This is a genomic window from Methanolobus sp. (assembly GCF_016278365.1).
Taxonomy (GTDB): domain Archaea; phylum Halobacteriota; class Methanosarcinia; order Methanosarcinales; family Methanosarcinaceae; genus Methanolobus.
In genome coordinates, this window is record NZ_JADQBZ010000002.1 from 1 (window position 1) to 57,242 (window position 57,242).

Below are 57,242 nucleotides of genomic sequence, written 5' to 3' on the forward strand. Positions count from 1 at the left end.
TACGAGACTAGGCCCTCAACCTAGCGCCTTTGGCCTGGCTGGGCAACCCCCGCACGAGTGCAAATGAAATAAATTTCCAGGAGATATATCTCCTGACCGGATCACAGGGACTCTAGAATTTGCCCCATCCGGGTGGCTTTGTCCTTAATGCTCTTCCCTGCATTTATAATTAACTGTTGGATCGTATAGGAACCATCTGATTCCATAGTGAAAACAAACGCACGTTCATCCTGAGAAACAGTAATTGCGTCAATTTCACAAATCCCCTGACAGAGTTTGCAGAGTATGCATTTGAGAATGTCATCCTCGGAGATCCCTGCCCCTTCTGGCCCCATTTTGATGATACCCTGAGGACATTCCTCTATACAGGCACCGCAACTATCGCATTTGTTGAATGTGACCAGAGGCATGTTCTTGTACCCACAGGCAACGCCTGCCTGCCACCGAGCATGCTGGTTACCATAGCCCATGTGGGCTATGGCTTCAAGCACAACTTTCTGGCCTTCCTTCAGTTCAATGATTGGAATGTTGGTCTCGGCTGGCTGTACAGTTTCATCAGATGAAACGAAGTCACCTGAATGGACCATTTTCGGGCCTTCGGCACTAAGTGTGAGAGAGACCCTGCAAGCAGGACACTCCGAACCACCACATATGCACTCTTCAACAGGTACGAACTCTTCAATGTTTGCGGCTAAAGGAATGAGGGCAAGCCTTAATCCAAGCTGTTCATCAAAAAGGACAGATGTATTGTTGTAAATGTTCACATAGGTTATTGCAAGTGTCGGTACGTCAGAGAGCGCCGCTCTCCGTATACCGTTTGCAAAAGCTGCGCTCACATCGGACAATACGAACTTTGCAGACCTCTCTGACATCTCCAGTATGTCTACTTCCATTGTCATGAGTCCATATCCATTAGATTATATACAATTATACCCTTCTTCCACCCTTTGGACGGGTTCCGTCGTGTGGTACAGGAGTTACATCCTGTATTCTGCCAATCTTGATCCCTGCTCTTGCAAAGGACCTGATAGCAGCCTGCGCTCCGGGTCCCGGGCTTCTCTGCTTGTTGCCACCAGGAGCACGTACCTTGATGTGGATACCCTCGATACCCTTATCCCTGAGAAGGTCCGCCAGCTGGCTTGCCATCTGCATAGCAGTGTATGGTGAACTCTCATCACGTGCTGCCTTTACAACCATGCCACCGGAGGATTTAGCCAGTGTTTCAGCGCCTGTAATATCAGTCACAGTGATAATAGTGTTATTGAATGAGCATTTTATGTGAGCTATGCCCCATATTCCGTTTGTAGCCATGTCTTATTCCTCCTTTCATGCCCCTGCGACATTAGATGCTACCTGGGCCGGCCTTTCCGGATGCATTTCACTGGTCAGCGGAGAGCTGCCGTAGTAGTCAATGAGCATCTCTTCCTCTTTGGATATAAGCATACTAGGGATAGTTACCCTTTTACCATTGATCGCGATATGTCCATGAGTGATGAACTGCCTTGCCTGTCTGGGACTGCGTGCAAGACCAAGCCTGTGTACCTGAGTCTGCAACCTGCGCTCAAGGATGGAATTGGTCTGCAGGCCAAGAATATCATCAATATTAGACTCGGTGCTCAGCATAGAAAAGCGTATTAGCCTTGCCAGGATCTGATCAGCTTCAGTCTTGTTGTGACCTGAAAGTTCACCTTCTGCCAGAAGCCTGCGGGCGTCCGCCCTGTATCTTCTGAGGACACTGTGTGCCTTCCAGAGTTCTTTCTTATTACGAAGACCGTACTTTTTAACAAGCTCAAGTTCGCTTGCCATCCTGGCTGCCTGCCATGGATGTTTCGGAGTATCGTAGCTCTTTCTCTTTTTACCCGGATATCCCATAAAATCACCTTATCTCTTCTTGCTCACACCAATGGTGGAACCACGCCTTCCGGTGGATTTTGTTCTCTGACCTCTTACCTTGAGACCCCTCTCATGCCTGAGACCACGATAGGCTCTGACCTTCTTCAGGTTGTTTATGTCTTCTCTGAAGGTAAGGAGTATGTCCTGCCCGAGCAGGTGCTTGTCTTCTCCGGTCAGGGGATCCTGGCGTCTGTTAAGCATCCAGGTAGGTAGATTCTTCTCAAAGTCCCCAACAGCTGCGTCTAACTTTGCAACATCCTCATCTGGAAGGTAACCAATAACTCCCTTGGGGTCAATACCGGTATCGTCTACGATAATCCTTGCGGTCCTTAATCCTATACCACGGATACCAGTCAGCGCGTACATTACGGACTGACTTCCTTTAAGGTCAGTGTTCATGATACGGACTAAATGTCTTATTTCTTCATCTGCCATTTAATTTCCTCCTTAAGGATGCAATGCATCCCGTAGCCCCGGAGCACAGAAACCCCGGCACACCCGGCAATGCGGGTAATGTTATTCTAAATAATAGAACATGACTCGGCCGTATATACTATCTTTTGTATTTAACGCATTATGCAACACAAAATAGTAGTTTAAGCGAAGTTCACTACAGTATTATTACATAAATACTTTCCCCAGAGTAGCAGGCCAATAGTGCAGTAATGGTTTAGTCCGCCAGGGAATTAACCGCCTGCTGCTTATCAGAGGTCGCCAGGGATGAGCTGTCCCGGACCTTGAAAAAAGCCATACCCAGCAAAGAGCATACAATCCCGAAAATCAGGGTTTCCTTATACCCGAATTGTTGAAGCATTATCCCGCCTGCTACCGACCCCACGATGCTGGCTGCAGCAATCACTGAATTGAGAATGCCGGTGGCTGTGGCCTTTTCAGCATTGCGGCTCACAAGTAGCTGATTACCGCCCACATAGAGAAAAGACCACCCAAATGCCACGCAGATCATGCCGGGAACCACATAGATGAAACTGGGAGCAAGCAGATAGCAAGTAAAAGCCAGCCCGGATGTGATGCATCCCCACTTAACAAGCCATTCATTGTCAAGTCCATCCATCCTGCGCATAACAATGAACTGTACAAGGGGATTTATAGCGTAGATAATACCGATCCAGAAATTATTGGCACCCAGATGAAGCAAATAAAGAGGTAGCATGGTCCAGACAGCAACAGCGCCCGTATGCCTGACAAATATAGAAAGGTACACGCCAATATTGCGGGAGAATGTGTCAACTGAAAAATAACTGATATTCATAGAAGGTTTTTCGATATCCTTTAGTTTCAAGGCATTCAGGAAAGCTACGAAATAAAATACCGATGAGAGTATGAACAGGAAATGGACATCCTCGATCACGGCTGCAAGCAGATAGCCTATCATCCACCCCAGTGAACCAAAGGAAGTAAATTTCCCAATACTTCCTTTCTGATAATAGATGTACACCGTAAGAGCAGCCGGGTATATGCTCATGCAAAAACCCACAAGCGCCCTGGAAAGCGCCAGAGAAAGGGCATCGTATGCGAACACTTGCAGGAAGAATGCTACCCCGGAGACCACCAGGCCGATCAGAACTATAGGGCGCAGACGATTAATATCCGCAGCCTTCCCGAATATAAATGAAGACACAAAAGAGGCCAGACCAAACAAGGCACTTATCAGGCCTATCTCAAAAAAAGAAGCTCCAAGAGAAGCTGCAAAGATAGGAACAAATACATTGGACATCGTGTGCGAAGTGTTTGTTAAAAGCTGGATCGTGTTTATTCGCATCGTACAATCGGACCATAATCATGTTTGTCTATTTCAACCTGTTTATGCATAATTTCGAGAGAGTTGGCGTGGTTACGGCTAGATGATTAATTAAAAAATCCACCGATAGTAAACAGGCATTATTAGCCCTTAATGGTTGTATAACGCCTTTAATAAGCTTAAATATGCGAATAACCTTTAATAATCCGGGTAAATCCCAATAAAGACACATATTTCGCAGGAAATTGCGAAAGGGGGTACATATGAAGAGATTAATAATTATATTGCTAGCTTTAGCTATGCTAATTGGAAACGCATCAGCATTCGATGCATCCATATGGAATGCTGCAGGAACTACAGCTGTGACAAACCCTGTTGTGATCCAGCCGGGGCAAACACTGGTACTTAGTTATCATGGTGCATATTTTGCTTCACCAGGACAGGTAATGTCATATTTGTATAACGTCCAGGCGCTTACAGGAACGGGAGCAGACACTTCCGACATGACAGTTAATATGCTGAAGGACAACTTCGAGCCGGGAGAGAATGACCCTTATACCGATGTGGGTGTAATTGAGCTCACACTCAACGAAAACGCATCTGCAACTGGTAAATGGAGAGTGACTATTACTGCAGGAGAAGACACCAACACCCTTGATGTAGGCTCAGCAGCAAGGAACTTCGAGATACCAGAGTTCCCAACCATTGCGCTCCCGGTAGCAGCAATCCTTGGCCTTGCATTCTTCATGCAGCGCCGCAAGGAAGAATAAGTATAAACTTATTCTTTTCTTTTTTTACTTTAAGCATTCTTAATAACGATAGTATCTATGTTTGAACAGAGTGTCTTTGCCTCTACTCAAGAAAATCATGACACCGACTGGTTCTTAGGCTGCATCAAGCGATTAAAGTAGAGCTATCAATATGCATCGACTTGGTTTTTAAATTGTTTCGCAGTCCATTTTTTGAAGAACACTTTTATAGGAGTACTAAATGGCTAGCCCAAACTTCATTTATAATGGAAGTGATAATAATACAAATTATCATATAATAATAGCATGTGGCGAAAAAATGAATAAAAACAAGAAATATAGTAAATCACACTTATCCCTCCTTGCAATCTTGTTGGTAACAATGGCTCTGACACCTGCATCCGCGCAGGATAGCGTCAGGATAGAGATGCCGGACAATGTAGCATCAGGAGAGATGTTCAAAGTGGTCCTTATCATCGATGACCCGCTGGTAAGGGAACTGACACAAACTATAGATATAACGAGGAACGGCGGAAGGATCCAGCTAAAGATGGAGGGGGACATAAATAATCCCTCACAGATAGAATACGCCGGACAGGAAAGGATAGTATTTGATGCTGTCAAGTTCTCAGGTTTCCAGGAAGGAGATGAGGAGTCTACCCTGACATTCCAATTCTTTGGCAACACCGGAGAAATACAGGAGAAATATCCTGACTGGCAGCCCTCGTATCCTGACTACCTGGTCAAAGTCTCAAAGAAGGTGTACGCATCTCCCGTGAGCTTCTCTGTCGAGACTCCAGATTTCCCGGATACAGAGACCAGCAGGTTTGAGACCGACTACTGGGACAAGGTCATTTTCACCCCTGTATTCAGGTATGTTGACAGTGATTATTATGCAAGGACCAGTTTGTACCGAGGAGATTTTAGCAGGGGGACGAGCTACTTTACGTATGATGGGTATCTGGTTGACAACTATTTCAGTACAGAAGATTTGAACAACCCCCCGGAAAATACTAAAGTGTCCAGTTATAGTTATGGCACCTTCGGACAGGAAGGAGCATCAATAGGCTATTACTCATTGACATGGTCTCCAAGGAGTAAGGTCACACATAAAGATCCTGCCACTTTTGAGCTATACGATGTATATGACATCTCCATAAGCTACACCTATGCAGTGCTAATCAATGATTTTCTCCTATATCACGGCAACTTCATACAAAGAATGAAAGTCAAAGAGTCCGAGATAGAGGACGCTGTTAGTGAATTTGAGGAAGAGTGCCACAGAATAGTTATGAGCCAGAAATATACGCCCATATCGATGGGAAGTGGTGCACATCCATCCATTCTTGAAACAAACCTGCCGGTCTCCGGAAAGAAGAGTGTTTCAATTTACGGTTACGTTGTAGATGCTGATGGAAATCCTATGCCGTATGCTCAACTGACAGTTAAGGTGAAAGAGGAGGTATTCAAAGGGAGTACGGACAAGAATGGAGACTTCAGGATACCGCTCACAATAGAGTTAAAAGATAAAGAGGATGATGTCAAAGTAGAATTATGGGTTGACTTCATTTATGAGAGGGATGGAAAGAACTATTTCATTGTATATGACTTGAGCGGCAGCACATACAAAAACGTGTTCTATTATAAAGAGTTCAGGTTGGTGGACCATCAGGACATTGAGGCTAACATAAGGCTTAACGGGGCATGGGACAATAAAGCTGGCAGTAGTACAGGACAGCTTTCAGACCTCAAAAGCCTTTCCGTTATATATGCCCATATGCACGAGTCAGTGGATTTCTGCCTTGTGGAATTAAAAACAGACGTGGACTACAAACTTCCTGTGAAAGTGCTTGTTGGCAATACTGCGGATAAGACACTCTACTCACCCTCCGATGCACGGATACTTATTTCCAGGAATGATGCAGGATATTCAAACTCCAACAGGCCGAAAAACCGTGAGTACCATGAGTTTGCTCACCACCTGATGTATGCCACCTATGGAGACTGGACACATGGAAGCAAGGTATCCGGCACTGTCAACCACAACGGTTTCCTTAACCCCAATACAGGAGACTCTTATGAAGAAGGGTTTGCTGAGTTCATAGCACTGGCAATATCTGACAAGTATGGCGATTCCAACCCTGCGGACGGTGTCACAAAACCGGCTGCCTATGCATCTTTCGGAAGCCTAGAAAACAACTACCGGCCCTGGGATAGGCAGGGAGATCTGGAAGAATTCGCTGTTGCTTCGCTGCTCTGGGACCTTTACGACAGCAACAACGAGGAAGGAGATACCATTACCATGTCCCTGGAGAACATCTGGTCAGTGCTCAAGGTCCAGAGGAATGACTTCTACGATTATTACCTGGCATTCCAACAGGCCAATCCCAGCAAGGCTGCCGACATCGACAAGCTCTTCATTGAGCATGGTTTCTTTGCAGATATCACTGAAGGTAATGGCAAGAGGGATTCGTTTGAAGGCTTCATAGATGCCAATAGCAATAATGCATACAATACCGGAGAGTATTTCTTTGACCTTGGTTGCCTGAACTCCACAAACGAGATACAGTACAGGAAGGGCATGATTGTCGGGCGGGCTGCAAACTATGATAGGATCAACAGGAGTACTGCAGTGAGGCTGGATGGCGCCTACCTCAAGGTCAGCGACAAGGAATTAAAACAGTACCTTGTCAAAGTACACTATACCAAACCGGGAAGAGGGGATGACTACGAGTATGTCGTGGATCTCAGGGACGGTCTGCTGTACGTGCAACCCCTGCCCGGAAATGTGTATGCGGATATCAGTATCATCCCTTATTCTGTTGAATATGCCGCAAAGGAAGACTATACTATAAGCAACCAGGAGCTGAACAGCCGGCTGGAACAGCCCGGAAAGTATTTTGACAGCCACAAGTTCTCCCTGAACAAGACCGGTGTTGTGGGTGATATGCCTTATGAGACTTACAAGGATACGGACCCTGTCTATGCCTATGAGGGCGACCTTGGAGAGGAATTCGACCTGAAGATAGCCGACGGGACAGACCACAACGACACTGACAGGAAGTTCCCCCTAATGTGGCTGTGGTTCCCAATACTGGGGGTGGGGCTCATTGTGCTCGGAAAAAAGAATTCAAGAGTCGGAGAGATTTCGAGAAGAGGAGTTAAAGAGTTCAACGAAAAAGGGCTCCCTGCGATTAAAGAAGGAAGCAGGAAGGCTGCCGAGCTGACCTCAAAGGGGGCAAAAGAGTTTGCCCGTCAGAGCAAGGTAGCTTACGAACAGACCAAGCCTCATCTAAAAAAGGCACAGGAGGATGTCAAGGAAAAAGTAGAGGGCATGAAAGAGAAGAAGGATAAGTGAAGGTTTAACCTTCACTGTTTTTTCTAGTGCAGCTTCTGGCAATTACAGATAACCGCTGTCCTGGTCAGACATAAATGGATTCAATTTCGCCATTGCAGTACGCATTTTTCTGAAGCCGCATTTCATGTAAAAACCCTCACGACCCGGGACTGAATACAGGATTATGTTTTCGACAGGCAGTTTTTTAAATATTCTGGAAATCATCTCTTTTCCGATGCCTTTTCCCTGATACTCCGGGAGCACCACCATATCATATATAGCAGCCTGATATTCACCATCGCAGAGGGCACGGCCCATATCAACCAGTTTTCCGGAATCATACACAACTATAACAGCATAACTTGCCTCAAAAGCGCGCTTCAGTTTTTCCGGTTCACGTTTCTGCCTTCCGAGAGGAGCAAGCTCAAATACTGTCGAAGCTTCCTCCCAGTTCACTTCCCGCAAGCAATCACTAAAAGTGATGCATGATAACTCCACGGAGGATTCATTTTCAGCAACCATACCTTTAACAAAGAAATAAAAACAGATAAAAGTAATCGCTGTATGATCACATCAGGATTGAGTCTGGCTCAGTAACTGATTTTTTAAAAAAGCGCCGAGGGGGAGATTCGAACTCCCGAGGGGCGGATGCCCCACAAGCTTTCCAGGCTTGCGCCCTACCACTAGACTACCTCGGCATTATGTTTCGCGTGGTTTGCTCTTCCAGCCTTGCGGATAAGTGCCAGCAACCATTATTACTCTTTCGGTCAATGCAGCAAGACCATGCTCCGAACTGAGCATTTCCTCAGTGTCCATGAGCGCTCTGGACAGGGACACTGCCTCACCTTTCAGGCTGAAGATGCATACCTGATCATCTCTCCGGATGCTTTTTTCAAGGCTGACTATCCCTGGCACAGCAAGTGCGGCGCCCTGACATACTGCATCAATGGCGCTATCCCGAACGATAATCCTTGGCAAGTGGGCAAGACCTTCTTCAAGGGGTCTGACCACCCTGCGAAGACATGATTCATCGCCGTCCTCTTTCCAGAATACATAAGCATCCTTCAGTTCATGAAGATTCACAAGGGTATCCTCCCTGAAAGGGCCTGTTTTGGTCCTGCGCAATTGCTGCATGTGAGCGCCGGTGCCAAGGGCCATACCGATGTCATGGCACAATTTACGCATATATGTGCCCGCTTCGCAGCCAACTCTCATAAGTACGGACTTGTCTTTTACCTCAAGTACTTCGAGATAATAGATCATTCTAATTCTCAGTTCACGCTTCACGGCAGATATCACGGGAGGCATCTGGAATAGAGGGCCTACGAACTCACTGCATACGTTGCGCACATCCTTTTCCGGAGCCTGCTCATGAAGGCGCATGTGGCAGATATATTCCTTGCCTGACAGGCGCAAGGCTGAGACCACCTTTGTAGCTTTTTCAAGCATTATTGGCTGAACCCCGGTGACACCGGGGTCCAGGGAACCCGAATGTCCAGCGCGGCGCAGCTCAAGTATATCCTTGACCCATGCAGTCACTTCATGGCTTGTAGGACCTTGCAGCTTATCAAGGTTCACCACACCCATTTCCACATATTCCCGAATAGGACGTTCGGCAGGCGTACATCCATATGAAGGATTGGTTGTTGCCTGTACCCTTTGAACCAGTTCCCGTGGATACTCTGAGGGTAGCATCCCAGCACACCTCACGCCATCAAATATCATTTCATCAGATTTCATATCATAACCTGCCGGAAAACTATTGTTCAGAAAAGCGTTTTATCGCACAGGAGATAATATCTGCAACCTGGAACTGGTCCCATTTCGTGGAATCGATGACCAGGTCATAGACTGAGAGATCACCTATGTCAATACTGTATATGCCTTTGTAACGGATAGCTTCTGAGGCTTCACGTTCCCTCGTTTCCTCAAGCTTCTCTTCAAAAGAACCACATTCTCGCGCCACTACACGCTGGACCCTTACTTCTACAGGGGCTTTTATCCATACCTTCAGATCGTGCGTTGCCATATGGCCTGCAAGCCTTCCTTCGAGGATTATATTATCCCTCGTACTGGCAATTTCCTTCTGGCGCTCGTCTATCTGGAGATCTATGGAATCATCCGATTCAGCCAGTTCTCCAAACTCGGAAAGAGTCATACCATACTCCTTCGCAAGAGAACGGAAAACCTCACCTGCAGATATCATCTCAAGTCCATGTCTCTGGGAAAGTATACGGGAAACAGTGGTAGTACCACTGCCCGGAAGACCGCTGATTGTCAGCAGCAATTAAATTCCACCGACATCCAGCGCTTTTCTCATTAACTGGCTTACTGCCAGGGACGCTATGAAGTACCAGAATATCCAGTACTGGAAAGGACCAAGTACTCCATTTGTCAATATATGCTCACCCCAGAAAGGGAAAACCATAGTTGCAGCTTCATGGCTGTTAATGTAAAAGTAAGCCCACATGAACAACGGCAGAGAGATTATACTGATATATGCCATCGGTTTGAACTGCTGTTTTGACATTTCCAGTTGCTGAGTCATCATTTCAGAGCGCTGGGTCTCCATCTTCTTCATCAGGGCAGTATTGTTAGAGAGCTGGGCCTCTCTGAATTCTTTCTGGAACACGCGCATTTTCTCCTGGACATTGCGCATAAGATCCCAGTCCATTGTGTACTTTTGGATAAGCGTTGCGTAAAGAGCAGTTATGGCTGCCATTATGAACAGTACAATATGAAAATTGCTGTCCCCCAGAAGAGTGACCATGGGATCCATGAAGAATCCAACTGACCTTCCCAGTGAATCCCTGAAATCCTGTCCCAAGACCACAATGCCAATCATCAGGGAAATGCCCAGAGCAAGCAGCGCTCGCTCAAACTGTTTCTTATAGTTGGCAGTTGCCATGGATTATCATCACCTTATCTCTATTAAATCAGTTATTTGTACTTGTCCATTACCCCGGAAACCGCCTGGAATACTTTATCGACATTATTACTTCCATCGATATTCACAAGAATACCTGCCTTGTCATAATAATCGATCAGTGGCTTCGTTTTTTGGTTATAGACAGTGAGCCTCTGCCTGATAACTTCTTCCCGGTCATCGTCCCTCTGGTAAAGCTGAGAACCGCATACATTGCATATACCCTGCTTTTCAGGAGAATTGAATACAACGTGATAACTTTCACCGCAATTAGGACAGGTCCTGCGGCCGCTCAACCTCTCCACAAGTTTGTCATCTGAAACATCGATATTAATTACAACGTCCAGAGGTTTGCCAATCTCCCGGAGTATTCCATCAAGAGCATCTGCCTGTGGGATGGTTCGTGGATAGCCATCAAGAAGATAGCCGTCCTCACAATCGTCTTCATTTAGCCTGTTCCTGATAAGGCCAATGAGCACACTGTCCGGGACAAGCTCGCCCCGGTCCATGTACCCCTTTGCTTCCTTACCAAGTTCGGTCCCATCGCGGACATTTGCCCGGAGAATGTCTCCCGTAGAGATGTGGGGAATGTTGTATTTCTTTATCAGTTCTTTGGCCTGGGTGCCTTTTCCAGCACCCGGCGGACCGAATAATACTACGTTCATACTCAACACCTGATTTATTGTCCGAAGAAGGACCTCACCATCGGATGCATTTCCATCATCTGCTCGGACGCTATATCCTCATAGAGACGGTAGACGATACTGACTGCAAGCAAAAGCCCTGTACCTCCTGCACCCCCAAGAGTACCCATCAGGCTTGCAACAAGAGTCAGAAGACCTATGAAAGCACCACCGATGACAGTGACCTTCGGAATGTAACGAATCATTACTTTTTCGATGCTGCCGATGTTCCTTCTGAAACCAGGTATCTGCATACCCGAGTTAAAGATCTTCTTTGCAGTAGGTTTTGCACCCATCCCGGTTGTTTCGATCCAGAACAGAGCGAATATGATACCTCCACCTATCAGGAATACTGCGTCGACCAGCACATGTAATGCAATCTGCCATGTTGCGGGAGCAACAGCGCCTAAACTGGTAAATGACTCCCTTACAAGAGACGGTATCCAGTCATAAGGACTGTTGATCGGTGCCAGGTAATACATTAATCCGTTGATTGGTGTCGAACCCTGGAACTCACCCAAAATAGTGATTCCCCTACTGCTGAGCAGGAGCCCTATCAATTGGAGATTGGCCTGCAATGCCCTTACAAGGATCATTGGAAGGACTGATGCATAGATGAGTTTTACCGGGAACTTTCCTCTTGCTCCTCTCACGGCACTGTGAGCCAGAGGAATTTCGATACGGGTACTTTCAACATATACTACAAGCAGGAAGATAACGATCGTGCTCAGAAGGGCAAGTATTCCTCCCCTGATCAACATGAACATTATACCATCACCTGTGAAGAGATAGTCAGCGCCTACATTTTGAATAATGTAGATCCATTTAGGGAAGAAACCTGCAGGTAAACCTGTGGAATCACTTACCCAACTGAATAGACCGGTAACTATCTGCTGCGAAACGCCAGCCACGATGAACAGGCCTACGCCTGAGCCAATTCCCCATTTGGAAACGACCTCATCCATGAACAGGATCAGCACACCGCCTATGCATATCTGAAGGAACAGGATCAATGTAATAGCTCCGACACCGACACCAAGAGCAGCTGCAATAGTCTCATCGGGCATTACAAATCCACCAATTATCTGTGGAAGAGCCTCAAGGACTATCATTACGAAAACCAGCGCTTTTTGTGCACCCTGGAAGAATGCCTGATCCTCCGGATTGGACATATCAAGCTTTATTACGTCGGCTCCGACCAGCAACTGAAGGACGATGGATGCGGTGACTATTGGCCCTATACCAAGGAGCATCAATGATCCGGAAGCTCCTGCAAAGAATGCTCGATAAGATTCGAAAAGGTCTATCGAATCCGGTGACAATCCAAACAGCGGGACATTAGCAAGTACGAAGTAAAGCACAAGTATCCCAAGTGTCCACATCAACTTGTTTTTGAAATGCACGTGCCCTTCGGGACTTGCAACCGCAGGTAGTTTATTAAAAATTGGTTTTAAACTTTCCTTAAGACTCATTAATTCCACCCTTGACTGGGAAATCCATACTATTGGTTTAAACGGGTATGGCTAAATAATCTTAAATATTAATAAATATACGCTTTCTTTGCGATATAGAACAATGAATAAATAAGTAATGCCAGAGAGGCATTACTCTTCAGGTTCTGTGCAGGAACCACCTGCATTCTCGATCTTGGTCTTTGCTGTCGCTGAGAATTCACATGCAGTAATGGCCAGTTTCTTTGATATCCTGCCAGTACCGAGTACTTTCTCAATGTAAAGATCATCAAGATCTATGTGGTAAACTCCATCCTTGAGTTCAGCAAAACCATCTTCTACAAGCTGATCTGCCAGTTCATCGAGTTCACCTACATTGACAATGGAGGTGTCATGCAGTGTCTTGAAAGGACGGACAAACCCCTTTTGCAAACCAAGGTTGTAACCACGCTGCATTGCACGGGTATGATGATGGGCGTTTCCACCACATTTGCCTCTTCCACCACGGTTTCCTGCACCACGCCTATTCTTACCGGTGCCTCCACCGCAGCTGCGTGATCCCCTGAACTTCTTAGTGTTACCTTTTACCATCCCGGATCACCTCATCTTCTTCAATAACTGGTTGATATCTTCACCATGGTTACCAAGAACGCCGCCCTGCTGTACAGTCCTCTTTATGCCAGCGTGCCCTTTTCTTGGAGGATGCAGCCTGAATACCGGCTTGAGCTTTGGAACATCTTTGATAGTTGCGCTGCCATCACATACGGCCTGCGCAAAAGCTTCGATGTTGGCAAACTTGGTATTTGCTGCCACATACTCGTTGGTGAGCTTTTCGCCACCTTGGAGCATTCCACGGTTATTGAGCATCTCTGTCAGCGCGTCCGCATCGATGATACCATAGGCCACATAGTCCTTGACCTTCTGGATCATGCCCAAGTTCTGCGGGCTGTCGTTGAGGAGTACACAATGGTTCACCCTGTGAAGGCGAAGCATCTTAAGGGTATCTTCAATTGATCCCCTTACGTTCACATTACCTCGTACTCTTACCAAAGCGTACATCTCAGGCCTCCTTTTCCAGACAGAGAGGCTGCTTTACAATACCAGTGTTCTGTAATGCATTGAATGTTGCCTTTGCAAAGTTCAATGTTGTTCTGGTAGTACCTTCGGTTCTTGTCCATACATCTTTGACACCTGCTTTCTCAAGCACTTTCCTTGCAGTGTCTCCGGCAGCAAGTCCAAGACCACGTGGTGCCGGCTTGAGTGCAACTATTACACTGCCTGCCTTACCCTTTACCTCGGAAGGTACGGTATGTTCACGGCCGCATGTACATTCCCATGAGCCGCATCCGCGCCTTACCCTGATGATGTTGATCTTGGCGTTGTCTATCGCCTTTCTGATAGCTGGACCGACCTGGACATCCTTACCCTGTCCAAGGCCTACAAAACCGTTGCCGTTCCCTACAATTACAGTTGCTCTGAACTTCACACGGCGTCCGGAGTCAGTCATCCTCTGGACCATGTTAATATCGAGCACCTCGTCTTCGAGTTCGGGCAACAGGAGATCTATGATCTTGGGCTCCCTTATGGGGAGGCCGGAGTCGATAGCCTCATCCATGGAAGTGATCTGCCCTTCTTGAACGAGTATTCCAAGCCTTGTTTGCGGAACCCATTCTTCTTCATATTGATATGCCATATAATCACCTAATTGAAGTCAGCAGAGATCTTTTCCTTAACTGCGTCAAACAGTTCCGGCAGATTTGATCCTTCCATATACTCTGCTATGTGTTCTCCTCTTATCCTCTCATCAGAAGGCAATATGGATGGGTCGTGAGGAATCTCAAACCCGGCGTCCACTATGCCCTTCATGGTTGCATATACCCTTGAACCGGGTGATGCCACCTGCAGTCCAAGGTCAAGGATACCATACTCATAACCGTTGGCCTGTGCCCTGTAACCGAACAGAAGACCGGTAAGGTACGCAGCAGTTGTGTTTCCTGTGGATGCGTCATATCCATACTTCTTCAGTTCTGTTGAGATTGCAGATGAACGAGTTACATCTCCTTCCGGAGTAGGAGCAACAAGCTGGACCTGCATGTGCTTTGAACTCTTGCGCACAACCACACGGTTCTCCTTTGAAAGGAGTAACCTGAGTCTCAGGTGGTAATCAGTGCGTCCTTCCCTTCGTCTCCTGAAAGCGACTTTATATCTGGGTCCTGTTGCCATGATTAATTTCTCCTAATTGAAACATATATAGTATTTAATCTCATGAATCATTCCCCGTGCTTTATTAGCTTCTCGGACTCCAGGTGTGCCATCAGGTGAGCAACACTGCGGTATTCTCCACCTTTTGCCTTGCGGTATACCTTACAGTAAGTAGATTTATCCAGTGAGCCGTCGGCACGCATATCTTTCAGTCTCTGCCTCAGAGCACGGATCTTCTTCATCCACTGCTCTTTGCTTGGAGCACGTGCACCCTTTCTACCTTTTCTCTTACCATGCCCTTTGCGGTGACCATACTTACGTTTGGCATCCCTTGCTCTTGCACGGCCACGGCTGACACCCTTGACAGCTTCTGCCTTGATGTTGCCGTTCCCGATCTGCTCACGTATGTCAGCTCTGGTAATGGCAACAGCAATATCTTCTGCTGCTTCCGGATTGAGCCAGACCCTGTGAACTCCGCACCCAAGGACCTGTGATGCGATCCTCTTCTGGTTTGTAAGATCGGTCATCTTATTCACCTCTGGTCGGGTTCAGGATTTTAAGGCCAAGTTCCTGGGCTTTTGCCTGAATGATTGCTTTCTTTCTTCCACCGACCTTTGCCGCGATCCTTACAGCCTGGAAGGATGCGTCTACAGTAGTCAGGTCAGTGATTGTGTTCACAAGGACCTCAGCGTATCCTGAGGGGTGAAGTCCCTTGACTACTAGAGGGCTTCCATAACCCACCTGTGCAAGGGCACCCTTTGCCTTGTAGTGCCTGCGCTGTTTACCACGAAGACCCCTTGGGCGTCTCCAGTTGGAATCCAGACGCTTGTATTTGTGGGAATCGGTCCTCTTGAAATCGGGTTTCTTACCCTTCTGAACCTTTCTTACCTTAAAAAGGCGTTTGGTTTTTACATCCATTCAAATCACCTACGCTGTCTTCTCCACTATGTATATTCCATCTTGGAATGTACGCGGGTCAAATCTCTTGATCTTGGTTGCCTGTTCGATATTAGCTGCTGTCTGGCCAACGTCTTCCTTGTTGATACCTGTGACGATGACTTCATCAGCACTTGTTTTTATCTTGGTCTCACCAAGAACCTTAGCAGACCTGGCTTTTTTCTCACCGAGGAAATTACCGATGGTGAGCTTCTTGCCTTCTACCTTCACCTGCATCGGGAAGTGAGCATAGACGATCTTCATACGGTATTCAAAGCCTTCTGTCACACCTGTGATCAGGTTTGTGATGTGTGAGGAAAAAGTACCGACCATTGCTCTCTGGGTCTTCTTTTTCACGTCAGTGTCAACTATGACCATTGAGTCAGCAACCTCGATATTGATGCCCGGATACCAGAAATATCTCTCATTGGAGCCTTTTGGCCCGGATACTGACAGGACGTTTCCCTTGAGTGTGACTGTCACACCACTAGGAATGGGAATTTCTGTTCTAATTTCTTTTGCCATTGTTTCCCTCCGTCATCAGTACACATATGCCAGCAGCTGTCCGCCTACATTGTTCTCACGAGCTTCATACTGTGATATTACACCTATAGAGGTTGTCAATATCAAGGCACCGAAGTTCTTTGCAGGAAGATATTGCTTCTCCCATCTTTCAAAATTAGCAGCGCCTACTGAGTAGCGTGGCTTGATAGCGCCACACTTGTTGATTCTGCCAACAAGTTCCACTTTGTAGATTCCTGCCTTACCATCTTCAATAAACTCAAACTCGCCAACATATCCACGGGACTGCATGACCTTCAGGACGGTTCCAATAAGCTTTGAAGCTGGCTGGATCGTACAGGAGTTCTTACCTATAGCCTCTGCATTCTTTATTGTGGATAATGCATCTGCGAGTGGATCTAGTAATACCATTTATCTCACCTCACGCATATTTCTCGAATCCCATGTCGTGGGCTATCTCGCGGAAGCAGTGTCTGCACAGGAAAATGTCATATTTCCTGACCAAGCCTTGCTTTCTGCCGCATCTCTTGCATTCGTTTGCGCCCTGTCCGAATTTCTTAGTGGTCTGAACCATTAAATGACCTCCACGGAATATTTCTCATTAAAGAAGGCGACCGTGTCATCCATTGTGATTCTGTGGGATGTTGGAACCTTGCTTTTTGCAATCTTTCTCTTGCTGATCCTGTAACCCGGACGCTTGACGACCACATTGATATCCATACCAAAGATTCCAATATTAGGATCGTACCTCATACCAGGGAAGTCAGTGTGCTCCTCTATACCGAAAGCAACGTTCCCGTTCTTGTCAAACTGAGTTGAACGGAGTTTGCCCTCGATTATCCCAAGTGCAGTGGTGAGGAACGCTTCAGCTCTTTCACTACGGAGAGTTACTTTGCATCCGATTGGTTCATTCTTCTTGATACTGAAAGCTGGCAGGGTCCTCTTGGAATAGGTCCTGATGACCTTTTGCCCGGTAATCTCTGCAAGTATCCCTTCTGCATACACAAGGTTCTGACCGCTTTCTCCAACACCCATATGAACAACGACCTTCTCAACTACGGGTGCTCTCATTACATTACTCAACTACTTCACCACCTAGCTTGATAGCAGGTTCTTTCTCGCCGATGACGACCACATAGTCCTCAATTGTCTCAAAGTCATAATCACCTGATATGAATACAGTGTTATGCCTGGAACTGCGGACTGCATTGATCTCCTTGATAGTACCAATGGAACCAGTGTGTTTACCACCAACGATCATCGCCAGGTTGCCTGCCTGATACTTGATATGTTGTACCACTTTTTTATCAGGGAGTGAGAGGATGATCGAATCCTTAGTGTTATAGTCATTTGATCCGATGATGTTTGAACCATCGTTGAGGTTCAACTGGATTACTCCGCCCTTAAGCACGGTCTTCCCATTGATCCTGCAAAGTTTATTGTCAGTGGATTCCTTGATCTTATGGAGTTCAAGTCTTCCCTTGCCATCCAGCAGTACGCGGTATGCCACATTTTCAACAGGCATGGATATTACATCCAGCAGCCCGACCGGGAATCTAAGATCCTTGCGGATGACCCCGTCAACAAGTACTTTGCCTTCTGAGAGCACACGTTTTGCCTCAGCGCGATTGTCAACTACACACAGCATATCTCTCAGGACTACAGCGAGAGGGATACTTTGCTGCTTGTTGTGTGGACCAGGCCTTGTTGCAGTGATCCACTTATTGGATTTCTTTGATATCTGCCAGCTGTTTGGAACAGATATTCTCTTTTGATGTTTGCCCACAGAACCACCTACTTTCTAATTACTGCTTCCCTGAGTTTATCCTTCATTTCCAGGGATGTGATCATTACATTCGAAGGATAGACAGGTCTTGCAACTTCAGTGCCATCCGCCTTGGACACACTGACCCCTTCGATCACGATAGTACCGTGCTTCAGGGAGACTGCTTCTACCTTTCCCGTAGTGTCGGCGTGGTCTCCACGCATGACCTTTACGGTGTCACCAACGATAACGCTTGCTGATCTGCAACCGTATTTCTCACGCAGTTCCTTTGAAAGGAGAGCACCCATGTATTTCTGTCTAATATGCTGAGGAGCGTTGTATCTTGCTTTCCTCTGTTTTCTTGGCTGATTTGATACCATATCTCACACCTCAGGCTACAATGGATGCTGTGGTTCCGATCTTTGGATACCTCTCTGCCGCTTCCCTGGCCACAGGACCCTTAAAGTCGGTTCCCTTGGGTACGCCGTCCTTATCAACTATAACAACGGCATTGTCCTCAAAGGCTACCCTAAGGCCGTCCGGGCGACGGAATTCCTGCTTCTGTCGAACTATAACAGCAAGGAGGATCTGCTTACGCATCTCAGGTGTACCCTTCTTTACGGATACGACACACATATCGCCAATGCCTGCCTTGGGATATCTGTTCTTGACACCCCTGTATTTTTTAACAGCTATTATCTCAACAACACGTGCGCCGCTATTGTCTACACACTCGATACGTGCTCCTTTGTTCAAAGCACGCGGGATAGTCGATCTGATACCCCTCATGCCTGAGCCTCCGCTTTTATGACAACATATGACTTTGTCTTACTTAACGGCCTGCATTCCGCGATCGTCACAATATCTCCTACTTTTGCATCAATGCAATCAGGATTGTGTGCATGGATCTTGGATTGCCTTTTCTCGTATCTTTGATATTTCTTGATAAGCATCTCGTGCTTGCGCTGGATGACCACAGTCCTGTCCATCTTGTTACTAACGACAGTCCCTACGAGGACCTGTCCGCGAACAGGAAGTTGTCCATGGAAAGGGCAATTAACGTCATTGCACTCCTTCTCCGGGGATGGGACATCCAATCCGATATCTTTTGCCATGATTATTACCTCATGCGAATTTTTTTTATGTTCTTTGTCCTGTTCTCAGGTTGTGAGACCAGAAGGTTCCCATCTATTTTTACATGCTTCACAGCATGTTCGCCCGATAACCGGGCAGGTATCCGAAACACAAAGGTCGTACCAGCTTTTGGAACCAGTTTCTTGCTGTCCGCCTTTGTCAGAATAATTATCATATTCTTCGTTTCGTCAACCACTTTACCGCTGATACTTATCAGCGAAGGGTTTGTGGCATCCACTACTTCAACAAATAATCCAATCAATTCATGGAATATTAGTTTGGAAGGAGTGATTTCCACTTCAGATCTCCGTCATTTCTCTCTGGATAGTCTTCACCCTTGCAATGGTCCTCCTGAGTTCCCCGATCCTGCCGGGGTTATCAGGAGCGCCACCTGCGGATGAGAGAGCACGTTCACGAATGAGCTCATCTCTCATCTTATCGAGTTCGTCCATCCTTTCCTGAGGAGACATGTCCCTTATTTCGTTTAATCGAAGAATCGCCATTACTTCTCCTCCTTATGAACACGTGCAATGGGGTGCCAGTAGTCATAGCCATCATGCTTGTGTTGCCAGACATCATCTGTAAGCCTGCGTTGTTCATTAACAACTTCTTCCAGTGCCACTGGCCCTTCATCGGAGGCTGCATTTCCTACATCTTCACCGCTCTCAGAAGTTTCATTTTCAGAAACTTCATTGGTCTCTGCCGGAGCAACGGGTTCGGTAGTTGCAGGTATTTCTTCCTCAACGGTCTCTTCCTCATCGGCGACCTCGCCTTTGGCCTCAGCGTCAACAAGCTCCTTAATGCCAGCTTTTGTATCTTTGCTGACAACTGCTGCTTCAACTTTGGGCTCTTCTACGATGTCCTTAAGATGGAAAGAGTCAGGCAATACTGCGCCCGGTGGGATGATTCTTACTTTACAGCCAAGGGTACCGAGTTTTTTGACAGCGACCGCAAAACCCTCATCGACAATATCATCGACAGGTTTCCCGGCGTGCTTGATGTAACCCTGAACGATCTTCTCGACCCTGGACCTTGCACCGGTAAGCTTTCCGGAGATAACGATCTCACAGCCCAGTGCGCCAGCATTCATGATAGCTCTGATCGTGTTGTGACCGGCTTTCCTGAAGTACCAGCCCCTCTCAATAGAGGAGGCAAGGCGTGTCGCCATCATCTGTGCATTAAGCTCAGGTCTTCTGACTTCCTGTGCATCGATCTGAGGATTGTCGATGTCATACATTCTGTCAATGTCACGGGTAAGCTTACGAATGACCTTACCGGCCTTACCGATGACCATGCCTGGCTTCTCAGCATAGATGGTGATCTGGGTACCCATTGGAGTACGGTTGAGCTCCATACCTCCGTAACCAGCCCTGTTGAGCTGTTTCGCGAAATATTCATCCATGGAGGCTTTTACGTAGCCTTCCTGGACAAACTTCTTCTCTATTGCCATTACCGCACCTCACTCAGAATAATCTCTATATTTACAGTGTCCGTATTTTTAGGACTGCCACGTCCACGGGCCCTGGCCATCATGCCGTGTATCACACGACCCTGCTTTGTGGCAATGTGTGAGAGATACATCTTACTTGAGTCCAGTCCTTTGTACTCGGCATTGCTCTTGGCATTTTCCAGGATCTTCATAAAAGCTTCTGCAGCCTTTATAGGATACCTGCCTGTTGCCATTGGACCCTTTCTGTGCCCTGTACCCACGTGGTGCCTCTTGAAAGGAACTGCCCTTTTGAGCCCTATTACTTCTTCGAGATACCTCTGTGCTACTTCAGTGCGCATGCCCTTTATAGCGTGCCCGAGTTCACGGGATTTCTTAGGTGATATGTGAAGCTCCGAACCCATTGCCCTTGAGGATGTTTTCGGTTCCAGTTCCACGGTATATCCAATTCTTGCCATACATTATCACCTTATTTCAACGGAACGAACTTACTTGAACGGGTTGACCCGACACCTGCACTTCCGTGAGAAACCTTTGGACGTGTTGGTGCAAACTCTCCGAACCTGTGTCCGATCATTTCAGGCTGCACTTCAAATGCCACAAAAGTCTTACCGTTGTACACTTCGAGATTTTTGCCAACCATATCAGGGAATATTATGATGTCCCTGTGGTGGGTACGCAAGCTGTCCTTACCGTCCTTGAGCTGTTGCATAACGTTCTTTTTGCCTTCTGAAAGTCCCCTGTTAAGCGTACGGCGCTCACGTGCCGGCAGCAATTCAGAGAATTCCTCACTACTCAGGGAGCGAAGTTCTTCAACCGTCTTGCCACGGTATGTATATTCACCCTTTCGTTTTGGTAATTTTGATAATGTTTTCTTTGCCATGATCTATTCCTCCGGTTAACGCTTTCCTGTCCTGCGTGCTGCGATCTGCCCGACCTTACGTCCTGGAGGTGCATTCCTGCTGACCGTGGTTGGTCTTCCCGGATGCTTTCTGTTACCTCCTCCAAAGGGGTGATCGATAACGTTCATGGCGACTCCACTTACGCGCGGATACTTTGCAGCCCTGGATTTCATCTTGTGGTATTTCTTACCAGCCTTCAGGAACGGCCTGTCTACCCTGCCGCCACCTGCGATGATACCGATAGTTGCACGGCATCGTGGGTTCACCCATTTCATCTCACCGGACGGCATCTGTACGACAGTCTTGCCACGCTCATGTGAGACAACAGTGGCGTAAGTTCCGGAAGCTCTTGCGAACTGTCCGCCGTCATTTGGCTTGCCCTCTACATTACATACAGGTATTCCTTCAGGGATCTCTGCCAGTGGCAGGATATTGCCTGGTTTTACCTCGGCAGATATACCGCACGCGATCTTGTCGCCAACTGCGATACCCTCTGGTGCAATGATCAGACGCTCTTCACCGTTATCAAAGGAAACTCTTACAACAGGTGCAGAGCGGGCTGGATCGTGAGTTACCTCAAGTACTACACCATACACCGTATCATTCTCATCTACACGGGGGTGTTTCATTGAAGCTTTATACCTGTGAGATGGAGCCCTGTAGGTGGGGCCTCCACGGCCTCTGTTCTGTGAAATTAGTCGCTTACCCATACTAGTTCACCTCACATTAAACCTATACGGTTAGCTATTTCGTGGGCAGCGTCTTTGCCTTCGAAAGTAACTATGGCCTTCTTCAGGCCGTTCATTGTGCTCATAGTACATACGGAAGCTACCGGGAAGCCATACATCTTCATTATCTCGGATTTGAGCTGATTCTTGTTTGCACGGGAATCAACGATAAACTGAAGCTTGTTGTCCTCCAGGAGCATCATTGCCTTTTCTGTAATAAAAGGATATTTGACTGATGTCATTGGAATAGTCCCTCCAGATCAGCTATTGCAGACTCAGTCCATACTGTAAGTCTGCCTGCATGAGTTCCGGGTGCAAGCGTCTCAGCGTTCAGAGAGGTAACTGCTACCACATCGACACCTGCAAGATTCCTTGCAGACTTGAAAACCGCTGAATCGCCAGAAGCTACGATCAGGATACTCTTCCTGTTCTTGTATCTTCTGCCACGAAGCTTTCCTCTGCCTGCCCTGATATTCCTGCCATCCTTTGCACGGAGAACATCAGTGTATATGCCTGCAGCCTGCAGGAAAGTGATAACCTCTTTTGTCTTCTCGATGTTCTCGAGTGCATCTTCAGCGACCAATGGAAGCTGTGCATCGAACTTGTGACCGCGTCCCTTGACAAGATCCTCATTGGCTGTTGATGCAATGGCTGAACGGATAGCCATAAGCCTTTCTTTCCTGTTGACCTTTTCAGTTCTGTCGGTCTCGGTCTTTGGTGGGTGTGCCCTCCTACCGCCGACAGCCTGAGGAACTCTTGCCGCACGGCTACCGTTGACTATTCTCGGGATCTGTGCAGCACCCCTGCCTGAACCCCATGACACTGCAGAGGTTCGCATACCTGCGTACAGTTTTGTACCATAGGGCTGCAGTCTGTTTGCCTGTGCTGCAACGACCGCTCTCTTGATCAGGTCGGGCCTGTATGTTTCACTGAATATAGCAGGCAGTTCCACATTGCCCTTTATATTACCAGATAAATCAATAATATTTGCTGTAACCATTCACTTCACCCCTGCAGGGACTGTGTACTTACGTGGAGAAGCTGTGGTTCACCCATCGCGGACACTTTTGCCCTTATAGGATCTCTGAGCCTTACAAGTCTCTTAGAAGGTCCGGGAATACTTCCCTTGATAAGGATATAATCTCCCCTCACAAGACCATAGTTTATGAAACCGCCTGCGGGATTGATCTCTTCACCATTCGTTGAGACTTTAAGGATACGTTTGTTAAAATCTGTCCTCTGGTGATAACCCATCTGACCCATCTGTGGTACTCTCCAGTTAACGCGAGCCGGACGGAAGGGACCAAGAGTACCGATTTGCCTCAGGCTTCCCTGACGGGAATGCTTGCCTTTCATCATACCGATACCCCATCTCTTCACAGGACCCTGTGTACCTTTACCGATGGTGATAGCTGCCACATCTATGAAGGTGCCGTTGTTAAAGACATCACTTATCTTTATCTCGCTGCCAAGTATTGACTTTGCGTATTCGAACCTTGCCCTGAGATCGGAGCCGCTTACTGCAGTTTCCATGATATCAGAGTTCTTCTTCGGAACACCGGTAAGGCTCTTTGGCAGAGTGTAAGTCACGACTTTAATATCAGAAACAGTGCCGTTTTCAATCAGGCTGCCAATCTTCTCGAGAGATGCATCAGTGTTAGAGGTCTTCGGTAAGTGCATAGTCTTGCCAAGGCTTGGGTCAAGGTCTGAACTCCATGCCTCTGCAACAGCTTTGCCACCGTAGCTATCACTGGCGTAAGCACGTATTGCAGCAACACGAACTGCAGGTGTTTCCACAACTGTGACAGGCACGGAGATTTCCATACCTTCAGTGAGGCTGTTCTTCACATCGTCCACCAATATCACATGGGTCATACCCACTTTATAGCCTGCGAAGTCCTGAAGCTTTGGCTCCCCTGCAGACTCCGGCCATGAATTGAACCTCGGTATGTGGCCTTTTGCTCTTTTGCGAGGACTGTAAGCGAGTGAACCTCGTCTTGGTCTGTGTCCTTTTGCCATTCTTATTCTCCTAGTTACACATTTTATACTAAATCAGGCAACACATTACTGTATAGCCAGAATGCAAAAAAGCCATCAAGTTCGCCAGAATCCACCGCTTACGGGGAGTCTGACCACTGTAAGAACTCCACGTACCTTAGATACGCATCCTTATAGTGGACTGCTGCCTTCCATTGTCTACTGAAAGACCTTAGCATACCCTTAAAGGGCAAACTCCGGATCATCTCGAAAAGATTTAAACACATCTGCACTTTGGCGCACTATATTGCGCGCGACGGGCATTCTTGAAGAGGCCCTGATACTTCATGTTAAATCCGACTTTTTCGCACTGTAATCTTAATCTTGTCAGATACTCTTCACTGTAATCTAACGTTGGGCCATTAAACGTATATTAAGTATTTAAATTCTTTGCATAGCACAGCATGGACTTTTCAAGACAAGTCAGAAAAGATTTCTCATTCCATAGTACAAAATATCAAGAAAAGTAATATGTAATAATTATAAGTAGACATATTGTAATACAGTCCAGCCATATAAAATGAACTAATAATTAAAAGTGGACATATGGAAGTTAAAAAAGCCGTCATACCGGTAGCGGGACTTGGAACAAGATTTCTTCCCGTTACAAAATCCATGCCAAAAGAAATGCTCCCTATAATTGACAAACCAGTCATACATTATGTAGTAGAGGAAGCGATTGCGTCGGGAATTGATGACATCATATTCATAACAGGCAGAAGTAAAAGATCTATTGAAGACTATTTTGATGATTCACCTGAACTTGAGCATCATCTCAAACAAAAGAACCAGCAAAATATGTTGAAGATCGTCCAGGATATTTCTTCCATGGTAGACTTTCACTATATCCGGCAGAAAGAACCAAAAGGTCTTGGTGATGCAATACTCACCGCCCGAAAACACATAAATGACGAGCCGTTCGCGGTACTGCTGGGCGATGACATAATAGTTAACAAGACACCATGCACCAAACAATTGATAGATAATTTCTACAAATACGGGCGTTCAACATTGGCAGTTGAAGAAGTGCCCCTGGAAAAAACCGGCAACTACGGAATAATAAAAGGCACTCCGCTGGACGATTCACTTTACATCCTTGAAGACATCGTAGAGAAACCCAGACCGGAGGATGCACCCTCAAATATCGGAGCCATTGGCAGATACGTTTTCACACCCGAGATACTTGATTGCATAAAAGAGACCGTAACAGGTGTCGGCAATGAGATACAGCTTACTGACGGGATACGCCTTCTGAACAATACACAGAAGATATATGCCTACAAGTTCACAGGGAAAAGATACGATACCGGAGACAAGACCGAATACGTAAAAGCAATTATAGACTTTGCTCTGAACAACGAAGATATGAAAGAGCAGATAAAAGAGCATCTTGCAGGCATACACATTTAAAATGCAGAAAAAAGAAGAGGGCAGATAAGCACTACCAACACTATACCTGAGACCTGCCCACTTCAAATGCCCTGACATTGATGTCAATGGTCTTTGGTGGGACAAGTTCCCTGACACATTCCAGCATTGAATCAACAGACATTGGCAGGTAATTTGAGACTGCGCCCACCATGACAACATTCATAGATTGCGGATGTCCTGCCTCTTTTGCAAGCTCATTTGCATTGAAGGCTTTTACTTCCCGATTTTCCCTTAAGATCGAGACAATATCATCGACATCAGGGTAAGTACAAAGTCCTGAAGTTACAGTTACCGGAAGTATCGGGTCGGTGTTCACTATGATCACTCCATCCTCTGAAAGATATTCCAGATACCTCAGTGCCTCGCTTGGTTCAAGAGCAAGCAGCACATCGGCGCTTTTCAGAGGGATCATTGAACCAAGTTCACATCCTAGTCTTATATGGTTAACCACAGAACCGCCACGTTGTGCCATTCCATGAGTTTCTGCTGCACGTACAGACAGGTTCTCCTTTACGGCAGCCTTGCCTATAATATCAGATGCAAGGATGGCACCCTGTCCGCCCACACCGGCAATGATAAGGTCAAATTGGGATATTCCTGGAGCACTCATTTCTTCACCTCCGAGATAGAATCGAACTTGCACATGCGGGAACATACTCCGCAGCCAGCACACATGCTATTGATAGAAGCCTTTTTGGCCTTAACGTCAAATTCAATTGCAGGACAACCAAGCCTTACACATATCTTGCACCCGGTACATTTTCCAGCATCGATGATAAATGGTTTCCTGCGAATACCCGAACGTTTTGCATCGATAACACAAAGCTGCTTCGTGATTACAACAGAAGTTCCATTGTAACTTTTTGCCCTCTTAAACACCTCTTCAGTCTGTTCAAGGTCATAAGCATCAACAACTTCGACAAATTCAGCGCCAAGTCCCCTGCAAAGCGCTTCCAGGGAAACCTCCACAGTATCCTCACCTGTGGCAGTTTTACCCATACCGGGATTCGGCTGGTGGCCGGTCATTGCAGTGGTGCGGTTGTCCACGATAGTAACCGTGATGTCAGCTTTATTATAGATAGCATTGAGGAGACCGTTCATTCCGGTGTGGAAAAATGTGGAGTCCCCAATTGAGCAGCAGATAGGTTTTTTCTCACCGGCCTGATACATCCCGCTTGCAACTGTTATACTTCCGCCCATGCAGAGGGTCGTGTCAACAGTTCCACTCTGGATACCCAGAGTATAGCAGCCAATGTCGCTTGGGAAGATTGCGTCTTTACCATATACTTTTTTCATAGCATGGAAAGTTGCCCTGTGAGAACATCCCGGACACATAACAGGCGGGCGCATCGGAAGGTCAATTCTGCAGATATTATAATCGAAATCCTCACCGGCATCAATCGGAACAGCAGTTCTTTCAAGTCCCAGGACTTCTGCAAGGACATCTGCACATATATCAGTGTTCAATTCAAATATTCTTGGAACAGGACCCTGCATTTTACCGATGATCTCAACACTCAAGCCTGCCTGCTGCGCTATTATCCTCACCTGCTCCTCGACAACAGGCTCCATTTCCTCGAAAACGAGTACTTGGTCCACATTCTCCAACATGGTCCGTATCTGGTTCTCAGGAACAGGATAGATCCCAATCTTTAGGAGTGATGCATTTATGCCCAGTTTGAGGAGTGCTTCTTTTGCATAGACAGATGCAATTCCTGATGCAATGACGCCAAACTTTGCGTCCTCACAGATATCCAGCTCGTTCCAGGGAGAGTTCTCAAGCTCCCTGAGAATATCCTTTTGCAACTCAAGCAAATGAATGTGGCGTAGACGAGCATTTTTAGGGATCATGACCCATCTTTCAAGTTCTTTCCGGAAATCTGCCACCGGCTTGTCTGGAGTTACATTTCCGAGTACCACATCGGATTTCCCGTGTGATATGCGTGTTGTAGGCCTGAAAATAACGGGCATCTGCATCTTGCCGGACAATTCGGATGCATAGGACATCATGTCTTTTGCTTCCTGAGGTGTTGATGGGTCCAGACATGGAATAAGCGCGAATTGCGAGTACCTGCGGGTATCCTGCTCGTTCTGCGACGAATGGCATGAAGGGTCGTCCGCAACGATGATGATCATACTACCCTTGATACCTGTGTATGCAAGAGTCATCAGCGGGTCTGCTGCTACATTAAGCCCCACATGTTTCATGGTGACGACAGAACGCACACCCGCCATGGCGGCGCCTGCAGCTACCTCAAAAGCGACCTTCTCATTCACCGACCATTCGACATAGAAATTCCTTTCCTTCATTGAAGCAAGGGTGCCGATTATCTCGGAGGAGGGTGTGCCTGGGTAACCGGATATTACCTGCGCTCCACTTTCCACTATACCGCGCGCTATCGCATCATTTCCCAGCATATACTCGCGTTTTATCATGAGAATCTCCTGCTAGCCCTAACTTAATGATTATTAATAAACATATCCGAAGGAGCGGTGGAGACTATCAGTTAAGTGAGTGGATTTAAGCTTAAAAATGTCGTACTCATAGTTCTTTACCTTAATAATTGCTTACTACAAACTGCTTTATTCAAAATGAGTCGAGTTCTGCATGAAAGCAAGTTTGTGCCTTAATGGAATAATATATAACCATATTAATAGAACTTAGTGAAAATAAGCAGATAGTAAAAAAGTATTTATCTTACTTAAATGTAGTACTTATTAAAGTAGATTCTGTCGCTTGGAAATGAGAACAATAACATTTCATTATTTGTTTTTGTTACTCACACTTAGTTGGCTAGATTTACCATATGCAAACTTTCGTGGAGGTACGATACTAAATGAAAAATATTAGAGACAGAATACAAACCAATGTATTCATAAAAGCAATTGTGGCGTTAACTCTATTGTCACTGTCCCTTGGGATTTCTGCGGCGGCCCCTATGACCTTTTTCGGTGAAGACACTGGGCTAGGAGAAGGTACTCCCCTAACAAGCCACCCTAATGCTGATGAGGCTCGTGACAATTTCCTAGCGCATCTTGTAAACCCTGGTGTAGAAGACCTAGAGAGCTTTAGTCATGGAACATCTGCACCACTATCAGTTAACTTTGGAGTGGCAGGAACGGCGACATTGCAAGGCACAGGCTCTGTCTATGAAGGTGCGACCAACGTTGGACGATATCCTATTTCAGGAAGCAAATACTGGGAAGCGAGTTCCGATTTCTATCTAGAGTTCACAGATCCACAGGTTGCATTTGGTTTTTATGGGATTGATGTCGGAGACTATAATGGGCAGCTTACCATTACTTACGAAGATGGAACCAGTGAGACTCTTACTGTTCCTCATAAAACAAACACTATGGGCGGGACTGTAATTTACTTTGGTTTCATTGATGTGGATCATCCTTTCGTAAAAGTGACATTTGGAAATACTGCATCAGGAACTGACTATTTTGGATTTGATGACTTCACTATAGGTACTATAGGACAGGTTATTATCGAAGACCCTACAAATATACCAGAGTTCCCAACTGTTGCGCTTCCGATGATTGCAATCATTGGTCTTGCACTCTTCTTCCAGCGCAGAAAGGAATGAAGATAAAAGACGGGATTTAAAGTAGAGGATTTAATCCTCTTACTTTTCTATTTTCTAGTCCTTCTCACTAAAAGCCCAATACGATCATCTAATTTATTCCGACCGCTGCCCGTATCTACATGAACAGCATCAAGAGGAGTAAAATAACCACCATGCAGGATAGCATGCGATGCGATAGCACTTCGGTTTTACAGGATCTATGATATCGGACTGGAAATATATCTCGACTGGCTTGAAAAGGAGCTTGCCAACAGTTTCCCCACTGCAAGGACAAGTTTCCTGCGTGTCAAGCCCACAGCTATCATAATGGATGCACCTCCCCTCCAGATAAGGATGGGGCAGTCCATTGTGGAAAAAGACGGCAGGACTTTTAATTTCAGCGTATTTGCCCGCATATTTGACATAGGGGTCATCAGCCTGTGTTTTATATATGAAAGGCCGGAGTATGATTTTGCGCTCCTGGAGGAAACTGCGCTTCTTTTTGCAGAACAGGAAGGACTTTCGGATCTGTTCCTGTCACATCTCAATGCACTTGCGGATATGCTCAAACCCCACAGCAGAGGATTTGCGTTAAGCCCGGATTTCTTTGAGGATTACACCATATACATGATGGACTGGATGGACGGCTCCATAGACCCGATACCCTTGCTTGCAGTGGAAAAAAGAGATTGTCCCCCCCATATGAAAGAAGAGATCTTCAAAGATTCATAAAGTTATACTAAAGAGGATGTTGCCATCCTATCCTAGGGCTCGGCCCGCTATGCAATCCGGAGAGTCCCACCGATCTTTTCGACCTCATCGAGTTTGCAAATGTACAGGTTTTCGAACTGCGCTACTATGACAGGGAATTGAGCCGCCAGATAGGAAAGATGTATGAAGACATCGTGATTGCCGACAACCTTCCTCCATTAAGAAGGAGACAGAAGTACCGAACCATCATGATGCAATTGATGCAGAATAATGCCGAGCTGTCCGAAGTTACCGAAAAGGTAAACAATCTGATCAAGGTCACCGAGGATATCTACTATGCCAGGGGATATGCATCGGTCTTAAGAAAACTGCGAAGCAATCAGTGGAGTGAAAGTGTCAGTCATAAGATAGAAGTGATCAGGGATAATTATTCCATGCTCTCTGAAGAGGTCCGCACCCAACACTCCAATTATCTGGAATGGATAGTCATAGCCCTCATATCTCTTGAGGTCATCATGGCAGTAGTGGAAAGGCTTTTGTGAATGACTTAATGTTCAAACAACAGTAAAATGCATCAAAATGCAAATACCAACCCATCATAAATAAACTTCATGCTCACTATACCGATGCAAACCAGCACGAATATCCTGAACTTTTCCTGTAGCACCTTTGATATAATTCTTCTCCCGATGAATGAACCCGCAATCGCCACTATAAAAAGGACCGGGATAAAATAATAATACTCTTGGGAGAGATACCCGCTTGCGAGATAGACAGGTATCCGGGACATATCCACAGCCAGCGAGATTGCAGCAGCTGTGGAGATATAGACCGATTTCTCAAGGCCATAGGAGGTCAGGAAAGAGCCTCTAAGCGCACCGCCCGTACCTATCAGCCCGGCGAAAAAGCCGGAAATGCTGCCGCCAACCAAGGTGTTCCTTCCTGTTGGTTGCACGGCCAGACCGGGATGGGAGATTGAAAACACGACATAGATAATGAAGAAAAGACCAAGTATCAGTTTCAGAAGGTGCTGTGGCACATAATCTACAAGCAATGCACCAATGATTGTAAATATGACACTTGGGAGACCGAACCTGAGCAACATCCCTTTATCAAAACCATGCCTGAAGAAGGCGATCCTGCCAATGTTACCTGACATATGGAATATCGCTACTAATATTAGTGCGGTCCTGAAGTCGAAGAAGAGCAAAGCTATGGGAAGAAAGATCGTAGAAGAGCCGAAACCTGCCATGGTCCCGACTATCTCTGAAAATAATGCAGCAATGAAAAAGAGGATATCCGGGTCTGGCATTTACAACATATTTGTTAGCAGATAGTAAAAAGATTATGTAAAGGCTCCTGAAAGTTCTCATCATGTGGCTGGGTTCGGGCAGAAAGCAAAGTACATCGACAAATATATGTGTAAAGAATTATTTGCATTAGGTTATATTGTAGTTGCGAGAAACAAATTCCAATCTTCTTTTACAAACTTATCCGGATGATTATTCATGGTTACAGATATCGAAGCTAAAGTGATGCAGGCAAAAAGGGCATCTATAATAATTGCAAGTGTTGACACGGCGACAAAGAACGCTGCCCTTGAAGCTATGGCAAAGGCACTGGATGAGAACCGCCAGGCCATCTTGGAAGCGAACGTAAGGGATGTTGAACTTGCAGATAAGCTCAAAAGAAAAGGAGAGCTTCCCCAGGCGCTTGTGGACAGGCTGAAGGTCAATGACAGCAAGATCACCGGAATGATAAGCGGGATAAGAGATGTTATTAAGCTGGATGACCCTGTGGGTGAGACCATCAGCGCCCTTGAGCTTGACAAGGAACTTGAGCTCTACCAGGTAAGTTGTCCCATAGGACTTATCGGCGTGATATTTGAGGCGCGTCCTGACGTAGTGCCACAGGTTATGTCTTTGTGCCTCAAAAGCGGGAACTCCACCATTTTCAAGGGCGGGAGCGAAGCATCCAATTCCAATCGCGTAATATTCGAGATACTTGTGGAGGCAGCACAGTCTATTGAAGGAATGCCAGAGGGTGCTTTCCAGTTAATAGAAACAAGGGAGGAAGTAAAGGACCTTTTGAGCATGGATGCATACATCGACCTATTGATTCCCAGAGGCTCCAATGCTTTCGTGAAATTCATCCAGGATAACACAAGGATACCAGTCCTGGGGCATGCAGATGGCATATGCCACGCGTATGTTGATAGCAATGCGGACCTTGGTAAAGCCTACAGTGTCTGCTTAGACTCCAAGGTGCAGTACCCTGCAGTCTGTAACGCCATCGAGACATTGCTGGTCCATGAAAATGTGGTTGAGAAGTTCCTGCCCGCAATGGCACAGATGTTTGACAGTGCAGGAGTAGAAATGCGATGTGATGGGAAGTCCTATGCTATTCTTGAGCACATCGAGTTTCTCAAGAGCATAGTCCGGGCTACGGAAGAGGACTGGTCGACAGAATACAACGATCTCATCATTTCCATTAAGGTCGTAAGTTCCATCGAAGAGGCCATTGATCATATAAACACATATGGTTCTCATCATACTGATGCCATCATCACAGAGAACCTTTACAATAGAAGATTATTCAAGGACCTTGTAGATTCTTCAAGTATAATGGTTAATGCTTCCACCAGATTTGCCGATGGATTCCGTTACGGAAAAGGCGCAGAAGTAGGCATCAGTACGAACAAGGTCCATGCAAGGGGGCCCGTAGGAATGGAAGGGCTGCTGATATACAAATATATACTCCTTGGTAAGGGCGACAAAGTGGCAGACTATGTAGGTCCTGATGCCCGTGAGTTCACTCACAAAAAGCTGGACAAGAACATCTCGGAAATAATGGATATAGAATGAGTTCATAAAAGGTGCGCATACCCCTTATCCCTTTACTACAGAGGCATTGATCGTGATCAATAGGAAAGAGCTCTTTAGCATTCTTAACAAGATAGTGGTGAAGATAGGCACGTCTTCCATCAGCACCGAGGATGGAAACCTCAATCACCGGTTAATGGACGACATGGCTTCCCAGGTTGCTACATTGCATGCACAGGGCAAACAGGTCATCCTGGTAAGTTCAGGCGCCATCGGCATAGGCATCGATATCCTTGGCCTTGACTGTCGCCCCCGGGAAATACCCATCCGGCAGGCCTGTGCAGCAGTAGGGCAGAGTGTACTTATGCAGGAGTGGAGTAATTCTTTTGCCAGGCACAATCTTAAGGTGGCCCAGATACTCCTTACATACGAATCATTTTCGAACCGGCTAACCTACCTCAACCTGAGGAACAGCATTTCCACGCTGCTCAGCTACGGAGTTATTCCCATTATCAATGAGAACGATACTGTATGCGTCAATGAGATAGAAGCCACCTTCGGGGACAATGACAAACTTTCAGCGATGGTAGCAAGCAAAACAGAAGCAGATCTGTTGATAATACTTTCCGACATCGATGGCCTGTACGATAAGAATCCCAAGCGTAACCATGATGCACAGATGATAAGTGTCATTGAGGAAATCACACCTGAAGTGGAGAGCTATGGGGGCAACCCTACCAGCATGAAAGGTGTCGGCGGGATGCGTACAAAGATAAAGGCAGCCAAGATATGCCATATGGCGGGCTGCAATATGATAATTGCAAACAGCAGCACTGAGGATGTTGTCAGAAGAGTGCTTGCAGGGGAAGATATCGGCACCTTGTTCCTTGCAAACCAGGAAGTGCACAAGAACAGGATACGCTGGATAATACTCTCAAAATCATCAGGCTCGGTGGATGTCGATGAAGGTGCAAGGGATGCCATAATGGGCAGCATGAGCCTGCTTCCATCAGGTGTCATCAATGTCAATGGCACCTTTGACAGAGGTGACATCATAGAGATCAAATGCAATGGAGAAGTATTCTCAAAAGGTATAACTGACTATACATCCGACGAACTGGAAAAGATCAAGGGAAAGCATACCAACCTGATAGCGGACATTCTTGGCTATAAGAACTATAACAATGTTGTCAAAAAAGAGAACATCGGACTGTTCAATCATTCGGAAAAGTAGTGATATCTTCCGAAGATTCCCACTCGACTTCCAGCAGATGCCTGAATATAGTCACAAACTCTTTCCCGTTGGACCATAAGGCGGTCAGATCCTCTTTGCTCCCTGCGACTTCTTTTATATCGATTAGAACTTCACTGGAGTCAACAACGATGATACCGCCTTTTGAAGGCAACTCCTCGCCTTTTCTTGAGTATAACTTTACATGAGCCCCGGGAAGAGCCTTTGCAATGTGACAGGCCTTTTCAAGATCATAAGATATTAACCTAACAATAATCCCGGAATTGATTTTCTCAAGCAAAGTATCAAGCATTACACAAGTGTTCTTTTCAGCCATTCTGGGAGTCGTCCCGGGTACTTCCCTGTTGAAAGGATGCGGAGCAGTCAAAAAGAGTTCTTTTCTTGCACCACTTACTATCTGCATCATCTTTTCTGTTACATGCCGATAGCCGTTTATTGTCCATATGGACTCGTCATTGCCATTAGAATCAACAGACTCATAAATCTCCTCAAGCTGAAGGAGCGCATTGCCGGATTCGAGGTCAAAATCCGTTTTCAGTCTTTCAATAGCAATCTTGGGAGGAACGCATTTATATTCCATAGGCTTGGTATTCCGGACTTCGATTATGCCCTTTTCGTCCAGTTTTTTCAGCGCGCCATAGACAGCGGACCGGGGAATGCCGGAAAGCTCATGCACATCAGCAACAGTACTGCTGCCCTTCTTAGTGAGAGCTACAAACACTTTCGCCTCATAAGCAGTCAATCCTAGATTGCGCAGAGAATCGATAAGATATACCATATCAGTAAACCGAATTAAAGAATTGCATTAGAGTATTGTGTTCCATAGTAGGCCCGGAGGAAATAAGGGAGTTTATCCCTTATTCTTAAAGAACCTGCCGTAAGCGAAATATCCGGCCACGGCCACAAGTGCGATGGCTATGATCGCAAATATCCATGTGTTCCCGGAGAGTCCGTCAAAAACAGACCTTGCAGGCAATGTATGGGTCCGGATCTTGAGCGTGTCAGATATCCGGCTGTGTCCATCGCTATCCTCATACCTGATCTCACTGTTGATGGCATAATCCTTTGGCACAGCAGATTCATCTACTTTTAATTTGAATAGCGCATTTGCAGTTTCCCCGGGTGCAATAGAGCCAAGGAAAGCCTGATCGTCAGTAGTACTGAAAGGAGTATCAGCACTTATCCGGACTATCGCATCCTTCACAGATTCCTCCCCACTGTTCCTGAACGTCACGTAAAGGAGGTTCTCCTGATTGGCGTATAGGTCGCCTTCAACTTCCACGACCTCAAAGCGGGCTTCGTCCTTTACAATAATATTCACAGTCTGGTTCTGATGCCCTACAGCATACCACAGACCAACTTCCATATTGGTTATCCCAAGGTCGGTCTCATCATCACCACTAATCTGCACATTCTCCTGGTAACCATAGAACATGTCAAGTGTAAGCGGATAAGTGCCAGAAGGTGCATTATTTGAAATCTCTATGTTGAACTTTACCGGATTCTCAGCCTGCTGGCCACTGGGCAGTGTTCCGGCTTCCTGAGGACCGGACTTAACTCTGATATAAGAGTTGGTGGAATTGAGCATAGTGACTATACCAATAGCAGTAGTTCTCTGTGATTCATAACCCATTTCACTCTGCTGTATCTTCTGCTCAAGAGTTGTCAGCGAATTTGATCTTGTTTCTGACTTGAAGCCTGTCACAACACCTTTGTTCATGAGTTCCAGATTAATAGTTACTTCATCTCCGCGGGAGAACTCATTGCTTCCAATGAATGTTGCACTCACGTCAGGTCCGCCGTATACCGTATAATAATTCTCGTCGAAATTGAAGAAATCAGGCATCCTGATGTCCATTACAGACATCTGTGCATTTACGGGCACTGCCGCCTGCATGAATATCAATGTCAATATGATTATCGAAGTTATTCTTTTCAAGTGTTCCAGATTGGGCATGTATTTTCCTCCGATCCTAACTCATGTTTATCCTTTGCGATTCTTTTTAAGAGATTTGATTACAAGTACAACACACATGATCAGTATGCCTGCCAGAGCCATCCTTGTGATATTGAATTGCCTCTCAGGGGACTGCATCCTGACATTGGCCTTCATATTTCCGGAATAAGCAAGGTTATCATCCGTATCACGATATTTTATTTCTGTGTCAAGAGCATATGTTTTATCAAGTGCCTGCCCATCCGAGGAGATGCTAAATGAAACCGTCCTGCTCTCACCGGGCATTATTGTGCCAAGAGAATGAACGGAGCTGTCCACTGAGAGGGGTTTCATCAATATCACTCTGGCAACCGCGTCTGTTGCAGGAAAATCGCCTACATTAGCATAGGTGATATTGACAGTAGTTTCTCTGCCAGCTACAAGCCCACCGGAAACAGCCATGACTTCAAATTTTGCAGCTGGCTTTACAATTACCGGAATATAAAGCGTCTTATTCACAGGAGTATAGTATTTCACGTGATCAAGGTCGGGAAGGCCCAAGGTTACTGCCTTGCCACCTGTCATTCTGACATCACTCTGATATTCATAGCTTATAGGCATCTCCAACATGTAAACTCCAGCCGGTGCATTATTGGATACAGTAACTGTATACACCAGTGGATTTTCTGGCAACGTGCCCGGATATAATGGGTCTTTCAGCGTCTGGCTACTGGTTGCAGAATCTACCATGATATATTCCGTACCTGAGACAAGGCCTGTCTTTATCCCATAGGCAGTCGTCCGGAGCTTTTCATATTCCAGTTCCTGCAAAGATTGTGCATGATCTGAATTGGATGTGCCAACATTGGTGATACTTTTGACACCGTAGAATATGCCCCTGTTAGAAAGGACAATTTCCAGGTTAGCAGTTTCTCCCCTTTCAAGCTCGGTATCACCTAACACGGAAACTGATATGTCGGGTTCACCGTAGCTTCGGTAGTAGTTTGTAGTAAGTTCATAAGCAGGAGGTATGAATTCCTTTGCTGCTGACACTGACATCATAGGGATCACTGCAGCCATAAGGATACAGAGCCCAGCAGCTACAAGACTAAACCTCCTTAGAAGCATTTTATCATTTATACTCATCAGAACGCTGCCTCCATGGGCGCTGTTTTTCCATCAGAACCAACAATGTGCAAAGCATGCTTATCCTTCCCCTGTTTCCTGTTCTCACGGTGCTTGTCAAGCAGCACTATAACTGCCGGGAATACAATGAAAGAAGCAAGCAGTGCCAGGATGACATTTAAGACAGTTATAAAACCGAAATTACTTGTCATGCTGAAGGGTGAAGCTATCAGGGCCGAGAATCCAAAAACCGTTGTAAGACCGGAAGTAACAATAGCTTTTCCTATCTTAACACTTGACTCCTTCATTGCTTCTTCCGGAGAGGCTCCTTTTTCCCTTTCCTCAAAGTATCTCTCCATCATGAGCACCGCATACTCCGAACCGACACCGAGGATGAGGGCCCCCAGTGTGGCGGTCATAGGAGTGTATTCTATTCCCAGATAGTACATCAGTCCGCCAGACCAGCCAATGACCATGAACATAGTGATTACCGGGGTCAAGGCCTTCAGGTAGTCACGGTATATCACAAGAAGCCCTGCAAAGACCAGCACAAGCCCAAGCAGTGTCATCATCATACGCCCGGAAGTAAGTGCGGAGATGACCGTAAAGAACACCACAGAACTACCTGTTATTGTGACACTGGTGCCTGGTGGAGGTGGCATCCATCCGATGTCCTCTTCGACTATATGCGTAAGGTCTTTGATGCCTTCCAGTCCGAGTTCTCCCATCGCATTACCAATGCCCAGGTTCAGGACCAGCATATTATTTCCATGCAGATATCTCTCCCTCTGGACTTCCGGTATCTGCATGTACAATTCTTTGATATCCTGGGAATTATCGGGTATTGTCCCTTCATTCATGGACTTGACAGTATCGGCGATACTGGATGAACTGTATATATGGCCCCGGTTATCAACCTCATGGGATGAAAAATGGTCTATCCACTCCAGCAGTCGGGGGTCAGCATTATTGTCCGTTTTTATAATTAGATTGAGTTCCTCATCTCCTCCCAGAATCTCACCCAGGTGGACCAGATCAATAAGTGCAGGCATATCCTGAGGAACGAATGTCTGAACATCAGTCTGTATCGGAACCTGTGCGTCAAAATACAGACCGCCAAGACAAAGGAAACCTGCAATCCCAATCACAATTAAAGGATGGCGCATAGAGATAACGGCCGCCTTTTCCAGCAGCTTTTCTATCAGATCAGGCTTATGCACCTCATTTCCGCGTTTCTTCTTTGCATCCGGGAGTGACTTTTTCCTGAAAGAGAGTTTTGTGAAAAGAGGATGTTGTGAAACTTCATGAAAGCCATAAAGAATTGTCACGCCCACGAACAGGGAAGCAATAAAGCACATAATGATTCCTATAAGCAGCAGTTTCCCAAAGTCCTGCACCATAGGAACGGAAGAAGTGAAAAGCGATACAAACCCAAGTGCAGTGATTATAAGTGCAATCAAAACTGCAGGTCCCGTGTGCTTAACTGTCTCGATCACAGCATTAGCAGCAGAGTGGTTACGTTCGAATTCCTCTTCGATACGGTTATGGAACTGTATCGCATAGTCAATCCCAAGACCTATGAGTACAGGAAAGGCTGCCATTGAGACCATCGTCATAGGAATATCCAGATAACCCATTGCCCCAAAAGTGAAAATAATACCCAGCAAGACCACCGGAAGAGGGAGAAGTCTCCAGCGCACATGCTTGAAGACGACATACAGTACCAGTACCATCAGAAGTACTGAAATTACAAGCAGTGTACCCATACTGGAATTCATCTCGTTGTTCATCGCATTGTTGAAAGCCACATCCCCTGTAACAATTACCTTATAGCCCGGAGGGAATTCGGCGAACCTGATAGCAGCTTTTGTTTCACGAAGAATCTCTTCCTGCGTGCTGTCTGAAGTGGTCCCGCTGAACACAACAGAGATAACCGCGTGAGTCCTGTCAGGCATTATATATGAAGGCATATCGGAAGCAATGAGCGAATCGAGAGTCTCGGCATCGTCAGGGATTATCCTGGTGCCTGTATTGCGGTAATTGGCTTCCTTGATTACCTGAGATGGGGACGTTACCTCCAGTACACCCGGGATATTCCGGGCAACCTGGTGTATACGGTCCATTGCCTGGAGAGCAGCAGGATTTGTGACGTCATCACCTTCTAAAAGGATGACTATCGACCCTGTGCTAAAGAGATTGAGATAGAGGTGGTCAAAGTCCTGATACAGTGTGGAGGTCTTTTCGACAAAGGTATCTGTACCTGACCTCATCTCTATGAACTGGGCACCCTGGAATGAAATAATGATGCATAAGAGGGCAATGAGAATAATAGGGATGGTGTTATCTTCAATAAACTGGCCAAGCCTCTCAAAGAAGTTCTTTATATATAATGCCTCCGCGATTTTTCGTCAGGTTTGAACATATATCTTATCGGGCATAGATAAGATTAATTCTATAAATAGTTTATCAAAACGAGAGAATTTGTTGTTATTATAATAACAACACATCAATGTTAATAAAAACCGAAATGTAAGGATAGAAAATTGAAACTTACCGGATTTCAGCTAAATTTGACTACTGGATATGCAAAACTTGATATCAGAAAAAAAGAACTAACTCTCAAATGGATACGATAATGGATGTGGAAATTGAAGTTCTCAGCAGAGTCAAACCTTCCCCGGGGGAGAGAAAGAGGCTCCTTCTGGTAGTAGAAGAACTTCTTCAGAAAGTGGATTCCACTGCGACTACACTCGGAATTCAAGACATCCGGGCAAAACTTGTGGGTTCCGCCGCCAGAGGAACATGGACTTCCGGGACCCATGATCTGGATATCTTTATTCCTTTCCCGGTACATACTACAAGGGAAGAGCTGGAAAAGCACGGCCTGATGATAGCAAGGGAAATAGCAAAGGATGCGGACAGATTCGAAGAGCGCTATGCTGAACACCCTTATCTTAATATGAAGTACAAAGGATTCGATGTTGATGTAGTTCCCTGTTTTGCGGTGGACTGCGCCTCGAACATAAAATCTGCTGTTGACAGAACACCCTTTCACAATAAGTTCATCAAAAAGCACATCAGAGGAATCGAAGATGAAGTTCTCAAGCTTAAGCAGTTCATGAAAGGTACCGGCGTCTACGGTTCAGAACTGCGAACCCAGGGCTTTTCCGGATACCTCACGGAACTGCTGATCATCCGTTATGGTTCTTTCAGAGAGGTCATATCCAATGCATGCAACTGGAAACCGGGAATTATTATCGACCTCCGGGAACATGGTTCTGTGGAACATAAGGAACCACTTGTAGTAGTTGATCCAACCGACCCCAAAAGAAATGTGGCTGCAGCCCTTTCTGTAGAAAAGTTTGCCATTTTCATTGACATGTGCTGTTCCTATTTGGAGGAGTCTACCCCCGAGTTCTTCTTCCCTGTGCCCGAGAAACCCCTTACTGATCAGGAAATGCTGGAAATGATATCCGAAAGGAAAAGCTCCTTTATTGCAATTATTTTCAGGAAGCCGGATGTTGTTGATGATGTTCTTTATCCACAGCTGGACAAAATGGAAGCCAGTGTACGAGCGCTACTTGAACAGCATGATTTTATTATATTGAACAGCGGCAGATGGGCAGGAAAGGAAGCTATAGTTATACTAGAATTGAGCTCTGCAAGGTTACCCTATGTCAAGAAGCATCGGGGTCCGCCAGTATGGGAACGGAAGCATGCACAGAGCTTCATATCAAAGTATAAGGGTTCAGAGGAAGCTTTCGCTTTTTACATAGAGGACGGAAACTATGTTGCGGACATTAGAAGGAAGTACTCGGCAGCAAAAGTCCTCCTTGACGAGAGACTGGCAACCTGCTCCATGGGAAAGCAACTTACACAGGCCGTGAAAGAAGGATATATGGTGCTGGAGAACGAAGATATCTGCAACATAAAAGAGGAGGATTTCAGGAGATTCCTGAGGAAATGGAAAACTGACTGAAGCATACTGATCCCACATGCATTTTTAGTTTCATTTACATAAATCAGATGAGGCCTTCAAGCCTCTTCTGGTAAAAGAAATACTGCTGTGCATAACCACAGTATTCTCCGAAATACATGCGTCCCCAATCCCCGATTTTGCTCTTTGTGGCAGTGCCGTTGAAGAATTCATGGTCGCCGTAGTAATGCCTGACGACCTTCTCGACGTGGGTGTCCACTGGAAAAGCTTCCATTTTATCAAATGCAAAGAGCAGGATGCAGTCGGCGACTTTCTCACCTATACCTTCCAGAAACATCAGGCGCTGTTTTGCTTCTTTATAGCCAATTGTGAAAAGATCATCCAGCACCAGATTCCCATCAACCACATGCTTTGCAGCTTTAACTATGCGATTTGACCTGAATCCCAGTTTGCAGTCCCTCAGTTCACCGTCACATAGATCTGCAAGGGCTTCTGGTTCAGGAAAACTGAAAAGTCCTTCCTCTAATTCCTCCCCGTAGGTGCTGCTCAGCATAGATATTCCTCTTTTGATGTTGGGGATGCTCCAGGCAGTGGCAAGCATATAGGATATCAGGCATTCCCACGGGTCCTGCCTTATAAGCCGAAGTCCCCTGTATTTCCTTATAGCCTCATCCATGAAACTATCCTTATTGACCTGGCGCAGGATGTCATCAAGGTCATCATCGAAACGAAAGTAATTTCCCATGTATGCTTCTGAGAGGGACGAATCCACAAGCACTTCGTTACTCCCAGGGTCTTGTTGCAAGCGGACGATGTTGCCATTAACAACACCCACCCACCATGAACCTAATTTGTTCCACCTGAAGGCCTGTCCACAGTCAAGAGTGTAGTCCAGGTTGAAGTCCTCGCAGAAAAGCTTGTACATATCATGACCCAAGTTCAAGTTCCCTTAAGAATATAGCGGAAGAGACAGTGTCGCCAAGCCCTACAGTCGATACGGGATGAATGCATAACCGGGTCGGAACTGCGCACACCGAATAACCCCGATATTCACCAATTATACCATTTTCCCTGTACTGAATCGGGATATTGTCTTCCAGCTTTGCAATCTGCATCCTGCCGGGATCACTTTCATCTATCCCGGAGGCAACTGCCAGTAAAGTGTTCCTGTCTGCCAGTTTCCCGGTACACGCAAACGCTGCTGCGCATTTGACGCCAAAGTGCAGGGCTTCGAATGTTTTAACAGATTCGGAGACTGATGTGGGGGAGACTGAAATCACGAACTCCCGGGTGTGAATAAGTATCCTCCTGATTCCGAAGGATTCACATAAGGCTGCAGATGCCCGTACTATGGACAGGGCATCCATCTCAAGTATCCCGGCACTATCTATATTATATATACCCGCAAGCATGGCAAGTTCATCCTCATTAATACCAATACTGTCAACTAGGGGTGCCAGGCCTGAAAAAGCATCTGAGGCTATGCCTGCCGAGTAGAAATGGCCCAGTTCGGCATGTATATGCAGCTTACTGTTCCGGTCTTTCCATGCCTTTAGCTGCTCCAGAGACCTGCGAAGCTTTTCCTTATAGCCGCTACCATCGGGGTAGGTCTCCCGCAGCATGTGGTATCCTGCTATCAGAGCTCCATCTATATCCCCGATGTTGCTGAGAGCATATTTACTGAATTCTTCATCTATATACAGCTCAAAGTTAAGGGGATCATAAGTTGCAATGAACCGGTTCTCTCTTGGCACTGACATCTGTTTTCCAAGAAGCAGGAAGCTATCGCCCTTCTTGAAGTCAAATACGAAATGTATCATTTCCTGAGAATCTTCTGATGGCTCTCTTTGATGGACGTCGGAAATCCTTTTGAGGCCGCCTTCACTCGGGACGTATATCGCCCTGCCAGAGAAAAAGGACATCTGCAGCGGGGAAGGATTGGGAATGTTCGGTATCACCCTGGAAGCACCCAGTTCTGAAAGGACATTTGCCATTATGCCCATGTTGCCGCCGATGCGCATGAAAGAGTCTTCAAGAAAACTTGACTTAAGCCATTGGAAAACTTCCTCATCCCGGACCATCCATTCAGCCCCTGTCCCATTCTGCATGCAGAGGAACAGTCCCGCAAAAAGGTCAGGTATCAATGATATCGAGCCAGGAGGATTCTGCAGCCTGACGGATATCTCTTGCCCATAATCTTGAGCAAATGAACTCATCTGCAGGCCGTTCACCTTGTATATTGCATCGATGTTAGCATTATAAGCGCATAGTATTTTCATGTATGCCCCGGACATTTTTCCCCTTTGTCTTTGATCTTGGTCAGCAGGGCTATAAAGGCACCTGCAGAGATGGCATCCCCTATGCCCACGGTGCCCGCGGGCTTGTCTACGACCTTTGTCGGCACGATCACAAGGCTATGTCCCATGGCATTGATGCACCCACTCTCGAACTCATCCATCGAACACACCCCTTTGTGCACAAGATATGCAGCCAGACTTCCAAGGTCTTCGTGACCTTTTTCATAGATAGGCACCTTGAGACCTTCCTTTGTGTCATCAATACTATTGATATATCCAATAGAAGCCTGGGTAGCCGCCAGTACTGACGCAAACAGCAGCGCATCGCGGTGGCCCTCCACATCCACAGGATGGTCCTGAGAGACAAGACTGATATAGTGCCCCAGGGAATGGATGTTGACCACCTGCAGTTGCAGGTCATTGAGCAGCCTGACAGCCCCTTCATAAAGAGCTATTACGCTTTTCTCGTCCTTGCTCATGACCGCAAATGCCAGCTCCTCATATCCGAGGACGTTAAGTGCGTTTGCGACCTCCACGGTATCAAGTCCAAGGGATGTGGTATGTTTTTTGACTATCTCTGTCAGAATTGCCTTGCGGATAACACGGTTCTGTATGGATGTGAACTCGACGTGTATCTGCATCCTGGGATTGCATTCTTTTAGCCTGCTGATTACATTGACCGACTTCTTCACGTAATCGTGGTACGTTGTACCGTCCTCATACTCTTCCTTGATCATCTGATAACCAGCAAGCAGTGCCCCGTCTATATTCTGCCTTATCTGTGGGAGCCGGTCGTACAGCTCGCTGCTCATATCGATATGCAGCCAGTCCGGTCTGGACGATATGATGAGACGGTTATCCCTGGGAACTGCGAAACATTCCCCGGCACAGCAGACCTTGGTATCTTTTGAGAACTCGAGTATCCAGTTGACCTTGGGTTTGAGATGAGGGTTATAGACTTCCCTGGGAGGCTTGAGCACAAGCTCTCCGTTCTCCACTGCCGGATGAAGGAGGTTGGGAGAATCCACGAAATACTCCGCCTGCTCCTTTGACAGCCAGGGCACATAGGTGGTGACATTATGAATTCCCAGGTTTGCCAGCAGGTTGGACATGATACCTGCCTGTCCGCCCATACGTGCCCGGTCGAATCCGAGATTGTCCATTAACCATTCATGGAGGTCTGTGTTGTAAGTAGGCACCTCTGCCGCTTTCCCGTCCCGCATGGATATGACCAGGCGAGCCATGAGATCCACGGGGTCCTTTATCTCCCGGGGATACTGCACGACCTGTCCCTGGATGACACTGCATCCCAGAAGGTCCACCAGCTTCCTTACTTCTTCTTCTTTGACGTGCTTGATGGCATCTATATTACTGTTATAAGCGACAAAGACCCCTCTTATGTCCTTTAAAGAGTCCTTGATGTTCACATATGCCTCTGCGTATTGTATCTCCCAGTCATTTATGTCCATTGTTTCACCCGGTGAGTATAGGATATGGCAGGAATTTATATATAAAGATTAGATGTGGAGAGGGTATGGAATGCGAAATGCAGTAAATGCTTATGCTTGGTAAGAATCCAAAATCTCTTCAAAATCATAAACAAAAACCATTCCGGATTTATAATCAGGTTGTGTAGCATACTGGGAACCTCTCTTTGCGTTCAATGCTATCACAAGATGGTTGCCATCGTCTGAGAATGTGCCTGCTGAGAAAGAGCGGGTAAAATTGAGTCTTTGGCTTTTGCTACTGACAATCATTCTTTTTGAATCCGTATCCCAGACTATCAGCCTGGTAAAATCCATACTCATTATATATTTTCCATCCCTTGACAATGAAGTGCTGTCAGGTGAAAGTTCCAATCCCCCCAAACGGTACATTTCCTCGAAAGAGTTGCCATCCCAGACAATTACCTCACTGCGATAGATACTACCTGCTGCAAGGATATTTCCATCATCAGAGAACTGAAGATCAGCAACCGCCCTTTCCTCTATTGTCCTGATAACTTCCCCGCTTCCCAAATCAAAGAAGACGATTCTGTCAGGATTTATATTGATGTCAAAACTTGCAACAAGATATTTCCCCTCAGGCGTGAATGCGATCGACGTTGCCTTGTAATTATCACTTGTAATTGAATTTACCACTTCACCAGTTCCCATATCCCAGAATGTTATTGTACAACTCTCGGGGTTTGCGGTCATTTCCGTACAGGCGGTATAGGTACTCTCATCTGGAGAAATGGCAGTATCTTCTATGAGAGTATTGTTTATCTGGTGGGTTCTGAAAACCCTGCTGGCAACACCTATGCTGTGTGTCATGTTGTAGAGTGTTAGATGTGACGCTGTTATTCCAACATAATGCGGATGATTGCTGTTGGAACCTACCAAATAATAGTTTCCTAGTGTAGAAAACTCAACGTCTACAAGGTTGTAGTATGGCTCCTCTTTTTCTATTGTAGCACCGCTCCCATCATTCACTACATGATAACCATATAATAAGTCAAGATCCAGCGTATCCCAAAAGTTGACCGTACCCAGTGTACTGCTTACAATAAATTTCCCATCAGGGGAAATATCGATATTTTCCACGTCACTTCCTTCTACATAGGATGTTTTCAAAGGTTCAAACTCGTCAAGTGATTTTGCAGGAGATACGAAATCCCAGACATCTGTCATGACTCCCGGCAATATGGACATTATAAGTAACAAGAAAATAATCGGCGCAATCTTCTTTTTGTATTCTGTCATGATGATGTACTCATAAGTTAGTAACAAGTTTCAAATAAATCAATTAAATTTGAAAAAATATTATAGGATTATAGTAAATCAATGAATCATATTTATTTTTATTGTATTGATTGAAATCAGATTTAAAAAACAGATATTTCCCTTATTTCAACAACAAGATTATCAGATAGACATAGCTGAATTTTTTCAGCTAGAGATTCTATATATGTTTGGAATCTACCCCAATAATCAGTCCAACAAAACAACCTCCCTCACAGAAGACCGGTCGTTTCATACATGCCAAGCATAAAATGGCATTATCCACAGATTCTTCTCATTAATATGCTTGATGGCATCGATGTTATTATTATAGGCTACGAACACTCCTCTGATATCCTTTAAAGGGTTCTTGATATTTGCATACGCCTGCTCGTAGTGCTTCTCTCATTCTTCGATCTCCATTGTTTCACCCGGGGAATATAGGATATGACTGAAATTTATATATAAAGATTGGATGTGGAGAGGGTATGGAATGCGAAATGCAGTAAATGCTTATGCTTGGTAAGCATCCAGAATCTCCTTGAAATCGTAGATAAAAACCATGCCCGAGCCGGTTGGAGGATCTGTTATATACTCCGACTCCCATGGAGCATCCAGAGCTATCACAATATATTTTCCATCGTCAGAGAAAGTGCCTGATTTAAAAGCGTCGACAAAATCGAGTTTGAGACTTCTGCTACTTACAATCTTTCTTCCGGAATCCGTATCCCATACAATCAGCCTGCGGAAATCCATAGCCATGACGTATCTCCCATCAGGGGACAGTGCGGTGCTATCAGGTGAAAGATCCAGCCCTTTTAATCGGCGCATTTCCTCGTAAGTAGTGCCGTCCCAGACTATAACCTCACTGCGATAAACGCTGCCTGCTGCAAGAATTTTCCCGTCATCGGAGAACTGGAGGTCAGCAACCGGCCTTTCCTCTATCGTCCTGAAAATATCTCCGCTTTCCAGATCAAAGAAGACTATCCTGTCAGGATTGATATCGTTGTCAAAACTTGCAACCAGGTATTTCCCATCGGGCGTGAATGTGATTGACGTTGCCTTGTAATTATCACTTGTAATCGAATTCACCACTTCACCAGTTTTAATATCCCAGAAAGTTATTGTGCAACTCTCGGGATTTGCAGTCATTTCTGTACATGCAACATAGGTATTTTCATCCGGTGAAATAGCAGTATCTTCTATGAAAATACCGTTGATCTGGTGAGTCCTGAAAACCCTGCTGGCAACACCTCTGCTATGTGTCATGTTGTAGAGTGTCAGATGTGATGCTTCAATTTCTCCATCATACAAGCTGTTGCTATTGGAACCTACCAGATAATAATTACCAATTTCAGAAAACTCAATGTCTACAATGTTCCAATATGGTTCACGTTTTATTACAGTATAGCTGCTCCCGTCATTCATTACGTGATGACCAAAGGATTCATCACCTTGCAGTCTATTCAAAAAATTAATCGCGCTTCCTGTGCTGCTTACGACAAATTTCCCATCCGGGGAGATGTCAATGCTTTTTGTGTCACCCCCCTTAAGGTAGGAGGTTTTAAAAGGTTCAAACTCGTCAAGGGATTTTGCAGGAGATACTAAATCCTAGGCATCTGTCAGAACTCCGGGTAACATGGACATTATGACTAATATTGAAATGGTCAGGGTAATCTTCTTTTTCTTATCTAGCATGGTGATGAACTCACAAGTTAGTAATCAGTTTCAAATAGATTGATGACATTTGAAAAAATGTTATATAACTTAATTAAATCAATGGATTATATTTATTTTTATTGTATTGATTGAAACCAGACTTAAAAAACAGATATTCCTCCTATTTAAACAACAAGATTACCAGAGAGACATAGCTGGATTTTTCTTTCAGCTGGGGATTCTATAATATATTGGTTGGGATCTACCCCAATAATCATTCCAATAACAGAAACCGGCCTCACAAAAGGCCGGTTGTCTCATCCATGTCAAGCATTATGTTCATGTTCTGGATAGCCGCACCTGAGGCGCCTTTCCAGAGATTATCCAGGCGGGATATTACCTGTATCTGCTCATCATTGCCGTAAATGTAGAGGTCAAGGTAGTTAGTGTCATTGCTTCTCTGCACATCAAAAGCATTATCCACCAGATCCTTTGTCTCATCCGCTGTGTGAATGCGGATGAATGTAGAATCCCCATAGTATTTCTGATAGAGCTCATACAGGCCCTGCTTCGTCAGGGATTTTTCCAGATCCTTCACGGACAGGGGCAGTGTGACAGCCAGTCCCCTTGGATAATTGGAAACCACCGGCATGAAAATGGGCTTGACTTTAAGACCGGAGTGGACCATTATCTCAGGCACATGCTTGTGGTTCAGCCCCAGAGCATACTGCCTTGGTGCTTTGTATGCCCTTTCTGTCGTGGTCTCATAGGTCTCGATCATCTTTTTCCCGCCACCGGTATATCCGGTGATGGAGAACAGCGGGACAGCCGTTTCCCTGGAGATGATGCCTTCCTCCAGAAGTGGATACAGGGCAACTATGGACGCCGTTGCATGGCAGCCAGGGTTGGAAACCCTGCTCGCTACGGCCACCCTGTCCCTGTGTGCGGCGGAGAGCTCGGGCAATCCGTAAGCCCATGTCTCATTCACGCGGTTGGCTGTGGATGCATCAATGATCTTTGTATTCGGGTTTGTGATCAGACCCACTGCCTCTGCGACCGCTTCATCCGGCAGGCAGAGGAACACTAGATCTGCCTCATTGAGCAGTTTCTTCCTTAATTCTTTGTCGTGGCGTTTCTCATAGGGGATTTCCAGAATCTCCACTTCCGGATGGTCCGCCAGACGCTCATTCACCAGCAGACCTGTAGTTCCGTGCTGGCCGTCCACATATATCTTATACATTCTTTTCCTCAGGTAGATCAGGTTGTATAATCCGCGTTGATCCTCACATAGTCGTAGGTCAGGTCACAGCCCCAGGCGGTTGCGCTCTCGTGTCCCATACCAAGGTCGGTTATGATGAAAACCTCGTCCTGGGACATGATGGATTTCAACTGGGCCAGCGTAGCCTCGTCGTTGCGTACGACCTTACCGCTCTTCACAAGTTCCACGACCTCGGTGCCGGCTGAGAATGACAGGGAGATCTTCGTCTGGTCCATATTGGCACCGGAATAGCCGGCTGCAACCACGATACGGCCCCAGTTGGGATCCTTTCCGAAGATGGCGGATTTCACCAATGGTGAGCGAACTATTGATTTTGCAACAAGGCGGGCATCCTCAACTGTGGCTGCACCGGTAACTTTTGATTCGATAAGCTTGGTAGCACCTTCTCCATCGACGGCTATCATCTTGGCAAGTTCGGTAAGCACAAGGTCAAGACCGGACTGGAAATCTGCGACTTCAGGACTGATACCTGAGCTTCCGGTAGCTGTGAGCAGCGCCATGTCATTACAACTGGTGTCACCGTCCACAACCACCATGTTGAAGCTCTTGTCCACGGCTGTTGTGAGAACTGACTGCAGTTCCTTTGACGGGATCTGTGCATCGGTGTAAATAAAAGCAAGCATGGTACCCATGTTGGGCTCGATCATCCCTGAGCCTTTGGCAATACCTGCGATACGGATACCGGATTCCATCTCAATGGCTATCTCCTTGGGAACCGTGTCAGTGGTCATGATCGCACGTGCTGCCCTCATGCTGGCTGCTGCATCCTCGCCCATGGAGTCCATCGCTTCCTGGAGATGGGAGCTGATCCAGCCGGTATCGAGTTTACGTCCCACGACACCTGTTGATGACACGCCTATAAGCTCCTCGTCAACTCCCAACCGGGATGCCAGCAGGGAAGCCATGGTCCTTGCATCAGCCATACCCTGCTCACCTGTGAAAGCATTGGCATTGCCACTGTTCACGATAACGCCTGAGAGTCTGCCGGTCTTTGCGATACGCTCCCTTGTGAGCACAAGGGGTGCTGCAATAACCTTATTCCTTGTATAGGCTCCGGCAGCATTTCCTTCTGCCAGTATGACCGCAATTCCCATCTTTCCGGGCTTGATGCCTCCTGCACGGACACCCTTTACCGCGCAGATACCGCCTTCAATGAAATTCATGTGATACCTTCTGATACCTTACTGATGCCTTGTTCTGATAATTTGTTACAACTCGCCAAGTCCGCGGATAATATCACCGCGTGTGATGATTCCGACGATTACACCATTTTCGACAACAGGTAATCGGTTTATCTTGTGTTTTGTAATGATACTGGAAGCTTCTTCTATGGAGTCATCAGGAGAGACAGTATACACATCCTTTTCCATGATCTCCGTTACAGGTTTTGAGCCCACATCTTCAAGCATGCGCTTGGTCTCTTCCCAGTTAAGAAGTTCCCTTATAGGCACTTCTATGACCTCAAACGGACTGGGAAGCCACAGACCCGAGCGGTCCGGCACCTCAAGCAGCTTAAGAAGGTCGCCTTCGGACACTATACCCACTACCTTTCCGTTCTTCACTACTGGAAGACCGCTTATACGGTTCTGCTTAAGCACCATGGCGACATATCTTATAGAGTCCTCCGGACTGCAAACAATAACATTCGGGTTCATTACATCTTGGACTTTCATTTGTACACCTGTTAATAATTCATATTTTAGGGCTTTGTTTACGGGTTTGTCGCTGCTGCCCAAAGACCTGCCTTTTCATCGAACCCACACAGCAGGTTCATGTTCTGTATAGCCTGTCCTGAAGCACCGATGATTCCTGCGTTTATCATGTATCACTGCAAATTTATTATCAGCTATATGAGGGAGTAGTAATTGTAGCGGTATAATGTTTGCGCTTTGGGAATATGAAGGAGAGAGGATTGTTGCGAGTGATGTTCACAGACCTATCATAATCAAAGAAAAGAGAAAACGACTACTTAGGTTAATGGTCTTAAAAATACATTAAAAGAAGATTGACCAGAATCCCATTCTTCAGGTGTGATTGGTTGAGAAATAGAAATAGTCCAGATAAACCTTGCATTGGACAGGTCTGGTTTTTAGAACCTGTTCAAGTAGGGTTTATCTATACATCAATTCCCTTATAATGAACTTTCTAATTTGTCAGCGTAGTCTGCAAGGATTGGCAGCCTGTACATGGTACCTTTGTAGGCCATGAACATCAGATATAGCCACAGTGCAAATCCAACAAGGGGCAAAAATAATGCTATTAGCCACCCAATAATTGGTATGAATCCCAAAATGATGCTCAATATGAACAGGACACCAAACACTACAGTGGACTGTGCTGCATGGAAACGTACAAATTTATTTTCTTTCTCAATTAGCAAGAAAATTATACCGGTAACAAATCCTAGAACATAGGCTATTACTCCAGTTATGTTTTCACTTAAACCAATTTTTGTATCGCTCATTTTTCATAACTCTCCTCATAAATATCTATATATTTCAGTGGCAAATCATTCTTGTGGAACAGAGCCACAATAGAAGTCACACTACTTAGTTAAATAATATACAAATTAACATGCATCAAAGAACTATTTATATTTATCTCACATCGTGACTATTTCCAACACTGAGGAAGTTGTCCGACAATCACTAACGAAAGTATGAAAACGCATTATTATGCGTTTAAGCACCTTATAAGTCTCCTTTCTCAACTTTTTGTCCCGAAATGGAATTGTCGGACAACCTGTTGAAGTCATGAGCAGGTGCTAAAATACAAACCGAACATCACTAGAAGCATTCCCTCAACAAGTGTAAAAATAGAATTTGATGGTCTTCCGGACCACCTTTTAATCATTATTTGGCTCAGATTACATAAAGCCAAACAATTGTGATACTTTCACTACAACAATTGCAACGGTGTACTTGACAGTATTTACAAAGCCCACGGGTTCTATCACGATCTCTCCGTTGTCTTTTGCAGCAATGAACTCTTGCAGTGGATCCTGTGAATTAATGATTGTTCTTAATGTAGCTTCATTTGCTCCTACAACCATCGTTGCATCGAATTCTGCATTTTCGTCAACTTCTTCAAATGCAGTTATATACGCATCTTCGGTGATTGCTTTAATGTATTCCTCTTCTCCGTCATCGGTAACAATTACCAGCTTGATGATCTCGCTACCCAGAAGAGATTTCAGGTAAGAAGGTATATATTCGGCGTTCTGGTTATATTCGCTAACCTTATTATCGAGATCATTGACAATATCAGCGCTTGCCATCGGAACAAAGACCGTTAGCAGCAACATTAATGTAACTAATATCTTTTTCATCCACTTCCTCCGTTTGAATATCTTAGTTTAACACACGGCTCTGTGAAAATTATCAGAAAAAATACTAATAGAGCAGGATTCACGAGTATTTAAATACCTAATGGTATTTTAATAACTGTCTAATAACTGTCTTTTTCATCCTGGTGCAAGTACAGACGCTTTTACAGGCACATATGTGTCCTCAGGACACTTCGCATCATAGATATGTCATAATTATAGTTATATGTTTTGAATACCCCATAAATATATAAATATTAAAACCAACTAGTGTAGTTATATCTTGAACAACAGAATTATCATTAAAGCAAGTATAAATAAGTGTTTTAGTTGAAAGCTTCAAACATTATAAACAAATGTAAAAAATGAAGAGAAGAATCAACCAACCATCTACCTTGTAGACGGCCGATCAAAGAAAATATTCTTCCCCCTGACGCTCAGCGGCAGTGCCATAGCCACATCTGCATCCATCATCTCAAAATAACACGCCGCAGCCCCTGCGCTGTACATAATCCTGTTATCGATGCACAGGTCCTTTGCCTTTGATGCTGCGCAGCCGACTGCGATTCCCAGGTCCAGGTACTTGATCATGCAATGTGGGCCGGAGAACTCCTTCTTCACTTTTTTGGTCTCAAGCATGCCCTTGCATGTCTCAAAGCCGCATGCACCACAATCAAGGCCGGATGCACCGGAGGACTTGAGGCCGATGAGGACAACAGCGTCAGAATCCCTGACGTTCTTAGCATCACGCAGAAGGAACTTCATTCCCTTGATGTCGCTCAGCTCTTCCATCTTATTTGCAAGCTCGGCACATTCCTTGTCATCCAGGAGGCAGGTCACGATATCATCGATACCTTTTCCTTTTGGTGCTGTCCTTGCAGCTACAAGGATTGTCTTTGCAAGCAACTCAATGATTTCGGTTTCCGGATTGAGTTTCATGGGAAAAGGAAGGCGACAATCCTATTTATTTATTAGTTCCCATGATATACCTTACAGCTTTCCTTATGCGTCTTCCTTCACAGATTTATAGGCTTTTGTTCCTGCTGTGCTTTCTTCTCGAAGCTGATGCCTTCATTCCCCAGGACCTTGCTGATAGAGCTTTCAATTATCCCTGCAAGCTTGTCCCGGGGCACAAGGGTCACAGCAGAAAGTAACTTCAAGTGCTGTTCTTCATCCCCGGTCTCATCCAGTATTTCCACAAATGGGTCTCCATGTGCCGATGTAAGATTTGCCTTGATGAGTCCTTCCCTGAACTTAAGGGTCATCTTCACATGACCAATGAACTCAGGGTTGATCTCCATCAGCCGGGATTTGATTTCCTCCAGAAGATGCACAAGCATGGAAGTCATTCTGTCTGAATGCAGGTTATCAGCTCGCAGGAAGTATTCTCCTGAATAGCTGCCAACCCCTGACATCTCAATGGAGTTCAGGTCGGCCCCTGTATGCTCCGCCTCGCTCTCCCCTGCAAGCAGATCTATGAACATGCGGAACTTATCATCCATTCTCTTTGCAGAAAACTCGATTACCAGTGCATCTGGATTAAGTTGCATAACGGTCCTGGTTACCGAAGCCACGGTTTCCGCATCCACAAGGTCGATCTTGTTAATGCATACTATTTCCGATTCCTTTATCTGGTTGGCTATGAATACAGGCACCTGGCTAATCTCCATGTTTATCCTGCTTGCGTCCACCAGGGAAACTACCGGAGCGAAGGAAAGATCCTCAACATCCATAAGTTCAATATGTTCCTTTATCTGCATGGGGAAAGCTATGCCGGTAGGCTCTATTATAACAATATCGGGATTATATTCCTCTACAAGTGTCTGAAGGGTATATTCCATGCTGATGCGCAGGGAACAGCAAATACAGCCGCTAGTAAGCTCTTTTGTGACCAAGCCGCTGCCTGATATGGTTTCACCGTCCACGCCAACTTCACCGATCTCATTGACAATTATAGCTATCTTGTGGCCTTTCTCCACAAGGTGCCTGCCAAGGCTTCGTAGTGTTGTCGTTTTCCCGCTTCCAAGGAAGCCACCTATGATCATCACTTTCATCTATGTCACCTGTCCAGTACAAAAAGAGATTTGCGGGAACATGTATATGGATTTTGGTTAAATCTGCCTTCCGGTTTCACTCCAGAGGTAGCAGCACATGGAAGGTACTTCCTTTTCCCTCCTCGCTCTCAACCCATATTTTCCCCTTATGGTCCTCTACTATCATCTTGCAGATATACAGACCAAGCCCTGTCCCACCGTATCTTCTTCTGATAGAGGAATCAACCTGATAGAACCGCCCAAAGAGATTGGGAATCTTATCCGCGGGGATACCAATACCCGAGTCACTGACATATACATGAATCTTACCATTATCTACCGAAGCACCCACTTCTACCTTTCCTCCCGTGGGAGTGAACTTGATGGCATTATCAAGCAGGTTTACTAGTACATCGACAAGCTTATCCCGGTCTCCCCTGATAAGAGGCAGGTTTTCCTCCAGGTTCTTTTCAAATATGATGTTCTTCTTTTCAGCCTGAAGTGCAAGATCCTGTATGGAATTATCGATAATGGAAGTTATTGGCACCATTGAGAAAGAATAGGTGAGCTTTCCAGCCTGCGCCCTGCTGATATATAGGAGGGAATCCACCAGCTTCCTGAGTCTTTCGGAATTGCGGATAACCGTATCCACCGCTTTTTTCTGCTGGTCGTTCACAGAACCCAAGGTTCCGTCAGATATCAACTGGCTGTATCCCTGGATAGAAGTTAGAGGGGTCTTGAACTCATGGCTCACGTTTGAAAGGAATTCGTCCTTCATCCTGTCAAGGGACTTAAGTTCTTCGTTAGCAGCCGAGAGCTCAACATTGGCTTTGTATAATTCACTGTTAACCTGGGCCAGCTCTCCTGCATATTTGCGCAGGGTCTCATCGATCTTTTTCTGCTCGATGATCTGCCACATACCCTCCATGAGCAGGGTCAGTTGCCTGACATCAGCCTGGTCATAAGGGCTCTTCTTGTTGCCTACACCCGCAACCCCGACCACTTTTCCGCTGTCAAGTATGGGAACGCTCATGTACCGCTTCATCTTGATATGGCCCGAAGGATAACCTTTTTTAAGTGGATCAGGTGCCAGGTAATCATTTATTATAATAGGACGTTTCTGTCGGACAGCCTCGCCCCATAGCCCTGTGGATTCAAGCAGGTAATCAAACTTCTTTTCTTCAACATCACAATCTATCATCACGTTTTTTGACCATGAATAGATAGTAAGGACATTCCCCTCCTCATTGAGGAACGCCAGATACCCCATCTTGCTCTGGGTGAGTCTCACAGCCTCTTCCTGGACAAAATCGGCTATTTCTTTGAGGGTTTTATTCGTTATCCTGCTTAGCTGAAGGAGTGTCTCAAGCCTCGATTCATCCAGCCGCAATGCTTCCTCGGCCTTCTTACGCCCGGAGATATCCTCAAAGATGCCGATACCTCCCAGATATTTGCCATCCTCGGAGATATTGGGACTGAAATGTCCTTTGATAGATACTGTTATGCCACTTACCGCCGTATGATATTCCCCTTCAAAATGACCTGTCTTTCTTGAGAGTACAGCATCGACAGCTTTTCTCATGTTCTCATCTGTCACTGTCGTGACCATATTAAAACCGATTATGTCCTCCTTTTTCTCAAGCCCGATAATCTCAAGGTACTTTTCATTACAGTGAGTGATGATACCATTCTCATCGAAATGGAATATCCCAAGAGGCGAGTTCTTAAATATCAGATGGTACTTCTTTTCGGCCTCAAGGGCAGCCTCTTCTGCTTTTTTCCGATCACTGACATCGATCAGTATGCCCTGGTAATAAGCAGGTCCACTTTTTTCATCTCTTAACAGATAAGATCTCTCAGTAACCCATCTGGCCTCTCCTGATCTGGTCAGCAACCTGTATTCTTTTGCGAAATATATCCTTCCTTCAATCTCAAGTTGTGAAACATCCTTTTTGACCATATCAAGATCATCAGGGTGAATAATATCCTCAAAAACAAGACGTCCGGATGTGAAATCTTCAGGCATATAGCCAAACTGTGTGATGTTCTCTGAGATGAACTCTACCGGCCAGCCACTTTCCGCACTCCAGAGAACTGCAACTACGGGACTCTTTTTGTAGATGTCTTCCAGTTTCTCGATAGACCGGACCTTATCCCTAAGCAACTTATGACTGATGTTCTGTTCATAGACCTTGCCGATCGTACCCATCATTCCACCATAGGTGCCATCCTCATCTATCAGGGGAAGCAGGACCCCACTGTGATAAATGAATTGCCCGTCCGGTTTGATGAACGGGAACACATCATAGCTTTTAGATTGCAGGCTTTCTTTTGCAATCTCAAAAAGTTCGGCAAAACTCAGTTCTTCTCCATTCACCTGTCGCGGTATGAACTTGACCAGTTTTTTCCCCAGCACTTCAGTTTTTGGAAGGCCGGATATCGATTCCATGCCTTTGTTGAAATACACGATATTGTCGTTCCTGTCAACAGCCCATACACCAGTCCAGATATTCTCAAGCATGTCATCCTGAAAACTTTTCTCCTTCAGGAATGGCTTGCAGTATGTTGAACTCTGCAACAGGGTCCACCTGCCGTTACGCAGGATGACAGTGCCATCATGCATTCCTATT

63 protein-coding genes and 1 tRNA gene (1 of these 64 running past the window's edge) are annotated in these 57,242 nt (G+C 45.8%); 9 read left to right on the forward strand and 55 right to left on the reverse strand.

Going from position 1 to position 57,242, the window contains the following annotated elements; genetic code table 11:
* Positions 1-101 precede the first annotated feature (101 nt).
* From QZZ22_RS00030 to QZZ22_RS00050, 5 genes are all read right to left on the reverse strand, one after another.
* On the reverse strand, positions 102-899 hold the full coding sequence (locus tag QZZ22_RS00030) for a DNA-directed RNA polymerase subunit D (protein WP_292461396.1): 798 nt from the start codon (positions 897-899) through the stop codon (positions 102-104).
* Positions 900-927: 28 nt separating this feature from the next.
* Positions 928-1,311, reverse strand: coding sequence for a 30S ribosomal protein S11 (locus tag QZZ22_RS00035; RefSeq protein WP_292461397.1), 384 nt, complete (start codon positions 1,309-1,311; stop codon positions 928-930).
* A 15-nt stretch (positions 1,312-1,326) separates the two neighbouring features.
* On the reverse strand, positions 1,327-1,872 hold the full coding sequence (locus QZZ22_RS00040; RefSeq protein ID WP_292461399.1) for a 30S ribosomal protein S4: 546 nt from the start codon (positions 1,870-1,872) through the stop codon (positions 1,327-1,329).
* A gap of 9 nt (positions 1,873-1,881) precedes the next feature.
* Positions 1,882-2,328, reverse strand: a complete 447-nt coding sequence (locus tag QZZ22_RS00045) for a 30S ribosomal protein S13 (protein ID WP_292461401.1) — start codon at positions 2,326-2,328, stop codon at positions 1,882-1,884.
* Between the two features lie 235 nt (positions 2,329-2,563).
* A complete protein-coding gene (locus QZZ22_RS00050) occupies positions 2,564-3,673 on the reverse strand; it encodes an MFS transporter (protein ID WP_292461403.1) in 1,110 nt (369 codons plus the stop codon).
* A 242-nt stretch (positions 3,674-3,915) separates the two neighbouring features.
* Between QZZ22_RS00050 and QZZ22_RS00055 the strand changes: the two genes are divergently transcribed.
* Both QZZ22_RS00055 and QZZ22_RS00060 read left to right on the forward strand, forming a co-directional pair.
* Positions 3,916-4,422, forward strand: coding sequence for a PEF-CTERM sorting domain-containing protein (locus QZZ22_RS00055; protein WP_292461404.1), 507 nt, complete (start codon positions 3,916-3,918; stop codon positions 4,420-4,422).
* A gap of 361 nt (positions 4,423-4,783) precedes the next feature.
* Positions 4,784-7,759, forward strand: coding sequence for a carboxypeptidase-like regulatory domain-containing protein (locus tag QZZ22_RS00060; RefSeq protein ID WP_292461406.1), 2,976 nt, complete (start codon positions 4,784-4,786; stop codon positions 7,757-7,759).
* A gap of 42 nt (positions 7,760-7,801) precedes the next feature.
* On the opposite strand, the gene QZZ22_RS00065 is transcribed toward QZZ22_RS00060, so the two are convergent.
* From QZZ22_RS00065 to rpl3p, 30 genes are all read right to left on the reverse strand, one after another.
* Positions 7,802-8,260: a GNAT family N-acetyltransferase gene (locus QZZ22_RS00065; RefSeq protein ID WP_292461408.1), complete on the reverse strand. Its 459-nt coding sequence runs from the start codon at positions 8,258-8,260 to the stop codon at positions 7,802-7,804.
* A 92-nt stretch (positions 8,261-8,352) separates the two neighbouring features.
* A tRNA-Ser gene (locus QZZ22_RS00070) sits at positions 8,353-8,436 on the reverse strand.
* A 1-nt stretch (position 8,437) separates the two neighbouring features.
* Complete coding sequence (locus QZZ22_RS00075; protein WP_292461410.1) at positions 8,438-9,478, reverse strand: RNA-guided pseudouridylation complex pseudouridine synthase subunit Cbf5; 1,041 nt, start codon at positions 9,476-9,478, stop codon at positions 8,438-8,440.
* A 19-nt stretch (positions 9,479-9,497) separates the two neighbouring features.
* Positions 9,498-10,025, reverse strand: coding sequence for a (d)CMP kinase (gene cmk / locus QZZ22_RS00080; RefSeq protein ID WP_292461412.1), 528 nt, complete (start codon positions 10,023-10,025; stop codon positions 9,498-9,500).
* Complete coding sequence (locus QZZ22_RS00085) at positions 10,026-10,646, reverse strand: DUF106 domain-containing protein (RefSeq protein WP_292461414.1); 621 nt, start codon at positions 10,644-10,646, stop codon at positions 10,026-10,028.
* 32 nt (positions 10,647-10,678) lie between these two features.
* Positions 10,679-11,329, reverse strand: a complete 651-nt coding sequence (locus QZZ22_RS00090; RefSeq protein ID WP_292461416.1) for an adenylate kinase — start codon at positions 11,327-11,329, stop codon at positions 10,679-10,681.
* Positions 11,330-11,343: 14 nt separating this feature from the next.
* On the reverse strand, positions 11,344-12,819 hold the full coding sequence (gene secY, locus QZZ22_RS00095) for a preprotein translocase subunit SecY (protein ID WP_292461418.1): 1,476 nt from the start codon (positions 12,817-12,819) through the stop codon (positions 11,344-11,346).
* Between the two features lie 132 nt (positions 12,820-12,951).
* Entirely contained in the window at positions 12,952-13,389 is a 438-nt protein-coding gene (locus QZZ22_RS00100) for an uL15 family ribosomal protein (RefSeq protein WP_292461420.1), read from the reverse strand.
* 6 nt (positions 13,390-13,395) lie between these two features.
* Positions 13,396-13,857, reverse strand: a complete 462-nt coding sequence (locus QZZ22_RS00105) for a 50S ribosomal protein L30 (RefSeq protein WP_292461422.1) — start codon at positions 13,855-13,857, stop codon at positions 13,396-13,398.
* 1 nt (position 13,858) lies between these two features.
* The gene (locus QZZ22_RS00110; RefSeq protein ID WP_292461423.1) at positions 13,859-14,491 is read right to left on the reverse strand and encodes a 30S ribosomal protein S5; all 633 of its coding nucleotides are present in this window, start codon (positions 14,489-14,491) and stop codon (positions 13,859-13,861) included.
* Positions 14,492-14,499: 8 nt separating this feature from the next.
* Positions 14,500-15,021, reverse strand: coding sequence for a 50S ribosomal protein L18 (locus QZZ22_RS00115; RefSeq protein ID WP_292461425.1), 522 nt, complete (start codon positions 15,019-15,021; stop codon positions 14,500-14,502).
* Between the two features lie 47 nt (positions 15,022-15,068).
* Positions 15,069-15,527 carry a 50S ribosomal protein L19e gene (locus QZZ22_RS00120; RefSeq protein WP_292461427.1) on the reverse strand — a complete coding sequence of 153 codons (459 nt, stop codon included), beginning with the start codon at positions 15,525-15,527 and terminating at the stop codon, positions 15,069-15,071.
* 1 nt (position 15,528) lies between these two features.
* Positions 15,529-15,918, reverse strand: coding sequence for a 50S ribosomal protein L32e (locus tag QZZ22_RS00125; RefSeq protein WP_292461429.1), 390 nt, complete (start codon positions 15,916-15,918; stop codon positions 15,529-15,531).
* Between the two features lie 9 nt (positions 15,919-15,927).
* Positions 15,928-16,461, reverse strand: a complete 534-nt coding sequence (locus QZZ22_RS00130) for a 50S ribosomal protein L6 (RefSeq protein ID WP_292461431.1) — start codon at positions 16,459-16,461, stop codon at positions 15,928-15,930.
* 15 nt (positions 16,462-16,476) lie between these two features.
* Positions 16,477-16,869 (reverse strand): 30S ribosomal protein S8, encoded by a 393-nt coding sequence (locus QZZ22_RS00135; RefSeq protein ID WP_292461433.1) that lies wholly within the window; start codon positions 16,867-16,869, stop codon positions 16,477-16,479.
* A 10-nt stretch (positions 16,870-16,879) separates the two neighbouring features.
* Positions 16,880-17,032, reverse strand: a complete 153-nt coding sequence (locus QZZ22_RS00140; protein ID WP_292461435.1) for a 30S ribosomal protein S14 — start codon at positions 17,030-17,032, stop codon at positions 16,880-16,882.
* A complete protein-coding gene (locus QZZ22_RS00145) occupies positions 17,032-17,529 on the reverse strand; it encodes a 50S ribosomal protein L5 (protein WP_292462153.1) in 498 nt (165 codons plus the stop codon). Before QZZ22_RS00145 ends, QZZ22_RS00140 begins: the two co-directional genes overlap by 1 nt.
* Positions 17,530-17,533: 4 nt before the next feature.
* Positions 17,534-18,244, reverse strand: coding sequence for a 30S ribosomal protein S4e (locus QZZ22_RS00150; RefSeq protein ID WP_292461437.1), 711 nt, complete (start codon positions 18,242-18,244; stop codon positions 17,534-17,536).
* Between the two features lie 8 nt (positions 18,245-18,252).
* Entirely contained in the window at positions 18,253-18,603 is a 351-nt protein-coding gene (gene rplX, locus QZZ22_RS00155) for a 50S ribosomal protein L24 (RefSeq protein WP_292461438.1), read from the reverse strand.
* A 10-nt stretch (positions 18,604-18,613) separates the two neighbouring features.
* Positions 18,614-19,012: a 50S ribosomal protein L14 gene (locus tag QZZ22_RS00160; RefSeq protein ID WP_292461440.1), complete on the reverse strand. Its 399-nt coding sequence runs from the start codon at positions 19,010-19,012 to the stop codon at positions 18,614-18,616.
* On the reverse strand, positions 19,009-19,338 hold the full coding sequence (locus QZZ22_RS00165) for a 30S ribosomal protein S17 (protein ID WP_292461441.1): 330 nt from the start codon (positions 19,336-19,338) through the stop codon (positions 19,009-19,011). The genes QZZ22_RS00160 and QZZ22_RS00165 overlap by 4 nt, the downstream gene beginning before the upstream one ends.
* A 5-nt stretch (positions 19,339-19,343) precedes the next feature.
* The gene (locus QZZ22_RS00170; protein ID WP_292461443.1) at positions 19,344-19,655 is read right to left on the reverse strand and encodes a ribonuclease P protein component 1; all 312 of its coding nucleotides are present in this window, start codon (positions 19,653-19,655) and stop codon (positions 19,344-19,346) included.
* A gap of 1 nt (position 19,656) precedes the next feature.
* The gene (gene rpmC, locus QZZ22_RS00175; protein ID WP_292461445.1) at positions 19,657-19,860 is read right to left on the reverse strand and encodes a 50S ribosomal protein L29; all 204 of its coding nucleotides are present in this window, start codon (positions 19,858-19,860) and stop codon (positions 19,657-19,659) included.
* On the reverse strand, positions 19,860-20,807 hold the full coding sequence (locus tag QZZ22_RS00180) for a 30S ribosomal protein S3 (protein WP_292461447.1): 948 nt from the start codon (positions 20,805-20,807) through the stop codon (positions 19,860-19,862). The genes rpmC and QZZ22_RS00180 overlap by 1 nt, the downstream gene beginning before the upstream one ends.
* Positions 20,807-21,262 carry a 50S ribosomal protein L22 gene (locus QZZ22_RS00185; RefSeq protein WP_292461449.1) on the reverse strand — a complete coding sequence of 152 codons (456 nt, stop codon included), beginning with the start codon at positions 21,260-21,262 and terminating at the stop codon, positions 20,807-20,809. Before QZZ22_RS00185 ends, QZZ22_RS00180 begins: the two co-directional genes overlap by 1 nt.
* An 11-nt stretch (positions 21,263-21,273) precedes the next feature.
* Positions 21,274-21,687, reverse strand: coding sequence for a 30S ribosomal protein S19 (locus tag QZZ22_RS00190; protein WP_292461451.1), 414 nt, complete (start codon positions 21,685-21,687; stop codon positions 21,274-21,276).
* Positions 21,688-21,702: 15 nt separating this feature from the next.
* Positions 21,703-22,416 carry a 50S ribosomal protein L2 gene (locus QZZ22_RS00195; protein WP_292461452.1) on the reverse strand — a complete coding sequence of 238 codons (714 nt, stop codon included), beginning with the start codon at positions 22,414-22,416 and terminating at the stop codon, positions 21,703-21,705.
* A gap of 11 nt (positions 22,417-22,427) precedes the next feature.
* Complete coding sequence (locus QZZ22_RS00200; protein ID WP_292461454.1) at positions 22,428-22,676, reverse strand: 50S ribosomal protein L23; 249 nt, start codon at positions 22,674-22,676, stop codon at positions 22,428-22,430.
* Positions 22,673-23,434 (reverse strand): 50S ribosomal protein L4, encoded by a 762-nt coding sequence (gene rpl4p, locus QZZ22_RS00205; RefSeq protein ID WP_292461456.1) that lies wholly within the window; start codon positions 23,432-23,434, stop codon positions 22,673-22,675. Before rpl4p ends, QZZ22_RS00200 begins: the two co-directional genes overlap by 4 nt.
* Before the next feature lie 5 nt (positions 23,435-23,439).
* Complete coding sequence (gene rpl3p / locus QZZ22_RS00210; protein ID WP_292461458.1) at positions 23,440-24,453, reverse strand: 50S ribosomal protein L3; 1,014 nt, start codon at positions 24,451-24,453, stop codon at positions 23,440-23,442.
* Between the two features lie 564 nt (positions 24,454-25,017).
* On the opposite strand from rpl3p, the gene galU reads away from it, so the two are divergent.
* Positions 25,018-25,881 (forward strand): UTP--glucose-1-phosphate uridylyltransferase GalU, encoded by an 864-nt coding sequence (gene galU / locus QZZ22_RS00215; RefSeq protein WP_292461460.1) that lies wholly within the window; start codon positions 25,018-25,020, stop codon positions 25,879-25,881.
* A 40-nt stretch (positions 25,882-25,921) separates the two neighbouring features.
* Here the strand turns inward: galU and QZZ22_RS00220 are convergent, their stop codons facing one another.
* Complete coding sequence (locus QZZ22_RS00220; protein ID WP_292461462.1) at positions 25,922-26,512, reverse strand: indolepyruvate oxidoreductase subunit beta; 591 nt, start codon at positions 26,510-26,512, stop codon at positions 25,922-25,924.
* Positions 26,509-28,338, reverse strand: coding sequence for an indolepyruvate ferredoxin oxidoreductase subunit alpha (gene iorA / locus QZZ22_RS00225; protein WP_292461464.1), 1,830 nt, complete (start codon positions 28,336-28,338; stop codon positions 26,509-26,511). Before iorA ends, QZZ22_RS00220 begins: the two co-directional genes overlap by 4 nt.
* A 452-nt stretch (positions 28,339-28,790) precedes the next feature.
* On the opposite strand from iorA, the gene QZZ22_RS00230 reads away from it, so the two are divergent.
* From QZZ22_RS00230 to QZZ22_RS00240, 3 genes are all read left to right on the forward strand, one after another.
* Positions 28,791-29,495, forward strand: a complete 705-nt coding sequence (locus tag QZZ22_RS00230) for a PEF-CTERM sorting domain-containing protein (RefSeq protein ID WP_292461466.1) — start codon at positions 28,791-28,793, stop codon at positions 29,493-29,495.
* A 306-nt stretch (positions 29,496-29,801) separates the two neighbouring features.
* Complete coding sequence (locus tag QZZ22_RS00235) at positions 29,802-30,206, forward strand: hypothetical protein (protein WP_292461468.1); 405 nt, start codon at positions 29,802-29,804, stop codon at positions 30,204-30,206.
* A 137-nt stretch (positions 30,207-30,343) separates the two neighbouring features.
* Positions 30,344-30,727, forward strand: a complete 384-nt coding sequence (locus QZZ22_RS00240; RefSeq protein ID WP_292461470.1) for a hypothetical protein — start codon at positions 30,344-30,346, stop codon at positions 30,725-30,727.
* A gap of 32 nt (positions 30,728-30,759) precedes the next feature.
* On the opposite strand, the gene QZZ22_RS00245 is transcribed toward QZZ22_RS00240, so the two are convergent.
* Complete coding sequence (locus QZZ22_RS00245) at positions 30,760-31,497, reverse strand: sulfite exporter TauE/SafE family protein (RefSeq protein ID WP_292461472.1); 738 nt, start codon at positions 31,495-31,497, stop codon at positions 30,760-30,762.
* Between the two features lie 196 nt (positions 31,498-31,693).
* Here QZZ22_RS00245 and QZZ22_RS00250 point away from each other — a divergent pair, with 196 nt between their 5' ends.
* Positions 31,694-33,049, forward strand: a complete 1,356-nt coding sequence (locus QZZ22_RS00250; protein WP_292461474.1) for a glutamate-5-semialdehyde dehydrogenase — start codon at positions 31,694-31,696, stop codon at positions 33,047-33,049.
* A gap of 52 nt (positions 33,050-33,101) precedes the next feature.
* Positions 33,102-34,241, forward strand: a complete 1,140-nt coding sequence (proB, locus tag QZZ22_RS00255; protein ID WP_292461476.1) for a glutamate 5-kinase — start codon at positions 33,102-33,104, stop codon at positions 34,239-34,241.
* Here proB and QZZ22_RS00260 read toward each other — a convergent pair.
* The 4 genes from QZZ22_RS00260 to QZZ22_RS00275 form a co-directional block, all read right to left on the reverse strand.
* The gene (locus QZZ22_RS00260; RefSeq protein ID WP_292461477.1) at positions 34,222-35,037 is read right to left on the reverse strand and encodes a helix-turn-helix domain-containing protein; all 816 of its coding nucleotides are present in this window, start codon (positions 35,035-35,037) and stop codon (positions 34,222-34,224) included. The genes proB and QZZ22_RS00260 overlap by 20 nt on opposite strands.
* A gap of 72 nt (positions 35,038-35,109) precedes the next feature.
* Complete coding sequence (locus tag QZZ22_RS00265; protein ID WP_292461478.1) at positions 35,110-36,216, reverse strand: hypothetical protein; 1,107 nt, start codon at positions 36,214-36,216, stop codon at positions 35,110-35,112.
* A 27-nt stretch (positions 36,217-36,243) separates the two neighbouring features.
* Positions 36,244-37,341 (reverse strand): hypothetical protein, encoded by a 1,098-nt coding sequence (locus tag QZZ22_RS00270; RefSeq protein WP_292461479.1) that lies wholly within the window; start codon positions 37,339-37,341, stop codon positions 36,244-36,246.
* Positions 37,341-39,647 (reverse strand): RND family transporter, encoded by a 2,307-nt coding sequence (locus tag QZZ22_RS00275; RefSeq protein WP_292462154.1) that lies wholly within the window; start codon positions 39,645-39,647, stop codon positions 37,341-37,343. Before QZZ22_RS00275 ends, QZZ22_RS00270 begins: the two co-directional genes overlap by 1 nt.
* Before the next feature lie 296 nt (positions 39,648-39,943).
* On the opposite strand from QZZ22_RS00275, the gene cca reads away from it, so the two are divergent.
* On the forward strand, positions 39,944-41,299 hold the full coding sequence (gene cca / locus QZZ22_RS00280) for a CCA tRNA nucleotidyltransferase (protein WP_292461481.1): 1,356 nt from the start codon (positions 39,944-39,946) through the stop codon (positions 41,297-41,299).
* A gap of 43 nt (positions 41,300-41,342) precedes the next feature.
* Here the strand turns inward: cca and QZZ22_RS00285 are convergent, their stop codons facing one another.
* The 13 genes from QZZ22_RS00285 to QZZ22_RS00345 form a co-directional block, all read right to left on the reverse strand.
* Positions 41,343-42,182, reverse strand: coding sequence for a DNA glycosylase (locus QZZ22_RS00285; protein ID WP_292461483.1), 840 nt, complete (start codon positions 42,180-42,182; stop codon positions 41,343-41,345).
* Position 42,183: 1 nt separating this feature from the next.
* Positions 42,184-43,536: an ADP-dependent glucokinase/phosphofructokinase gene (locus tag QZZ22_RS00290; RefSeq protein ID WP_292461486.1), complete on the reverse strand. Its 1,353-nt coding sequence runs from the start codon at positions 43,534-43,536 to the stop codon at positions 42,184-42,186.
* A complete protein-coding gene (pfkC, locus tag QZZ22_RS00295) occupies positions 43,533-45,023 on the reverse strand; it encodes an ADP-specific phosphofructokinase (protein ID WP_292461488.1) in 1,491 nt (496 codons plus the stop codon). Before pfkC ends, QZZ22_RS00290 begins: the two co-directional genes overlap by 4 nt.
* Before the next feature lie 90 nt (positions 45,024-45,113).
* Positions 45,114-46,247 carry a hypothetical protein gene (locus QZZ22_RS00300; protein ID WP_292461490.1) on the reverse strand — a complete coding sequence of 378 codons (1,134 nt, stop codon included), beginning with the start codon at positions 46,245-46,247 and terminating at the stop codon, positions 45,114-45,116.
* A gap of 582 nt (positions 46,248-46,829) precedes the next feature.
* A complete protein-coding gene (locus tag QZZ22_RS00305; protein ID WP_292461492.1) occupies positions 46,830-47,786 on the reverse strand; it encodes a hypothetical protein in 957 nt (318 codons plus the stop codon).
* 487 nt (positions 47,787-48,273) lie between these two features.
* The gene (argC, locus tag QZZ22_RS00310; RefSeq protein ID WP_292461494.1) at positions 48,274-49,215 is read right to left on the reverse strand and encodes an N-acetyl-gamma-glutamyl-phosphate reductase; all 942 of its coding nucleotides are present in this window, start codon (positions 49,213-49,215) and stop codon (positions 48,274-48,276) included.
* Positions 49,216-49,232: 17 nt separating this feature from the next.
* Positions 49,233-50,417 (reverse strand): bifunctional ornithine acetyltransferase/N-acetylglutamate synthase, encoded by a 1,185-nt coding sequence (argJ, locus tag QZZ22_RS00315; RefSeq protein ID WP_292461497.1) that lies wholly within the window; start codon positions 50,415-50,417, stop codon positions 49,233-49,235.
* A gap of 45 nt (positions 50,418-50,462) precedes the next feature.
* Complete coding sequence (locus QZZ22_RS00320; RefSeq protein WP_292461498.1) at positions 50,463-50,927, reverse strand: CBS domain-containing protein; 465 nt, start codon at positions 50,925-50,927, stop codon at positions 50,463-50,465.
* A gap of 458 nt (positions 50,928-51,385) precedes the next feature.
* On the reverse strand, positions 51,386-51,718 hold the full coding sequence (locus tag QZZ22_RS00325) for a DUF4870 domain-containing protein (protein WP_292461500.1): 333 nt from the start codon (positions 51,716-51,718) through the stop codon (positions 51,386-51,388).
* Positions 51,719-52,120: 402 nt separating this feature from the next.
* A complete protein-coding gene (locus QZZ22_RS00330; RefSeq protein WP_292461502.1) occupies positions 52,121-52,582 on the reverse strand; it encodes a hypothetical protein in 462 nt (153 codons plus the stop codon).
* A 387-nt stretch (positions 52,583-52,969) separates the two neighbouring features.
* Positions 52,970-53,518: a DUF2148 domain-containing protein gene (locus QZZ22_RS00335; RefSeq protein WP_292461504.1), complete on the reverse strand. Its 549-nt coding sequence runs from the start codon at positions 53,516-53,518 to the stop codon at positions 52,970-52,972.
* A gap of 77 nt (positions 53,519-53,595) precedes the next feature.
* Positions 53,596-54,633 carry a GTP-binding protein gene (locus tag QZZ22_RS00340; protein ID WP_292461506.1) on the reverse strand — a complete coding sequence of 346 codons (1,038 nt, stop codon included), beginning with the start codon at positions 54,631-54,633 and terminating at the stop codon, positions 53,596-53,598.
* A 76-nt stretch (positions 54,634-54,709) separates the two neighbouring features.
* A protein-coding gene (locus tag QZZ22_RS00345) for a PAS domain S-box protein (RefSeq protein ID WP_292461508.1) crosses the window boundary here: on the reverse strand, positions 54,710-57,242 show its 3' portion. Its footprint extends 476 nt past the window's final position; the window shows 2,533 of its 3,009 coding nt (coding positions 477-3,009); its start codon lies beyond the right edge, outside the window — the gene reads right to left on this strand; the stop codon is at positions 54,710-54,712.

Excerpts from the sequence above, each read along its gene's own strand:
- QZZ22_RS00030 (WP_292461396.1), bottom strand. The coding sequence starts at position 899 with ATGACAATGGAAGTAGACATACTGGAGATGTCAGAGAGGTCTGCAAAG.
- QZZ22_RS00035 (WP_292461397.1), bottom strand. The coding sequence starts at position 1,311 with ATGGCTACAAACGGAATATGGGGCATAGCTCACATAAAATGCTCATTC.
- QZZ22_RS00040 (WP_292461399.1), bottom strand. The coding sequence starts at position 1,872 with ATGGGATATCCGGGTAAAAAGAGAAAGAGCTACGATACTCCGAAACAT.
- QZZ22_RS00045 (WP_292461401.1), bottom strand. The coding sequence starts at position 2,328 with ATGGCAGATGAAGAAATAAGACATTTAGTCCGTATCATGAACACTGAC.
- QZZ22_RS00050 (WP_292461403.1), bottom strand. The coding sequence starts at position 3,673 with ATGCGAATAAACACGATCCAGCTTTTAACAAACACTTCGCACACGATG.
- QZZ22_RS00055 (WP_292461404.1), top strand. The coding sequence starts at position 3,916 with ATGAAGAGATTAATAATTATATTGCTAGCTTTAGCTATGCTAATTGGA.
- QZZ22_RS00060 (WP_292461406.1), top strand. The coding sequence starts at position 4,784 with ATGGCTCTGACACCTGCATCCGCGCAGGATAGCGTCAGGATAGAGATG.
- QZZ22_RS00065 (WP_292461408.1), bottom strand. The coding sequence starts at position 8,260 with ATGGTTGCTGAAAATGAATCCTCCGTGGAGTTATCATGCATCACTTTT.
- QZZ22_RS00075 (WP_292461410.1), bottom strand. The coding sequence starts at position 9,478 with ATGAAATCTGATGAAATGATATTTGATGGCGTGAGGTGTGCTGGGATG.
- QZZ22_RS00085 (WP_292461414.1), bottom strand. The coding sequence starts at position 10,646 with ATGGCAACTGCCAACTATAAGAAACAGTTTGAGCGAGCGCTGCTTGCT.
- QZZ22_RS00090 (WP_292461416.1), bottom strand. The coding sequence starts at position 11,329 with ATGAACGTAGTATTATTCGGTCCGCCGGGTGCTGGAAAAGGCACCCAG.
- secY (WP_292461418.1), bottom strand. The coding sequence starts at position 12,819 with ATGAGTCTTAAGGAAAGTTTAAAACCAATTTTTAATAAACTACCTGCG.
- QZZ22_RS00100 (WP_292461420.1), bottom strand. The coding sequence starts at position 13,389 with ATGGTAAAAGGTAACACTAAGAAGTTCAGGGGATCACGCAGCTGCGGT.
- QZZ22_RS00105 (WP_292461422.1), bottom strand. The coding sequence starts at position 13,857 with ATGTACGCTTTGGTAAGAGTACGAGGTAATGTGAACGTAAGGGGATCA.
- QZZ22_RS00110 (WP_292461423.1), bottom strand. The coding sequence starts at position 14,491 with ATGGCATATCAATATGAAGAAGAATGGGTTCCGCAAACAAGGCTTGGA.
- QZZ22_RS00115 (WP_292461425.1), bottom strand. The coding sequence starts at position 15,021 with ATGGCAACAGGACCCAGATATAAAGTCGCTTTCAGGAGACGAAGGGAA.
- QZZ22_RS00120 (WP_292461427.1), bottom strand. The coding sequence starts at position 15,527 with ATGACCGATCTTACAAACCAGAAGAGGATCGCATCACAGGTCCTTGGG.
- QZZ22_RS00125 (WP_292461429.1), bottom strand. The coding sequence starts at position 15,918 with ATGGATGTAAAAACCAAACGCCTTTTTAAGGTAAGAAAGGTTCAGAAG.
- QZZ22_RS00130 (WP_292461431.1), bottom strand. The coding sequence starts at position 16,461 with ATGGCAAAAGAAATTAGAACAGAAATTCCCATTCCTAGTGGTGTGACA.
- QZZ22_RS00135 (WP_292461433.1), bottom strand. The coding sequence starts at position 16,869 with ATGGTATTACTAGATCCACTCGCAGATGCATTATCCACAATAAAGAAT.
- QZZ22_RS00140 (WP_292461435.1), bottom strand. The coding sequence starts at position 17,032 with ATGGTTCAGACCACTAAGAAATTCGGACAGGGCGCAAACGAATGCAAG.
- QZZ22_RS00145 (WP_292462153.1), bottom strand. The coding sequence starts at position 17,529 with ATGAGAGCACCCGTAGTTGAGAAGGTCGTTGTTCATATGGGTGTTGGA.
- rplX (WP_292461438.1), bottom strand. The coding sequence starts at position 18,603 with ATGGTATCAAATCAGCCAAGAAAACAGAGGAAAGCAAGATACAACGCT.
- QZZ22_RS00160 (WP_292461440.1), bottom strand. The coding sequence starts at position 19,012 with ATGAGGGGTATCAGATCGACTATCCCGCGTGCTTTGAACAAAGGAGCA.
- QZZ22_RS00165 (WP_292461441.1), bottom strand. The coding sequence starts at position 19,338 with ATGGCAAAAGATATCGGATTGGATGTCCCATCCCCGGAGAAGGAGTGC.
- rpmC (WP_292461445.1), bottom strand. The coding sequence starts at position 19,860 with ATGGCGATTCTTCGATTAAACGAAATAAGGGACATGTCTCCTCAGGAA.
- QZZ22_RS00180 (WP_292461447.1), bottom strand. The coding sequence starts at position 20,807 with ATGGCAATAGAGAAGAAGTTTGTCCAGGAAGGCTACGTAAAAGCCTCC.
- QZZ22_RS00185 (WP_292461449.1), bottom strand. The coding sequence starts at position 21,262 with ATGGCAAGAATTGGATATACCGTGGAACTGGAACCGAAAACATCCTCA.
- QZZ22_RS00190 (WP_292461451.1), bottom strand. The coding sequence starts at position 21,687 with ATGGCAAAGAAAACATTATCAAAATTACCAAAACGAAAGGGTGAATAT.
- QZZ22_RS00195 (WP_292461452.1), bottom strand. The coding sequence starts at position 22,416 with ATGGGTAAGCGACTAATTTCACAGAACAGAGGCCGTGGAGGCCCCACC.
- QZZ22_RS00200 (WP_292461454.1), bottom strand. The coding sequence starts at position 22,676 with ATGACATCAGTCAAATATCCTTTTATTACAGAAAAGGCAATGATGCTC.
- rpl4p (WP_292461456.1), bottom strand. The coding sequence starts at position 23,434 with ATGGTTACAGCAAATATTATTGATTTATCTGGTAATATAAAGGGCAAT.
- rpl3p (WP_292461458.1), bottom strand. The coding sequence starts at position 24,453 with ATGGCAAAAGGACACAGACCAAGACGAGGTTCACTCGCTTACAGTCCT.
- galU (WP_292461460.1), top strand. The coding sequence starts at position 25,018 with ATGGAAGTTAAAAAAGCCGTCATACCGGTAGCGGGACTTGGAACAAGA.
- QZZ22_RS00220 (WP_292461462.1), bottom strand. The coding sequence starts at position 26,512 with ATGAGTGCTCCAGGAATATCCCAATTTGACCTTATCATTGCCGGTGTG.
- iorA (WP_292461464.1), bottom strand. The coding sequence starts at position 28,338 with ATGATAAAACGCGAGTATATGCTGGGAAATGATGCGATAGCGCGCGGT.
- QZZ22_RS00235 (WP_292461468.1), top strand. The coding sequence starts at position 29,802 with ATGGATGCACCTCCCCTCCAGATAAGGATGGGGCAGTCCATTGTGGAA.
- QZZ22_RS00245 (WP_292461472.1), bottom strand. The coding sequence starts at position 31,497 with ATGCCAGACCCGGATATCCTCTTTTTCATTGCTGCATTATTTTCAGAG.
- QZZ22_RS00250 (WP_292461474.1), top strand. The coding sequence starts at position 31,694 with ATGGTTACAGATATCGAAGCTAAAGTGATGCAGGCAAAAAGGGCATCT.
- QZZ22_RS00260 (WP_292461477.1), bottom strand. The coding sequence starts at position 35,037 with ATGGTATATCTTATCGATTCTCTGCGCAATCTAGGATTGACTGCTTAT.
- QZZ22_RS00265 (WP_292461478.1), bottom strand. The coding sequence starts at position 36,216 with ATGCCCAATCTGGAACACTTGAAAAGAATAACTTCGATAATCATATTG.
- QZZ22_RS00270 (WP_292461479.1), bottom strand. The coding sequence starts at position 37,341 with ATGAGTATAAATGATAAAATGCTTCTAAGGAGGTTTAGTCTTGTAGCT.
- cca (WP_292461481.1), top strand. The coding sequence starts at position 39,944 with ATGGATACGATAATGGATGTGGAAATTGAAGTTCTCAGCAGAGTCAAA.
- QZZ22_RS00285 (WP_292461483.1), bottom strand. The coding sequence starts at position 42,182 with ATGTACAAGCTTTTCTGCGAGGACTTCAACCTGGACTACACTCTTGAC.
- QZZ22_RS00290 (WP_292461486.1), bottom strand. The coding sequence starts at position 43,536 with ATGAAAATACTATGCGCTTATAATGCTAACATCGATGCAATATACAAG.
- pfkC (WP_292461488.1), bottom strand. The coding sequence starts at position 45,023 with ATGGACATAAATGACTGGGAGATACAATACGCAGAGGCATATGTGAAC.
- QZZ22_RS00300 (WP_292461490.1), bottom strand. The coding sequence starts at position 46,247 with ATGTCCATATTGCCGGGAGTCATGACAGATGTCTGGGATTTCGTATCT.
- argC (WP_292461494.1), bottom strand. The coding sequence starts at position 49,215 with ATGTATAAGATATATGTGGACGGCCAGCACGGAACTACAGGTCTGCTG.
- argJ (WP_292461497.1), bottom strand. The coding sequence starts at position 50,417 with ATGAATTTCATTGAAGGCGGTATCTGCGCGGTAAAGGGTGTCCGTGCA.
- QZZ22_RS00320 (WP_292461498.1), bottom strand. The coding sequence starts at position 50,927 with ATGAAAGTCCAAGATGTAATGAACCCGAATGTTATTGTTTGCAGTCCG.
- QZZ22_RS00325 (WP_292461500.1), bottom strand. The coding sequence starts at position 51,718 with ATGAGCGATACAAAAATTGGTTTAAGTGAAAACATAACTGGAGTAATA.
- QZZ22_RS00330 (WP_292461502.1), bottom strand. The coding sequence starts at position 52,582 with ATGAAAAAGATATTAGTTACATTAATGTTGCTGCTAACGGTCTTTGTT.
- QZZ22_RS00335 (WP_292461504.1), bottom strand. The coding sequence starts at position 53,518 with ATGAAACTCAATCCGGAAACCGAAATCATTGAGTTGCTTGCAAAGACA.
- QZZ22_RS00340 (WP_292461506.1), bottom strand. The coding sequence starts at position 54,633 with ATGAAAGTGATGATCATAGGTGGCTTCCTTGGAAGCGGGAAAACGACA.